Below are 55621 nucleotides of genomic sequence, written 5' to 3' on the forward strand. Positions count from 1 at the left end.
GGGCGCAGGTAGGGAAGGGGGAGACGAGGGAGGCGTAGCGTGAGGGCATGACGTCGCGACTGGCCGCACTTCTCGGAATCGACTCGCCGATCGTGCTCGGTCCCTTCGGTGGGCTGTCGTCGGTGGACCTGACAGCGGCGGTGAGCGATGCGGGCGGGCTCGGCTCCTTTGGCCTCTACGGCTATGACGCGGATCGGATCACCCGCACAGCCGCGGAGCTTCGCGATCGGACCGATCGTCCCTTCGCGCTCAATTTGTGGATTCCGACCGGCGATGAGGTTGCGCCCGACGACGTGGACTGGGATGCGGCCACGACCGCCCTGGCTCCGCTGTTCGACGCCGTGGGGTTGGACATTCCGGAACGTCCGGCGCGTTTCCTGCCCGATATCGGTGAGCAGATCGATGCGGTCATCGCGGCACGGCCCGCAGTGCTGAGCCTGGTGTTCGGTGCGCCGGACGCGGACGTGATGGACCGCCTGCACGACGCGGGCATCCTCGTGGTCGGAACGGCGACGACGCCGGCCGAAGCGGTCTTCCTGGAGAGTGCGGGAGTCGACGCGGTGGTGGCGACCGGGCTCGAGGCCGGTGGGCATCGGGTTTCGTTCCTGGCGCCGGCAGAGGACTCGCTGATCGGAGCGATGGCGCTGGTTCCTGCGGTGGTCGACGCCGTGTCAGTGCCGGTGATCGCGGCGGGCGGGATCGCGGATTGTCGTGGTGTCGCGGCCGCGTTCGCCCTCGGTGCAGACGGCGTGCAGGTGGGCACGGCGTTCCTCGGCGCGGTGGAATCCGCAGCACCCGATTCGCATCGCGCCGCGCTCGCAGCCGTTCCCGAGACCGGAACCGTGCTGACTCGGGCGATGAGTGGTCGCCTCGCGCGCGGGGTGCGCAACGCCGCGGTGTCGACGATCGAGAGCGGCGGTTCTGTCGCTCCGTTCCCGGCGCAGAACTGGCTCACCGGACGCTTCCGCGCTCGCGCCGCGGAGCTCGATCGCGGCGATCTGCTGTCGCTGTGGGCGGGCCAGGGGGCGCTGCTGCGTCCGTCGTCCCCCACCCCGTCCGCCGCCGCGGTCTTCGCCGAACTCGCCGCCGGCCTGCCGCGCTGACCCTACACATGACCCGCAGCGCCCGCTGCGGGTGGCGTTCACGCGGCCTGCTGCCTGCGGCGCGCGGCCTGTCGATTGTCGCGTCGCGCTGTCTGCGGTTGGCGGCGGCCTGCCCTCCGTCGCCCGCGGCCTGGCTCCCGTTGTGCCCCGCGGTCTGCGGTCTGCCCCGTCGCGCCTGCCGACCCCTCGCGCGCGGCCACCCGGTACGCCTCGCCGCCGGCCTCCCGCGCTGACCTACACATGACTCGCGAGACTTCCGAACGTGGGTGAGAATCGCCGCGTTGCGCGGATTCTCACCCACAGAAGGAAGTCTCACGGGTCATGGGTTTCGTGACGCGGTTTGACGTTGCAGTGATCCCGGGGTGTTCCTGCGGGGATACGGTCGAAGTATGAGTCCGGACTTCCCCGATCAGCTGCACGCGGACGCGCCCCACGTGGACGCCCAAGTCACGGCGGAGCTGTTCAAGCTCGCGTTCCGCGGGCACCCGGGCGGTGTCGCCGTCATCACGGCGGATGCCGGTTCAGGACCCGTGGCGCTGACCGCCACCTCCGTCGCGTCGGTGAACGCGGAGCCGCCACTGCTCATGTTCTCCGTCACCACGCTCTCATCGGCCACGAAGGTGATCGTCGAAGCCGACACAGTCGTCGTGCACCTGCTCGACACCCAGGACCTGGAGCTCGCCCAGATCGGTGCCACGAAGGGCATCGATCGCTTCGCCGACACCGACTCCTGGACTCGACTGTCCACGGGCGAGACGGTGTTCCACGGGGTGCGGGCGTGGCTGCGGTGTCAGATCATCGACACCATCGATGCCGACGGATCGACGGTGATCGCGGCGCGGGTGCTGCAGGTCGGGATCAACCGCGACATCACGGCGGGCGACACCACCGACTCACTCGCCTACGTCAACCGCCGGTGGCACCGCCTGGGCGACCACTCCGCCATCGACGCCCCCACCACGCGTCCCACGACGTAGCGGAGCGACGCGAACGGAGGAGATTTGCGCGAAACGAGGGTGATTTCCCCGATTTGGTCCGAGATTCAGCGCATCGTCCTCGTTTCGCGCCTCACGGCGCGCCGCATCCCCGCGCCGCCGCGACCACGCAAGGGACGCACCCCCGTGCCGCGCGTGCCCACCACGTCTCGACGCCCCCACCACGCGTCCCCCCGCGTAGCTGACCGACGCGAACGGAGGAGATTTGCGCGAAACGAGGGCGATTTCCCTGATTCGGTCCGAGTTTCGGCGCATCGTCCTCGTTTCGCGTCTCACGGCACGCCGCATCCCCGCGCCGCGCACGCACGGGACTCACCTACGTCTCCACGCCCCCACCACGCGTCACACGACGTAGCGGAGTGACGCGAACGGAGGAGATTTACGCGAAACGAGGATGATCTCCCCGATTCGGTCCGAGTTTCAGTGCATCGTCCTCGTTTCGAGTCACGGCACGTCCGCGCGCGACTACGAGGTATGAAGCTCACGCAGAAGCCGGACGAAGTGATCGAGATGCGTCGGCTCCAGGGCTGAGAAGAAGCGCTCGTCCGCGTCTTCCACGGCGCGATTCGCCGCGTTGACCAGCGGCACAGCCTGGTCAGTCACTGCGACGATAACGGCGCGACGGTCGGTCGGGTGCGGCAGTCGGGTGATCAGCGAACGCTTCTCCAGACCTCGCAGCACCTGCGATGTCATCATCGCGTCCGTCCCGGCGGCATCCGCGAGCTGGCGCTGCGTCACAGGTGCCGGCTGCAGGGAGAGCAGCGTCGCGAGCAGCACGAACTGCACGTGCGTGAGGTCATGGGGTGCGAGCGCCGCCCGGACGCGGCGCTGCCAGGCGTTCGTGGCCTGCCAGAGCAGGAAGCCGGGACTGGCATCGGCCTCCGCGAAGCGTGTTTCCAGCCCGCTCATGCGCGCATCGCCTTGCGGATGATCGCCACGTCGTTCGGGACGAGCTCGATGAGTCCGAGACGGAGTTGATAGCCCCAGTTGGCACCGGAGGTGAGTTCCAGCTGCGGTCGCAGTTCGTCGAGCGTCACGGGAGCGCTGGCCTCGTAGTCGATCCGGCGTCGGAACGGGTGGAAGTCGCCCTCATCGGCCTGCCAGATCGCGTCATCGGGAAACGTCCCGATCGCCGTGAACGACTTCAGCCCGTCGGGTTCGCCTCGCACGGTGGTGGGCGAGTAGTAGATCAGCGTGTCTCCGGCACTCATTCGCGCCAGCGGGGCGCGCTTGCCGTGATTGATCTGCGCAATCCCGAGCTGAACGCCGCGCTGCACGTGCTGCGCGGACACCACGCCGAGCCAGCCGCGACTCATGCTGCACCCACCTGAGTCAGGAGGCCCTCGAGGTTGCGCTCGGCGGCAGGGGCGAAGTTGCGACGGAGGAGAATCGCCCACAGCGCGCGCAGCGGGCCGGACACGCCGATCGTCACCGACGCTCGACTTCCGGCGCCCTCCGGTTCCACCTCATGCCGAAAGCACAGGACCGCCCCCGGCAGTCGCGAGGTGGTCGTGAGCAGCCGGTCCGGATCGACCTCCGTGATCGTGAAGGAGGTGGCCGGCCCCGTGGCGGGGCGCATCCAACCGCGCGCGCCCTCTCGCGACTCGCCGGTGAAACGGACGTCGGCGACGTCCGGATCCCACCGCACCCACTCCCGAGGACTGGCCCACAGGCGATAGACGGCGCTGGGCGGATGCGGAGTGTGGCGATGGTGTGTGCTGAGGACTCTCACTCAGATAGTATGCGCGCTTATTAATTCTGAGGTCAAGTCGGCACGGCATAGGCTCGAGGGGTGCTGGGCGTTGAGGAACTGACCTGGGGAACCCTGATCCTCATCGTGCTCGCGGGGTTCGCCGCGGGGTGGATCGATGCGGTCGTGGGCGGAGGAGGGCTGCTGCAGCTGCCCGCGCTGCTGCTGGTGCCCGGGCTCGCGCCGGTGCAGGCCCTGGCCACCAATAAGCTGGCGTCGATCTTCGGCACCACCACGAGCGCGGTCACCTTCTTCCGACGTGCGAAACCGGACCTGCGCACGGCGCTGCCGATGGCGTTCATCGCGCTGTGCGGGTCGCTGGGCGGAGCGTTCGTCGCCACCGTGCTGCCGTCATCCGCGTTCAAGCCGATCATCGTCCTCGCTCTCATCGTGGTCGCGGTGATCACGGCGGTGCGTCCGAACCTGGGGCGTGAGGCGGCGCTGCGGTTCCACGGCCGCCGCCACTATGCGGTCGCGGTCTGCGTGGGCGGGGTGATCGGCTTCTACGACGGGATGATCGGCCCGGGCACCGGCAGCTTCCTCGTGATCGCCCTGGTGGGCCTGCTCGGCTACGACTTTCTGCAGGCGAGCGCGAAGTCCAAGATCGTCAACGTCGCCACCAATCTCGGTGCGCTGCTGCTGTTCATCCCGCACGGATCGGTGATCTGGGGGCTCGGAATCGTGCTGGGCATCGCCAATATGCTGGGCGGCTACCTGGGCTCGCGGATGGCGATCGCCCGCGGCACCGGATTCATCCGCGCAGCGTTCCTCGTTGTCGTCTCGGTGCTGATCATCAAGCTGGGCTTTGACGTCTGGAACGAGAACGTCGCCCCGGCCCTGGCGGGCTGAGGCGACGCTCCGGGACGAATCGGGTCAGGACGCGGCGGCGGCGCGCTCGCGCGCGCGGAGGTCCTTACGCAGGATCTTGCCGGCGGATGACTTCGGCACGGCGTCGATGAACTCGACCCGGCGCACCTTCTTGTGCGGCGCGACGTGTTCGGCCACGAACGTCATGACCTCCTCCGCGGTGAGTCCCGAATCCGGTGCTGCCACCACGAACGCCTTGGGAATCTCCTGGTGGTCCTCGTCGTCCACGCCGATGACCGCGGCGTCCATGATCTTCGGGTGCTGCAGCAGCAGCGCCTCGAGTTCCGCGGGCGCGATCTGGTAGCCCTTGTATTTGATGAGCTCCTTCAGCCGGTCCACGATCGTGTAGTAGCCGTCGCGGTGCGCCTTGGCGATGTCACCGGTGTGCAGGAAGCCCTCGGCGTCGAGCGTCTCCGCGGTGGCGTCGGGACGGTTCAGGTAGCCCACCATGACGTTCGGTCCGCGCAACCACATCTCGCCGGGTTCGGTGAACCCGTCTTCGCCGAACTCGGTGACCTCCGCGCCGGTCTCGGCATCGACCAGCTTGCACTGCATGTTCGGCAGCAGCCGGCCGATGGAGCTGATCGGGCTGGTCTCATCGTCGAAGCCGATCATGTGCGATGCCGGGCTCATCTCCGTCATGCCATAGCCCTGACGGATCTTCGACTTCACGCGCGTTGCGGCCAGTGTCGCGGTGTCGCCGTCGAGGGCCGCAGCACCGGAGAACAGCATGCGGATGCTGGAGATGTCGTACTGGTCGACGATGGGGTGCTTCGCGAGCGCCACGGCGATGGGCGGTGCCACGAAGACGTATGTGCACTGGTGCTTCTGGATCAGCTCCAGGAACTGCACCAGGTCGAATCGCGGCATCGGCACGAGAGCGGCGCGCTGAATGAGCGCGAGGTTCAGCAGCACCGTCATGCCGTAAATGTGGAAGAACGGCAGCACGGCCAGCACCCGGTCCTCGGCAGTCACGTCGAGCATGATGTCCGCCTGCTGGACGTTCGCGACCAGATTGCGATGCGTCAGCATCACGCCCTTCGGAAGCCCGGTGGTGCCCGATGAATAGGGGAGCACCGCGATGTGTGTGGCGGGGTCGAACGAGACCTCGGGAGCGGGGTGCTGTTCGACGAGCAGATCGCGCAGGCTCGGGTGCCCCTCGGCGCCGTCCATCACGATGAGGTGGTCGTCGTCGATGCCGTGCTCTGCCGCGGCGGCCTTCGCCTGCGTCAGGAACGGGGAGATGGTGACGAGCCAGGTGGCGCCGGCATCGTGCAGCTGATGGGCGACCTCCTCGGCCGTGTACAGCGCGTTGATGGTGGTGACCGTGATGCCGGCACGCAGCGCGCCGTGGAACACCGTGGCGAACGCCGGGATGTTGGGACTCAGCAGCGCCAGGGTGGTGTCGACGCCCGCACCGCGCGCGGCGAGCGCGCCGGCGAACGCGTTGATCTGGCCGCGCAGTGCGCCGTAGCTCGTCTCGGCTCCGCTGGCTGGATCGATGAACGCGATGCGGGCCGCATCCTCATCCGTCAGGTCGGCGAACAGGTAGTCGTAGATGGTGACATCGGGAATGTCCACGTCGGGGAAGGTGCTCTCGAACACAGGGAACTCCATCGTTCAGGCGGCCTCGGTGCCGCTACTCAGGATTCAAGCACGTGAGGTGCATTCGCAGCGCACCAAAATGCGCACGCGCATCCCCGATTGTCGGGGCGGCTAGGGTCGGGGGATGGCTGTGCGCGTCGTGTGCTGGGACTGGAACGGGACTCTGCTCGATGACGTCGACCGGTGCCTGCGGGCGATGAATCACGTGCTCAAGGCATACGATCGTCAGCCCATCACGGACACCGAGGCATATCGGGCAAGCTTTGGGTTCCCGCTCGCGGACTTCTACGCGCGCCATGGCATCACTGCCGCACAGTTCCGCGAGGCCGCCGATCTGTATCTGCGTGTGCTCGACTCGTCCGCTCGGACGGCTCGGCTGCATCCCGATGCGCGCGAGACGATGCGCCTGCTGCGCGAGCGGGGAGTGCGCCAGGTGCTGGCATCGGCGACGCTCACGGATCTCCTGAACGAGCAGCTGCGACCCTTCGACCTGGCCGATCAGTTCGAGACGGTGCTCAGCATCACGGATCCGTACGCTGCCTCCAAGCATGACGTCATCGCCGCGTGGGTGCAGGGTGCGGGAGTGGATCCCGCGGACGTGCTGATGATCGGCGATACCAATCATGATCGCGATATCGCCCGCGCGCTCGGGGCGCGCTTCGTGCACTTCGGCGGTGGGCACCAGCACCTGGCGGACCCCACGGCGGCGCGCATCTCCCAGCTGCGGACTCTCGTCGACCTGGTCTGATCGTCTACGCCGACAGCCGCATGCCGAGCCGGCCCGGTGGGGCCTCCGCGGCGCGGACCGCGGTGGCGTCGTCGATGAGCTGACGGTTGCGGAGGTCCGCGATGGCACGCAGCAGATCCTCGCGGATCGCCGCGAGCCGCGGTGCGGGGAGTGCCGCCAGGCTCGTCGCCAGCGTGGCGGGCCGGTGCCGTGTTCTCAACCACCGTCCGAGCCCCTGCGGCTCCGGGGTGCGGCCGAGAGTGTCCAGCACGCCCGGCTCGGCGTGGAACGCCGCGGCCTCGATCCGTTGCCAGTCGCCGGGATCGAGCCGCCGCAGCCCACGCACCAGGGTGGTCGCCGGTCCCGCGTGCTCCATCGACATGTCGGGGAGCGTAGCGGGCGCGAGAGTCCGTGGGATGAACGATGAACGAACCTGACGGTGGGGTGGGAGTCCGAACGGAACGCCGGAGGAACCGAGACTATGCATGATGCACGACCTAGGCTCGGACGACGAGAACGTGAGGAGTGATCATGGCGGAGAAGACCGACGTCACGTCCGTGGATGCCGTGGATCTGGTGCGGTACGCGGGGCTCTGGTACGAGATCGGCAGACTCCCGCTGTTGCAGGAGCCCACGGATGGCGCGGACATCACCGCGGAGTACACCCTCCTGGATGACGGCACCGTGCGGGTCGACAACCGCTCCTTCGATGGCGACGCCCAGCCGCGTCGGGCCGTCGGAATCGCCCGGCCGGCGGATGGCGCGTTCAGCCGCCTCAAGGTGTCGTTCCTGCCCCAGGCGCTGCGCTGGCTCCCCTTCACGGAGGGCGACTACTGGGTGCTGAAGATCGACGCCGACTACACCGTGGCGCTGGTGGGCACCCCGGACCGAAAGCACCTGTGGCTGCTGTCGCGCACCCCACGGCTGTCGGGAGAGGTGGAATCGGAGTTCCTGATGGAGGCTCAGCGGCAGGGTTTCGATCTCGCCGCGTGGATCCATCCGGTGCAGACCGGCGGGCGCGTCACCGACGACATGGTGGAATGAGCTTGCGTCTGCCCCGGGGTCAGGGCTGAACCTCGTGTTGTCGGCGGCCGTCGCCGACGCGATGAGGAAGAAGACATGGTGCGATTCACGATCGGCGAGTTCGCCGCACTGACCGGGCTCACCCCGAAGGCGCTGCGGATCTACGACCGGCTCGACCTGCTCGCCCCGGCCGCGGTCGACCCGCTGACGGGGTACCGCAGCTACGCCCCGGAGCAGGTGGAACGGGCTCGGCTGGTGGCAGCGCTGCGTCGCGTGGGCGTGCCGCTGGCGCGTATCCGCACCATCGCCGATCTGCCGGCCGCGGCAGCCGCCGCCGAGCTGACGTCGTACTGGCGTCAGACCGAGGCGGATCTGCGGTCGCGGCGCGGCGTCGTGCACGGACTCATCGCTGACCTTCGGGAACAGGAGATCGAGATGACCACGACGAAGACGCCCGCGGCTCGCGCGGAGACGCTGCTGCTGCAGGGAGGCCGGGCAGAACAGGCCGACGCTGTCTGGGAGACGGAGGACGCGTGGGCGGTGGCGGATGGATTCGGGCCCGCCGGCGCGGCGGCGGCTCATCGTGCGATCGACGAGGTGCGGCGGGCGGGACACCAGGCCGCCGGACTGGAGGCGGCCTTCGCGACCGCGGCCGCCGAAACCGACGCGGACAGCGGCTGCACTCTGACGGTGGTGGCTCTCGCCCGTGATGTGGCCACGATCGCGCACCTCGGTGACTCGCGGGCCTGGCTGTTGCGAGAGGGCGTGCTGCGTCAGCTGACCTTCGACCATTCCGAGGTGGCGACGCTGGTGGCGGAGGGGCGGTTGAGCGAGGAGGAGGCGCGGCTGCATCCGCGCCGGGCCGTGCTCAACCGCGCGATCGCTGCCGGGCTACCCACCGAGCCAGACGTCACCGGCGTCCGCGTGGTTCGCGGTGACTGGCTGCTGCTGAGCACCGATGGAGTGCACGCGGTGCTGCCGCCGGAGCGCATCGAGGAGATCCTCACGACCGCGACGAGCGTAGGCGCGGCGCGGGACGAGCTCGCCGCAGCGATCGAAGACGCCGGCGCGCCGGACAACGCGGCCGCGGTGATCGTCGAGATCGGCAGCTGAGGCAGGATCGGCGACTGAGTCGGCTCAGGCGACTGAGCCGGCTCAGGACGGGATCGAGACCTCCGCATAGAGCCCGCCGCCCGGGCGCGGCTGCAGCTGAAGCGAACCGCCGTGCGCGCGCACGATGGACGCCGTGATGGCGAGCCCCAGCCCGACGCCGGCGGTGTCGCCCTCGGCGCGACGCGCGGTGCGCTCGCCGCGGGCGAACGGCTCGGTGAACGTGGCCACGGCCTCGGCGCTGAGTTCCGCGCCGGTGTTCTCCACCGTGAGCACCGCACGTCCCCCGGGTCGGGTCTCGGTGCAGACCCAGATCGTCGGCTCCGCTGCACCGCTGTAGGCGATCGCGTTGCCGATGAGATTGGCCGCGAGACGCACCAGCAGCACCGGATCACCGACGGTGGGTGCCGGATCGCAGCGCTGGATCAGCGTGACGCCGCGCCTCTCGGCCAGCGGCAGGGCCGACTCCAGTGCTTCTTCCGCTGCGAGCGACAGGTCGGTGGGCATGCGGGTGACCGCCACATTGTCGACGCGTGACAGCAGCAGCAGGGCCTCGATCGTGGCGGACGCGCGGTCGTTCACGCTGGCCAGTCGCGCGATCAGCTGCTCGGTGTCCGCGTTGGGATCCGTGGCCGCCACCTCCAGCATCGTGCGCGTCACCGCCAGTGGCGTGCGCAGCTCGTGCGACGCGTTCGCCGCGAACCGACGCTGCTCGTTGAGTCGTCCCTCCACCTGCGCCACCATGTCGTCGAACACGTCGGCCAGATCGTGCAGTTCGTCTCCCGCACCCGGCATCGCGATGCGGTGCGACAGCGAGCCCTGACTCACGAGTCGTGCGGCGTCGGTGATGGCGCGCACCGGACGCAGCATACGGCCGGCGAGGAACCATCCGCCGACAAAGCCGGCGAGCACCACGATCGCGTATGCCAGGGTGGCGCGAGGCAGGAAGGCGTTGAGGAGATCCTGCTGGTTGGGGATGAAGCCGCGGTCCGGGTCGTGCAGTGGCCCCGTCGGCACGTACCGCACGGCGTAAGCCAGCGCGACCGCCCAGATCACCCCGCCGGCGAGGGCGGCCACTCCGGCGTAGGTCAGCGTGAGCTTCATGCGGATCGAGAGCCCGCGGGGCCGGTACGGAATGTTCATGCGGTCTCGCCGAAGCGGTAGCCCACACCCGCCACGGTGTGGATGAGCCCCGGCTCTCCGAGGCGCTTGCGCAGTGCCGAGATGGTGATGCGTACCGCGTTGGTGAACGGGTCGGCGTTCTCATCCCAGGCACGGGCGAGCAGATCCTCCGCGCTCACCACGCCGCCCTCGGCGCTCATCAGAACCTCCAGCACGGCGAACTGCTTGCGAGTGAGGGGGATGTAGCGCCCATCGCGGTAGACCTCGCGGCGGAAGGTGTCCAGCTTCAGACCGGCGGCCTCGTGCACGGGCGGCAGCGTGGCACGCGGACGACGCGCCAGCGCGCGCAGCCGCAGCACCAGCTCGCGCAGCACGAACGGCTTGGTGAGGTAGTCGTCCGCTCCGAGCTCGAAGCCGCTCTCCTTGTCGTCCAGTCGATCGGCGGCCGTCGCCATCAGGATGCGCGTGCCGACGCCCGACGCGATGATCTGGCGGGCGATCTCGTCACCGGATGGACCCGGGATGTCCCGATCCAGCACCACGGCGTCGTAGGTGTTGATCGCCAGCAGCTCGAGCGCGGCGTCGCCGTTGAGGGCGAGGTCCGCAGCGATCGCCTCGAGGCGCAGGCCGTCGCGAATGGCCTCGGCCAGGAACGGCTCGTCCTCCACGATCAGTACTCGCATGCTCTGAGCCTACGGATCGCGGTGTATCGCGGGCGTATCGATTTCGGCATACGCCGTGGCAACACGCGCTCGCGTGGAATGAGCACCATGAACCGCACCCAGACCCGACCCCCGTTTGTCCTCCGTCTCACCCTCGTCGCGCTCGTGCTGACGCTGATCATCTGCGTGGTGGCGGCGGCGGTCTCCCAGGCGCTGTCCCCGCGGCCGGCGGTGGCGGGACAGATCGAGCCGACCGGTGAGATCGGGGCGGCGGACGGCATGGTTCCCGACGGTGAGCCGCTGGACACCGATGGATCGGAGGCCGCGATCGCGGGTCTGAATCGTGACCTGCTGGCGGCGCTGCGGGACGCGGCCGCTGCGGCAGAGGCCGACGGGATCGACCTGCGCGTGACGAGTGGCTGGCGCACCGAGCGGTATCAGCAGAAGCTGCTGGATGACGCCGTCGCCGACTACGGCAGCGCCGAGGAGGCCGCGCGTTGGGTGGCGACGCCGAAGACCTCCGCACACGTCCGCGGGGAGGCGGTGGACGTGGGCTTCACCGACGCCTACTCCTGGCTCATCCAGTACGGCGCGCAGTGGGGGCTGTGCAACGTGTACAACAACGAGCCCTGGCACTTCGAACTCACCGGCACGGATGAGTCCGGGGCGTGTCCGGTGCCTTACACGGATCCCACCGAGGATCCGCGGCTGCAGGGCTGATCAGCGAACGACGGCGATGACGGATGTGGGACGCGCCAGCACCTCGGTGCTGACCGAGCCGAGCAGGAACCGTGCGATCGCACCGCGACCGTGGCTGCCCACCACCGCCAGACGTGCCGTGCGGGCGTGGCTGAGGATCACGGCTGACGGGAAGCCCGCCTCGACCTCCACGCGCACCTCCAGCTCTGGGTGGGCCTCGCGGATGCCGGCGACGGCCGCGGTGACTGTCTCCTTCGTGAGCGTCTGCAGCGACTCCTTGTACTCGCTGGTGATGAGCACGGGGCTGGAGACCGCCTGCAGCGGCGTCCACACACCCAGAGCGATGAGCGGCTCACCCAGACGGACGGCCTCACCGGCGGCGAAGGCGATCGCCGCCTCCGAGATGGAGGATCCGTCGACGCCCACGACCACGCCCGAGCGTTCCCGCTCCACGATCTCGGCGACCACGACCACCGGGCAGGCTGCTCCCGCCGTGATGCGCGATCCGTGTTCGCCGCGGGCACGCGGGTCGTCGGCCAGCCGGTCGCTGCCGATCACGAGGAGTGCGACATCCTTCGAGCGCTCCAGCAGCACGCGAACCGGATCGCCGCTGATCGCCTCCGTGGTGATCGGGAGGCCCGCCTCACGCCGGGGACGGACGATCTCCCTCAGGCGCTGCTCGGTCTGGAACTCACGTTCATCGCGTGTGGCCTGATCGCCGACGCTTCCGGTGGCTCCGCCGATGACGGAGATGACGTGGAGGTCCTGGCCCAGCGCGGCCGCGCGCTCCGCGGCCCAGTCGAGGGCCCGAAGGCCCGCGTCGCTGTCGGTGATCCCCACGAGGATGGTGTTGCCGCCCATGATTCCCGTCCTTTCATGACGAGCCTCTCGCATCGCCCGGCGGGGGACGATGCCACGGGCCGTGAATGTGGACGCGAGTCGCTCACGGGTGGTCACCGGCTTCGACAGACGACGAACGGGAGGTTTTGGAGCCTCCCGTTGTATCCAGGATACGCCAGGGAGGGGGCCTTGCCGCAAGGGCCCCTCGCGGGTGCACAATGGTGAACTCTGCGCCGTCGCGGACCCGGTGCTCACCCGTTGGCGCCGCGTCCCGCCGGCTCGTGTGAAACCGGAGTTGATGCCTTGTCTCGTTCCCCGTTCGCTCTATCCGACTCCCTCGCCTTCAAGAACACCCCGGCCCTCATCGGGCCCGATGAGCAGCGCTTCGCCGAGATCGCCGCGGCGATCGATCACCAGCTCCTCGACACCGCGCAGCGGCTGGCCGATGCCTCCCGCGTCGGCGGAAGCAACAACCAGGAGCGCCTGGATCGCGACTTCGCCGTGCACCGGCTGGCCGCGCGCCTGCGGATGCTGCAGCGCTTCGGGGTCGACCTCTGCCTCGGGAGAATGACGCCCGCCGACGGATCTGCCCCCATCTGGATCGGGCGTCTCGGCCTCGCCGACGCGGATGGGAATCGGCTGCTGATCGACTGGCGCACCCCCGCCGCAGAACCGTTCTTCGGTGCCACCCACCTCGATCCGATGGGACTCGCCAGCCGGCGACGCTATCGGTGGACGGGTGGTCGTATCACCGACTACTGGGATGAGGGCTTCACCCCCGAGGCCCTCACCGATGCGGTGGCCCTCGATGACCAGTCTGCGTTCATCGCGAGCCTGGGCAGCAGTCGATCGGCACGCATGCGTGACGTTCTCGGCACGATCCAGGCCGACCAGGACGCGATCATCCGCGACGACTCGCACGGCGCTCTCGTCGTCGACGGCGGGCCCGGAACCGGCAAGACGGTGGTGGCGCTTCATCGTGCCGCCTATCTGTTGTATGCCGATCCGCGACTGGACGAGCGCCGTGGCGGCGTGCTGTTCATCGGACCGCACCAGCCGTACCTTTCGTATGTGGAGGACGTGCTGCCGAGCCTGGGGGAGGAGGGCGTCCGAATCGGAACGCTGGACCAGCTCGTTCCCGAGTCTGCCTTTGCCGTACCCGAGCTCGATCCGCGGGTGCGGGCGCTGAAGCAGTCGCTGGCGCTGGTTGCCGCCGTCGAAGACGCCGTCCCGTTCTTCGAGCAGGTGCCGGAGCACGACATGGTCATCGAGACCGAGTGGGCCGACATGCGCATCACTCCGGGTGACTGGGAACGCGCCATGCAGGCCATCGACTACGGCGAGGTGCACAACGAAGCCCGCGGTGCGGTGTGGGAGGAGATGCTGCGCATCCTCGTCTACCGGTACGGTGAGGACGCCGCCAACGCCCGCTATCTGCGTCGTGCGCTCGAGCGCGACGACGAGCTGGCCGCCGCCTTCCATGCCGTGTGGCCGATCCTCGAGGCCGGCGATGTCCTGGCTCGGCTGTACTCGGATCCGACCGCGCTCGCGGCCGTGGCTCCGTCGCTGTCCGCGGAGGAGGTCGCGCTGCTGCAGCGGGAGGATCCCCGAGCATGGACCGATGCCGATCTCCCGCTGGTGGACGCCGTGCGGCTCCGGGTGGGAGATCCGGGGCGGTTCGAGGCGCAGCGCGAGCGGGATGCTGCGGAAGCGGTCGAACGCAAGTACCGCGCCGAGATCGTCGAGTATCTGGTCGACGCGGACGATGACGGCGAAGGCGCGATCATGATGCTGCGCGGCGAAGACAGCGCGGCCCTCCGCGAGAAGCTCGTGGACTGGGATTCGCTGCCGGGGTTCGCGCGCGATGAAGTGTCGCGACAGTTCGCGCACGTCGTGGTGGATGAGGCGCAGGAACTCACCGACGCCCAGTGGGCGATGCTGCTGCGGCGCGATCCGTCGCGCAGCTTCACCGTGGTGGGCGACCGGGCGCAGGCCCGCGCCGGGTTCACCGAGTCGTGGCGGGATCGGCTCGAGCGTGTCGGCATCCGCGACGTGCGAGAGCGCGGGCTGACGGTGAACTACCGCACCCCGTCCGAGGTGATGACGGCGGCGGCGCCGGTGATTCGCGCGGTGCTCCCGGACGCGAACGTGCCGACGTCGGTACGAGAGTCGGGCATCCCGGTCCGCTACGGATCGGTGTCGGAGCGTGACGAGGTGCTGCGGTCGTGGTTGGAGAGTCAACCGCAGGGGCTTGCCGCGGTGATCGCCGATGACTCGTTCGGATCATCCGCATTCGCCGGGCATGAGCGCGTCCGCTCCCTCACGCCGGTGACGGCGAAGGGACTGGAGTTCGACCTCGTGATCATCATGCGCCCGGAGGCGTTCGGTGACGACATCACCGGCGCCGTGGACCTCTACGTCGCGATGACCCGCCCCACGCAGGAGCTCGTGCTGCTGTCGTGACGTTCGTATGAGTGCGGGCCTTCGTCTCGCGTCGCGGTTGAACCGCGGAGTGAGACGACGGGCGCTCAGGAGGCGATAGCTCGGGTGACGAGGGCGGCGATGCGTTCCTCGTCGGCGGTGGAGATGTCGGTGATAGCGTAGACGATGGGCCACATGGTGCCCTCGTCGAGCGCGGCGGCATTCTCGAAACCGAGCGAGTTGTAGTGGTCGCGGAACTTGCTCGCGTTCTTGAACCAGCAGATCACCTTGCCGTCGAGGGCGTACGCGGGCATCCCGTACCAGGTGCGGGCCTGCAGCTGCGGGGCGGTGGCGAGCACGACGGCGTGCACACGTTCCGCGACGGCGCGCTCGTCGGCGGGCAGCTTCGCGATCGCGTCGAGCACGTCCTGCAATTCGGCGGACGCCTTGTCCTCGGCGGCCGCGCGCTTCTTCTCCGCGCGGAGCTCGGCGGAGCGCGCCTTCACGGCGGCGCGTTCAGTGGCGGACATGCGTCCTTCGGTGGTGTCGCTCATGGCGTCTCCCTTTCGTCTGACGCCACGTTACAAGCGCTCGGCCCCGCGCGCTTCTCCGAATCTGCCCGGTCGGTGATGTCCGCCCCGGAGGCCGGCGAGAAGATGGAAATCGCACCGCAGAACGCGATCTGCGATGCGATTTCCAGCTCTCGGGCGTTATCAGTCGTCGTCGCCCTCGGCCTGCGAGGGGTGGCCGGCCGGACGCGGGTCGGCGGCGTCGTCGTCCAGCTCCGGATCCTCGCCCTCCGCCTGGCTCGGATGACCCGGCGCGGCGTCGTCGAAGACGGGTGGCTCCAGACTTCCGGCGTCGTGTGGCGTCTCAGCTGCGGTGTTCATGTCAGTCCTCTTCTCCTACTCCGGTATCTGCGTCCGGAGCATCGTCAGGGAATCCCGTCGGTCGCTCATCGTCGGGGAAGCCGGGGTCCGGGTCCTCATCGATCGGCCGCTCATCGGCGTCGACGGGCTCGGGTGGGATGGTCGCATCGGGACGGATGAAATCCGCAGCCGAAGCGACGGGATCGGGGTCCGGGAAATCGGTCATGGTGCACCTCCGTTCGTCGGGTGCGATCCGTGTGTACATTGCACCCGGTCTCTCCACGTTACGCCGCGGCCCCCCGACGCGACACCCCCTCGCGGCACGTGCTCGGACGCGCGAGCGTGGAAGGTCAGTGGATCCGACGAGAGAACGGAGAGGACATGCCTCAGCGCAACTCATCGATCAAGGACGAGAAGGTGTACCGGGCACTGCGGCGCGAGGGCGCTTCCGAACAGAAGGCGGCCCGGATTGCGAATGCCTCCGCCCGTGACGGCCGATCGGCGGTCGGACGACGCGGCGGCGACGCGGAGCCCTACGACGAATGGACCGTTCCCGAGCTGCGGAAGCGGGCCAAGGAACTCGGGATCTCGGGATACTCGGGCAAGCGCAAAGACGAGCTCATCAGCATGCTGCGCAACTCGTGAGGTGACTTCAACGGGGGGAGTGATTCGAGTGCGCCGCAGCGAGCGATGCGAACGCCGCGCAGCCAGTGACGCGAATGTCGTGCGGCGAGTGATGCGAATGTCGCGGAACTTGTCAGACGTGTGCCACGTAGCAATGACGTGAGTGCCCCGCGGGCACGCGCAACCGATGACCTGCGAGACTTCGGGACAAACCCAGAGCGAATCACCCTGTGGTGGGAAGTGGGAAGACGTAGAGTCCGACGAACCACCCGAGGACGAACGCGGCACCGGTGGCGACGGACAAGATGGCGAGGTCGGCGATCGTGTCAAGTATCCGGTCGTTGATGGTCGACTCTCGGTGGGCCAATCGCCAAACTGCTAGGACTGCAGCGACCGCACCAAGGCAAATCCAAAGTGCAGGAAGCAGGCTCTCCCCAAGCGCGAACCTGGCGATCTCCTCGTCAGTTGCGGCAGGGCGAACCTCGCCATGTGTTGATCCGAAGCAGAACGCAGTCGCAGCCGCTACGCCCATTGGTATCAGCGAGAGCGACCAGCGTCGCCTTCCGCGGAGGACCTTAGCGTCTGTTCTTGTAGCTGTCTTCTCGGCCATTTGGCCTAGAGTGCCACATCGAACTGTCTGTAAGACTCTCTGATCATCTACGCATGATCCCGTCTGACGTTCACCACCGCGGGTCGGTGGCGGGTGATTGCCGCCTGCTCCGCCACACCGGCCACACCAACATCGCCGCCGCCACCACCACTGCGACTGGCGAAGACTCGTCCAACTACTCCTCACCGCACATCAACCGAGAACGACATGACCCTGTGGGTTAGGGGGCGACGGCGGGGGTCGGGGTGCTGTCGGCGTCGGAGCTTGATCATGAGCGTCTCACACGTCCGAGATGTGCAGGGCCTTGGTAAAGCTCGGGAGAGCAGGAATGAAGCTGCACCAGCGGCCCGACTGACGGACGAAGGGCGCCCCCGCGGGGGCGCCCTTCGTTTCGGAAGCTCAGGAGTCGGGGGCTACTCCGAGCGGTGAGTACGACGACGTGCGAAGGCGAACAGGCCCAGCCCCGCGAGCAGCAGGGCGATAGCGGCCGGAGCGCCGAACACGTCTGCGCCCGTCGAGGGCAGGTGGGTGGCCGACGGTGAGACGGGCACCGCGGGAACCGAGTGCGTCGGCATCGGGGTGGCCGTGCCGGTCGGAGACGGGGTCTCGGTCGGAGACGGGGTCTCGGTCGGGGTCTCGGTCGGAGACGGGGTCTCGGTCGGGGTCGGAGTCGGAGTTCCCGGGTCGGTCGGTGTCGGCGTGGGCGTCGGCGTTCCGGGGTCGGTCGGCGTCGGGGTTCCCGAATCCGTGGGCGTCGGGCTCGGCGTACCGGGGTCGCGCGGCGCAACGGTGATCACCAGCGTCTGCTGCACGGTGGCCTCAGGCGCTTCGGCGAACGCCGTGATCGCGGCGATCAGACCGCGCAGCACACCGGTCGTGGGTACTGCCCCGGGAACCGCGGTGATCGTCACCGGGTACGTGCCCGCGGCCGTGGGAGTTCCCGCGATCGTCGCGGTGCCGTCACCGGCGTCCGTGAAGCTGAGCCCCGCGGGCAGGGTGCCCGTGATTCCGAGAACGGCGATCGGGAATCCGTCGGTGGTGACGGTGAACGATCCGGCATCGCCCTCACGGAAGCTCGCGGCCTCCGGCGAGATGAACACCGTCGCGCTGGTGACGACGACATGCAGTTCCTGCTCCGTCGTGTCCACCGTGTTGGATGCCGTCAGGGTGACGGTGCTCGTGCCGCGCTCGGTGGGCACACCCGCGAGGGTGGCCGTCCCGTCGCCGTTGTCCGTGAGCATGAGGCCCACGGGCAGCGCGGCCGCGCTGATCGCCGGGATCGGGAAGCCGTCGGTCGCGATCGTGAAGCTCACGTCCTCGCCGACCGGAACACTCAGCTCGTCCGCACTCGTGAACGCGGGTGCCTCCTGGACCGTCAGTGTGAAGGTCTGCTCGGCGACCGTCGGGAGCTCGTTCGCGGCGCTGAGCGTGAAGGTGTACTCGCCACCGTTCACTCCCGTGCCCACCAGCGACGGCACACCGTCCACGTCCGCGAGGGTGACACCCGACGGCAGCGCGTCGGCGGTCACCTCCGGGACGGGGAAGCCATCCACCGTGATGGGGAACACGAAGTCGGAACCCACCGTGGCGGCGTCCGTGGAGGTGATCGCCGGATCCTCGGTCGACGTCACCTCCAGCTCGCCGGCATCGGTTCCGCGCACGTTCTCGGCCGTCACGGAGATCGTGAACCGGCCGCCATCCGTGGTGGCTCCGGAGAGCAGCCCGGTGCCGTCGCCGTTGTCGGCGAAGGTGATTCCGTCGGGAAGGTCTGTCACGCTCAGCGTCGGCGCCGGGAATCCGGTCGACGTCACCGTGAACGTGACCGCGTCGCCCACGTGGGTGTCGATCGTGGATCCGCTCGTGATCTGGGGCGCCTCCTGCACCGTGAGGATGAAGAGCTGCGTCGCGCTGCGCGTTGTGCCGTCGATGTCGGCGGCGGCATGCAGGGTGATCTCGAACACGCCGCTCGCCGCACCGGATCCGACCAGCGCGATGCCGTCCGCGTCGTTGACCAGAGTGACGCCAGCGGGGAGATTCTCCGCTGTCACCGTCGGGTCCGGGAAACCGGAGACGGTGACGGGCTGGCGGAAGTCGACACCCACCGTTGCGGAGTCGACCGACGTGATCTGCGGCAGCTCAGTGACCGTGACCGGAATGGTGCGATCGACCGATCCGCGTACGTTGGTGGCCGTCACGACGAGGTCGCTGGTGCCGCCGCGGACGGCCGTTCCGGACAGCGTGGCGGTGCCGTCCTGGTTGTCGGTGAAGACGAGTCCGTCCGGTACTCCGCTCGCGCTGAGCTCCGGAATCGGGAAGCCGGTCGTCGTGATGACGACATCGCTCTCGACGCCTGCGGCGAAGCGCGCGTCGGTGGGACCGGTGATCGCAGCCGGTTCGGTGATCGTGATCGTCAGATTCTGGGTGACGTCCTCCGTACCGTTCGCAGCGGTCAGCGTCACCGAGAACTCACCGCTCTGCGTCGGCGTTCCCGTGATGGTCGCGGAGCCATCGTTGTTCGGGGTGAATGACAGACCGTCCGGGAGCGTGGACGCCGTGAGCGTCGCCTTCGGGTAGCCCGTCGTCGTGACCGTGAACGTTGCGCTCTCACCGATCGCGAACGTCGCGCTGTCTGCGGAGGTGAAGGCGGGGACGCTGTCGATCACCAGCGTGATCGGCACCTCCCATGCGGGTGCGAAGCCGTTCTCGGCGCGCACGATGACCTCCGTTGTCCCCACCTCGGTGGGGGTGCCGGAGATCTTCCACAGCGCGTCGTCGATCCGGGTCAGGGTGAGGCCCGCGGGAAGCGCCGAGGTCGTGATCGTGGGAGCGGGGAACCCCAGCACCGCGATCCCCACATCCATCGGCTGACCCACGCGGTAGTGGGGGTCGACAGGCACCACGGCAACAGGCACAGAGCCCACCGTCATGGTCGGCTGCGCCGTAGCCGTTCCGACGGTGCTCACTGCGCTCACGGTCGGGGTGAAGAGTCCGGGCTGAGTCGGAACGCCGTGGATGCGTGCGCCCGTGGACGTGCTCTCCGCGATGAGTCCATCGGGGAGGTCTTCGACCGTGACCGCGGAAGCCGGGAATCCCGTGACTCCGATCGCAATGTCGACGGGCTCCCCGACAGGAAGGTCGTAGGAGGCCTCCGCGGTGATCGCCGGCTTGTCCGTCGCAGAGAAGCGAAGCAGCTGGATGGAGGCGAACTGGTTGATCGCTCGCAGGATGATCAACGTGTTCCCCGACGACATCGGGCGACCCGAGAGCGTCCCGGTGCCGTCACCGTTGTCGACGAACGTGACACCGGCGGGAAGCACGCTCGCATCCAGACGCGGTGCCGGGTAGCCCGTCGTGGTCACGGTGAACGTGGAATCCTCATCGATCGGAAACGCGACAACGTCGCTAGACGTGATCGAAGCGTCCTCGGTGACCGTGATCCGCAGCTGTGTGATGGTGGGAGAGGTGCCGTTGACGGCGGTCAGGGTGACGAAATGCTCCCCGCTCTCCGTGACCGTGCCGCGCACCCAGGTGCCGTTCTCGTCGGTGGCGATGCTCAGCCCGGCGGGCAGGCCGGTTGCGGTGACCGTCGGATGCGGGTATCCACCCAGCTCGATCTTGCGGTTGAGGATGTCGCCGACCGTGACCGCTACGTCGGAGCCGACGTCGATCGTCGGAGCCTGCTTGATCGTGAGGGTCACTTCGTGGGTTGTCGTGACGCCGAACTGCGTCGCCGTCACCGTGATGGTGGAGGTTCCCGTGGTGTCGGGCGTGCCGGAGAATGTGACCATCCCGGACGCCTGCGACACCTGAAGGCCGTGCAGATCACCCGTCACCGTGACGTCGGTGTTCGGCTGCGGCAGCGGCTGGCCCCCCACCGCGAGGGTGACGGGGGTCAGGGGGATATCGACGAGCGACGTGATCTCGGTGGGCCCGGAGAGGGACGGGCCGACGAATGGCGTGATGATGGTGTCGCGCGCCTGCGAGCCGTGGTCGTTCTGCACGGTCACGCGCACGACGACGGCCTCGGTGAGAGCCTCCGGGTTGGCCGTGAGCTGCCACCCGTCTCCCGAGTGGTTCAGAACGATCCACTCGGGCAGCGGGTCACCGTTCGCTGCGACTGCGGCCGTCACGGTGGGAGTCGGCGTGCCGACCACGGAGATCGGAATGACCGTGTCGACCCCGACCGGAACATGCGTGTTGGCGGGGAGGGGGGCAACCGACGCCGACTGGTCGACGGTCACGGTCACCGGATAGCCTGTGGTGCCCACAGTGTTGGTGGCGCGGAAGTCGATGATGAACGTTCCCGCGACGGTCGGCGTGCCCGACACCGTGAGAGTGGATCCTGTGGGTGTCACGGTCATTCCGGGCGGGACTGCGCCGACCACCTCCAGCGTCGGTTCCGGCCAGCCGTTCGCTCCGAACTGCGCCGAAGCCGCCTCGCCGACGAGGGCGTTCACGGTGCTGCCGCTGCCGTAGACGACCGGCTTCGCGTTGACGTCGATCGTCAGGGTCTGGCTGACACCGCCGGGAAGGGTGAGCACCGGTGTGAAGCGACCGTACTGCGTGGGGGTGCCGCCGAAGTGCAGGGTGTTGTTCCCCTGCGTGGTGGTGATGCCGTTCGGGATGGCGCCGGAGGTCGTGACCGGGGTGTTGGCGGGGCCGGTCCACGTCGTCGTGAAATCGGCGGGCTCGTTCAGCAGGAACGTCGTGGCTGCCGGCGAGGTGAACTCGGCGGCAGCGATGGTGATGTTGACGCCTGCGGAGATGCTGGAGCCGAGCACGTTGGTGGCCGTCACGCCGGTGACGAAGCTGCCCGCCGTGGTCGGGGTGCCGCTGATCACACCCGTGGCGGTGTTCAACGTGAGTCCGGGCGGAAGCTGCCCTGCGGTGACGGCGAAGGTCGGTGCCGGCGTTCCCATGGCCGCGATCTGCTGGCTGAATGCGACGCCCACGATGCCGTCCGCATCCAACCGGGTCGCGGTCGGCTTGGTGCCCTGTGAGATCGTCACCGGCGCGCTGGTGGCGACAGCATTGGACTGCGCCCAGTTGTCGACCACGATGCCGGCGGGGGCGCGCAACGCGATGGTTCCGCTTCCGGACACGGTGGTCGTGTACCGGTACACCCCGTTGCCCTGGGAGGTGAGCGTCGGTGTGCCCGGGGTGACGCTGCCGGTGGTCTGGAGAGCGAAGGACGCCAACGTGGGCGCGGTGGTCAGCGTCGCGGGCTGTCCGTCCGCGAAGACCGACACATCCCAGCTCAGCTGGCCCGACCCCTCGATCCAACGTGGGTTCGTCGCGCCGATCGCAGTGAACGACACCACGGGCGCACTCGGCTGCGCGCCGCCGGTCGGGGTGGTGCGGATCTCCGTGAGGCGGATGGTCGTCACGTCGGGGGAGAGGTTGCGGGGGGAGAAGAAGGAGACCTTCAACGACGCGACGCTGCGAAAGTTCGGTGTCGGAGTGAAGCATGCCGACAGGCCGCCATCACAGCTGAAGTTCATGATCTGGTTGAAGTCGGTCACCGCCTGGTAGCCGGTATTGAACACGCCCGTGGTGCCGTTGGTGTCCGTGACCGAGATGGACGCCGAAACCGCGTTCTCCCACTCCGGCGCGCTCCCCGTTCGCGTCACGCTCTCGATGCCGATCATGAACTCGGTGTTGTTGCCGTTGGAGGTGAGATCCAGTGGCGAGCCGAAGGTGTACTGCAGGTCGGTACCGGTGGCTGCGCCGCCGTTGGGCGAGTAGGTCTTCACGATTCCCACCCCGCCGGACTCGGTGAAGCCATAGCCGGAGGGGCTCGTCGAGCTGACACTTCGGGTGCCGGTGACGGTCCCGTTGAAGTCGTCGATGACGATCGGTGCGACGGCCGATGCCGCCCCGGGGACGGCGACGATGCCCAGCGCGACCGTGACAGCGGCGATGACGCCGAGTGCCGCGGTGCGAAGGGACGACGAAGTGGTACGACGAACGCGCATGGGGGCCACATTTCGGGGGACGACCGGAGAACCGGCGGAGGGGCAAGCGGTCGGGGTCTCGGGGGAGAGAATCCGCTCACCTGGGATTATGCCGTGTTTTCCACCCTCATGGCGTGCATGATGCAAATCCGTGACACGCCGGTGTTTCCGCGGAACATCGTGCCGTGGCGTGCGCCGAAATCATGATCATGTCGCCAACCCATGATTCACTCGCCGAATCCGTCATGGTTCCGGAGCATGTTCATGCGTTCACGGCAGCGAGCGCGCGCGACGACTGACGCGGAAGGCTCAGCCGGCGGGGCGCTCGTGCAGTTCGGTGGTGAACAGCTGCCCGTTGAGATCCAGGTACAGCTGCCCCTCGGTCACGGAGATGCTCATCGTGCTCCGGCGCTCCACCGCCGCGACGGCGGAGTCGATGAATCCGGGATCGAAGCTGCGCACGCGGATGTCCTCGGCGCGGTGCAGCGGCTTGCCCGTCCACGTGGCGACCACCTTCGCCGGGTCGCGATGGGTCCAGACCACGGTGCGATCGGCGAGCTTGCTGCCGAAATGCACACGTCCGGCGTCCGGGGCGCCCACCTCGATCCAGGCGGTGATCCGCCCGGTGAGATCCTTCACGAGGATGGCGGGCTCGTCGACCGAGGAGATGCCCGCGGTGAAGTCAATGCCCTCCTCGTACTCCAGCGCATACGCCAGCACTCGGGTGAGCATGTAGACGGCGGTCTCCGACGGGTGCTGCGCGACCCGGAGCGAGAGTTCCTCGTAGACGCCGCGATCGACGTCAGCCAGGGAGACCTGGAAGGTGTGGATCGTCGCGCCTGCAGCCATCCCTCGAGCCTATCGGCGCGGAGACCGGCGGCCGCCGCAGTGTCGGACGACACCACAGCGGCCGACGGCTTCAGTGCAGAGCGATGGTCTCCCCGGTGGAGAACAGGCTGTCCGTCACCTGAATGGAAGCGGCCTGCGTCCCGGCGGGGACGTCGAAGACCACGGGGCCCTGCACAGCGTTGCCCGGGTTGATGGAGGCCACCCAGGTGCCGGCGGCGGAATCGAGATACACCGCCGCCATCGAATCGGCGTCGAACGTGCGCCCCTCCGCGTCGACGAGCTTGACGTAGTTGACGAGGAACATCTCGCCCTCGGTGCCGATGTTGGCGACCTTCAGATCCACCTGCAGAAAGGTGCCCTGCGCTGTGGTCGAGAGCGGGTCGGTGCCGATGGTGGTGCCGAGATCGGTGACGCCCAGAGCGGTGAACTCGAACGTTCCCGAGGTGACAGGCGTGTTGAGTCCCGGTTCGGTGGGCTCTTCTGCGGCGGGGGCTTCCGCCGCAGGAGCTTCCGCGGCGGGGGCTTCCGCGGCAGGAGCTTCCGCGGCGGGAGCTTCACCGGCGGGGGCGCTGCTCGGCGACGAGCAGCCCGCGAGAGTGAGGGTGAGTGCCGCGAGCGCGGCGGTTGTGGTGACGGACAGGCGAACGAGTCGAGTGGACATGTGATCTTCCTTCGGTTGTGCGGGCCCGACGAGGCCCTCATCCAGCTCACCGCAGCGCGGCGAACCGCACACCCGCAGATCGGTCGGCGTTATCCGACGAAAGGTGGGGCGTCCGTGATCGGAGAGTGGTGCACTGACGTCCGCCCCCACTCCTACGATCAGAGCATGACCATCCCTCCCGTGATCCCGCAGCCGGCGCGCCACGCGCCATCACGGGCGCGACGGATCTGGTCGCTGGTGGGGTCGATCGCGATCGCCCTGCTGTGCGCGCTGTGGAGCTTCGCAGACGGCGGGAACTACGGCGTCGGAGACTCCGGCTACCCGCCGCTGCTGCGCACGATGTCGTTTCTGATCACCTTCCCGATGGTCGCGGTGGCGGTGCTGCTGGTGTGGCGGCACCGCTTCCCGGTGGTGATCTTCGTCACCGCAGCGGTGGTCACCTGCATCGCCCCGACCAACTGCCTGGCCGTGCTGATCTCGCTGGCTGCGGTGACCGCTGCCCGTGAGGGCTGGGTGCGTTGGGCATGCGTCGGCGGCGCGTACCTCGCCGTCATCGTGACGCTGATGTGGAACCTCGCGTTTCCCGGTTCTCCGCTCGCCGCCGCTGCGGCGACGACGGACGGCGGCAGCGCGGTGCCGGCGGCTATGGCGTTCGTGATCATCGTGATGGCGGCGTTGATGGTGGCTCCGTTCGCGGCGTTCGGCATCGCGCGCCGATTCCGCAGCGAGCGCGATCGTGCCCAGGCGGGGGAAGCGGCGGCCACCCGCAACACGACGACGCTGCAGCAGGAGATGGAGCGTGAACGCGAACGTGCTGCCCTCGGCCGTGAGCTGCACGACACGCTCGCCGCCCGGCTGAGCGCGGTGTCGCTGCATGCGGGCGCGCTGGAGCTGATGGTGGACGGTCACGATCCCCGCGAAGCCGAGGCGGCTCGCCTCGTGCGTGAGGCGGCACAGGGATCCCTGGATGAGCTTCGCAGCGTGGTGCACGTGCTGAAGAACCCTCGGGACTCCGGTCCCGGCGCCGGCCTGATGGATATCGCCGCGCTCGTCGATCAGTCGATCGCGACCGGGACCGACCTGCGTGCGCAGCTGATGGTCGCCGACCCCGGAGGCTGCGATCGGGCCGTGTCCCACGCGGTATATCGGGTGGTGCAGGAGGCCGTGTCCAATGCTCGTCGGTATGCTCCTCGCGCGCCGGTTCGGCTCGATGTCCGCGGTGGCCCGGAGAGTGGCGTGAGCGTCACGGTGTCGAATCCGGTGCCCCCCGGCGTCGCCGCCACCTCGATCGGCGGGGGCAACGGGCTCGTGGGCATGCGTGAGCGAATGCACGAGATCGGCGGAACCTTCCAGGCGGGTCCGGTGCCGGGTGGATTCACCGTGCTGGCGTGGGCGCCGTGGGAGCGGGCCTGAACGGGGAGACGTCGGGCACTGCTGGATACGATCGGGACATGACCGCCGCCCCGATCCGTGTGCTCGTCGTCGATGACGACTCGATGGCGGCGGCGGGAATGACCGCGGTGCTCAGCACGGCTCCTGACATGCAGGTGGTCGGACGATGCGCCGACGGCGATGAGATCGCTGCGGCGCTCGCGGCCCACTCCGTGGACGTGGTGCTGTGCGATGTGCGCATGCCCCGGATGGACGGGGTGAGTGCAGTCGCCGCGCTGCGTGATCGTGCGGCGTTCCTGATGATGACGGCCTTCGATGACGAGGGCGCCGTGCTGCGGGCTATCGATGCCGGAGCGAGCGGCTTCCTGCTCAAAGACGACGATCCTCGGCGCATCCTTGATGCGGTGCGATCCGTGGCGGCGGGTGATGCGGAGTTCTCGCCGCGCGTCGCCCGGCAGCTCGCCGCGTGGGTGCGCGACGATGATCGTGCTGTCGCTCGTCGCGATGCCCAGGCGAAGGTGGCGATGCTCACCGACCGCGAGCGGGAGCTGGCCATCGCGGTGGTGGCGGGGGCGTCGGATGCAGAGCTCGCGGACGCCTTCTTCATCGCGCCATCCACGGTGAAGTCGACACTCAACGGCATCCGCACCAAGTGGGGGATCCGCACTCGCACGGAGATCGCCGTCATCACGGTCCGCGCCGGCCTCGCGTAGGCTGTCACGCCGACGACGGCCCGTCGCCGGGAGGAGTGACATGAACATCACCGCAGAACACCGCGTCGACGATGTGCTCGTCGAACGGGCATTCTCCCTCGACGACATCGACGGCGTGCTCTGGACGTCGTCGACGGCCTCAGTCGAGTCGCCGGCGCCCCTGATCCTGCTGGGGCAGCCCGGCGGATTCGCGCTGGAGCGGATGCTGCCCAGCCTTCGTGCCCGCGCCCGAAGCGCCGCGGCGTCCGGAATCGCCGCGGTCGCGATCGAACAGCCGGGCGCCGGCAGGCGGCCCGCTCTCCCGGGTGCGGCGGAAGTTCGTGCCGAACTGCGCGAGGTTCTGGGTGCGGGGCGTTCGCCGAGCGAGGACCTCATCGATCGGCTGATCCTCCCGCTGGTTGACCGTGCGGTTCCGGAGTGGCGGGCGGTGCTGGATGCGGTGCTGCAGCGGGACGAGATCGGTGATCGCGTCGCCGTGTCGGGCGGTGTCGTCTCGATCGCGACGCGTCTCGCGATACAGGACCCGCGCATCGTGGCCGCCGGGCTCTTCGCGGGCAGCTTCGTGCCGCGGAGCATCCTCGAGGAGGCGCGATCGATCACGATCCCGATCCACATGCTGCTGCAGTGGGATGACGAAGGCAATGATCGGCAGCGAGCGCTGGAGCTGTTCGACACCTTCGGCTCGGCCGAGAAGACGCTGCAGGCGAATCTGGGTGGTCACACCGGTGTGCCGCCCTACGCGGGTGAGGACGCCGCGCACTTCTTCGCCCGCCACCTCCACCCCGAAACGCTCAGCCCGCCCGCCGTAGACGCCAACCCATGACCCGCGAGACTTCCGTCTGTGGGCGACAATCACCGCAACGCGTGGATTCTCACCCACAGACGGAAGTCTCGCGGGGGGTGGGGTGAGTCAGGGGGCGACGGGGACCCAGGTGCTGCCGGCGTCGGAGCTCGCCTCGACGGCATCCAGCACCCGCTGGATGTGCAGGCCTTCGGCGAAGCTCGGCGATGCGGCAATACCCTTGGCGATCGCGGTGACGAAGTCCACCACCTGGTGGCTGAAGCCGTGCTCGTAGCCGAGCATGTGGCCGGTGGGCCACCACGCTCCGGCATAGGGGTGCTCGGCCTCGGTGACGAGGATCCGCCGGAAGCCCAACTCCAGTTCGGGAGCCGTGGCGTCGTAGAACTGCAGTTCGTTCATGCGCTCCATGTCGAAGGAGAGCGCGCCGAGCGTGCCGGAGATCTCGAAGCGGAACGCGTTCTTGCGTCCGGTGCGGAACCGCGTCGCCTCGAACGATCCCAGCGCTCCGCTGTCGAAGCGCCCGGTGAACAGCGCCACGTCGTCGACGGTGACCGCGCCGCGCTCCTCGGAGGCGGTGCCGCTGAGGCCCACGCCGGATGCCAGCAGCGGGCGCTCGGTCACGAGCGTCTCCAGCAGGCCCGAGACGGAGGTGAGGTGCGCCCCGGTGACGAATTCGACCATGTCGATGGCGTGCGCGCCGATGTCGCCGAGCGATCCGGATCCGGCGCGATCCTTCTGCAGTCGCCACGTGAGCGGCGCCTCCGGATCGGTGAGCCAGTCCTGCAGATACTCGGCACGGATCTGGCGGATCTCACCCAGCCGCCCGTCGGCGACGAGCTGGCGAGCGAACGTCGCAGCGGGCACGCGGCGGTAGGTGAATCCGACCATCGATCGCACGCCGTTGCGCTCTGCTTCCTCGGCCACCGCCGTCATCTCGGCGGCCTCTGCGACGGTGTTGGCCAGCGGTTTCTCGCACATCACGTGCTTGCCGGCGCGCAGCGCTGCCAGGGCGATCTCGGCGTGCGTGTCCCCGGGGGTGACGATGTCGATCACGTCGATGTCGTCGCGCGCGATCACGGCGCGCCAGTCATCGGACGCCTCCTCCCATCCCCAGGTGTCCGCCGCCGACTGCGCGCTCTCCAGCGACCGGCCGACCACCACCTGCATGCGCACCTCGGCGGGCAGATCGAAGAACCGCGGCGCCACCCGCCACGCCTGGGAATGAGCGGCTCCCATGAAGCCGTGGCCGATCATCGCGACGCGAAGTACCTGGGGCATCGTTGCTCCTCCGATAAAAAGTTGTTTCGCACAACATATTCGAAGAGGGGCTGTCCGTCCACCCTGCGGACAACGGAAGTGTCTCGATGTCCCCGCTGGCGCGAAGGGCCGAATACGCTGGTGCCATGAGCCAGCAGCGCAGGGGGATTCGCACAACGACAGTCGGCCGTCGCCGTCGTGGATGGGGCGTCGCGGCCCTGGCCGTGATCGTCGTGCTGAGCGGCTGCTCCGCCTCGGGTCTCGTGGACGAGAGCTCCACCGGCACCGACTGGGCGGACGACGGATGCACGAGTGTGGTGGTGGCCACCAGCTCCGAGAAGGTCAACATGCTGGACGCTCTCGCCGACGCGTTCAAGGAGTCATCGGAGGCGAAGTCGCTGAAGACCTGCGCCACGGTGCGACCCACCAACGTGACCTCCGGCGATGCGACCCGCTACCTCACCGCCGGCGGTGACTGGCCCGATGACGACACCCGCCGGTGGCCCACGATGTGGTCGCCCGCCTCCACCGTGTGGACCTCGCGCGTGGCCGCTGCGGCATCGCCGGCCATTGTGGGGGAGCCCAAGTCGTTCACCCACACCCCGGTCGTCTTCGGGATGCCCGAGACCATGGCCAAGGCGCTCGGGTGGCCGAACAAGGACATCGGCATCCCCGACCTCGCGAAGCTCTGCCAGGATTCCGCCGGCTGGGGCAGCGTGGGCAAGCCGGTGTGGGGTGCGTTCAAGATCTCCAAGACCAACCCGAACACCTCCACCACTGGCCTCTCGGCCATCCTCATGCAGTCCTACGCGGCAGCGGACAAGACCGCGGACCTCACCACCGCGGACGTCGCGGCGGCGGCCGACTTCTCCCGCGTGTTTGAGGAGTGCGTGATCCACTACGGCGACACCACGGGCAAGGTGCTGAACACCCTGTACAAGGGAACGCAGAACGGCACGGGCGGCTCCGGCTACGTCTCCGCCATCGCGCTGGAGGAGACCTCGCTGCTCAACTACAACCAGGGCAACGCGGATTCGCACACCGTGGAGCCGGGGGAGACTCTCACCCCGCCGAAGGAGAAGCTGGTCGCGGTCTACCCGAGTGGTGGATCGATGTGGTCGGACAACCCGATCACCGTGCTCGGCGCCTCCTGGGTGACGCCGGAGCAGCGCGCCGCGGGCGAGGCCTTCGCCGCGTTCGTGCAGACCGAGACGGCGCAGCGGATCCTGCCGAAGTTCGGCTTCCGTCCGCTCGACGAATCGGTGCCGCTCGGTGACCTCTTCACCGCCGCCTATGGCGTGGATCCGGCGAAGCCGACCGTCTCGCTGCCCCAGCCCGCGGTGGACGTGGTCTCTGCGGCCATCGACCAGTGGACCACCATCCGCAAGCCGTCGAGCGTGCTGGAGCTCATCGACATCTCCGGCTCCATGGACGAGCCGATCGGCGACGGCCGCTCGCGCCTGGACGGGGCGATCCAGGGTGCCCAGTCGACGCTCGGACACTTCCGCTCCACCGATGAAGTGGGCGTCTGGGCGTTCACCACCGGAGTCTCCTCCGATGTGGGCTCCGGCATCGTGGAACTGCGCGACGTGGAGCCGCTGGCCGATGCGAAGGAGAGCATCAACACCTCCCTCGACGACCTCCGCTACGCCCAGCGCAACGGCACACCGCTCTATGACGCGATTGCCACCGCCTATGACGAGATGCGCAGCCGCGCGGAGCCGGGTCGGATCAACGCGATCGTGGTGCTGTCAGACGGCGAGGACACCGACTCGTCGATCTCGCTGGACTCGTTGATCGCCAAGATCCGCCAGGATTCGGGTGAGGGATCCGGCGCCGCTCCCGTGCGCATCTTCCCGATCGCGTACGGCGAGGGCGCTGACACCAGCGTGCTGCAGCGCATCGCCGAGGCCACCGGCGGCCAGTGGTTCGACGCCTCCGATTCCGCCAAGATCGACCTGGTCTTCGCTTCGGTCATCAACAACTTCTGATCGGAGCCCCGGTGCCGCATCTGCTCCCGTTCGACTACGTCAGCGACGCGATCGAACACCTCGCCTCCCAGCAGGTGTACGTCGACGATGGCGTACCCGGCTGGCAGGCGCTGCAGGCGAGCCTGGAGCAGCAGGTCGCGGGCACGGACATCGCCGTGGTGGTCTACCCGGAATCGGTGAGCGGTCTGGTGGGACGCTCGTCGGACATGCTGGATCGCATCGCCTCGCGGGATGACCACGACACGCTCATTGTCGCCGTGGGAAATGACCTCGCCGCGACATCGGACGTCGTGCCCGCCACCGATGCTCTGCGCATCGCGAACGAGCAGGACCAGCAGGGTCCGATGACCGAGTCGCTGCCCGCGACGATCCAGGGAATCGTCGCGCTCACGCCGTCCGGTGCAGAAGACACCGGAGGAGGCGGACTCGTCGCCGGAATCACCGTCGGAGCGGTGGCCCTCGTACTGGCGGTGACCGTTCCGATCGTCATCGCGCGCCGACGCCGGAAGGCGAAGGCGAAGGCCAAACCCACCGCGCTGCCCGGCCCGATCCTGGCCGACATCTCGACGCTGCGCAGCTTCATTCCGGTGTACGCCGCGTCGTCCGACCATGTCGCCCAGCGCGCCGTGCGCGGAATCGACGCGCTCGCCACCAACACTGGCGAGCTGTTCATGAGGCTCGCGCGTCGACCGGACGACGGTCAGATCGCCACCGCCGGCGTGGAGTACGACGCGAAGCTGCGCAAGCTCATCGCCGCGCTGCACCCCGACTACCTGCTCGACATCGTCCGCAATCCTCACCTCTGGGATGACCCCCAGGAGCGGATCGCGGAGGTGGAACGGGCGCTCAACGCGGTGTCCGACGAGGTGGTGGAGAACATCAAGCAGGTGAACGCGTTCCGTGCGCTGCACTTCCAGGTGAGCCTGGATGGGCTGGTCGGCGGTCGCAAGGAGCTGCAGGACTGGGATCGCGACTTCCGCGCCGCGTCCGGCGACGCGTAGTCAGCTCTCCGCTGTGACGGCGGCCTGCAGCGACGCCAACAGGCGCAGCTTCTCCGCCGACGGCGATCCCGGCTCGGCGGTGTAGATCATGAGGACATTGCCCGGTTCCGCGGTGACCGCGAGCTCCTCGTACGCCAGGGTCAGCTCACCCACGTCGGGGTGATGGAACCGCTTCGTCCCGGTACCGTGCGTGCGCACGTTGTGCGCCGCCCAGAGGGTGCGGAACAGGTCGCTCTGCGTGGACAGCTCGCCGACGAGATCCTGCAGACCTTTGTCATGCGGGTCGCGCCCGGCCTCGGCCCGCATGATCGCGACGCACATCTCGGCCAGCAGCTCCCAGTCCGGGTAGAAGTCGCGCGAGGCGGGATCGAGGAACTGGAAGCGCGCCAGGTTGGGCACGCGTCCGCCGTCTCCGATCAGCGGCGAGTAGAAGGCGCGGCCCAGCGGGTTCACCGCGATCATGTTCTGCCGCGGGTCGCGCACGAACGCAACCGCATCGGTGATCGCTGTCAGCGCCCACTCCAGCGTGGGCCGCGGAGCGTCGGGCCGGGAGGTGCGCCGGCGTGGGCGACCGCTCGTGGGTATGCCGTCAGCCGCGCGAGCGAGGTCGAAGAGGTGGGCGCGCTCGGTGTCGTCCAGGTGGAGTCCACGTGCCAGCGCTTCGAGCACTCCGGCCGAGGCGCCGCCGATCTGGCCGCGCTCGAGCTTGGTGTAGTACTCCACGCTCACACCGGCGAGCACGGCCACCTCGCTGCGACGAAGGCCCGGGACTCGGCGATTCGCGCCACCGGGGATCCCGGCGGCCTCCGGCGTCAGGCGCGCCCGCCGCGTCATGAGGAATTCCCGCACCTCGGCTCGATTGTCCATGCCGTTCAGGCTAGTTCGACTCGGAACGATGAGGGGGTCCCTCCCGGTACCCGTATGCACCGGCGCTCCCGCGGTGGCCCGAGCGGCGCGAGCGTGGACGGATGGAAACGCCACTCGCCCGTCGCTCTCTTCCGGTCCTGCTCTTGTTGCTCACGGTCTTCGGACCGATCTCGATGGACCTGTACCTGCCGGCGCTGCCGGCCCTGACAGACGAACTCGGCAGCGCGGCGTCGGTGGCGCAGCTCACCGTCACCGCGTGTCTCATCGGGTTGGCCGTCGGGCAGCTCCTCGCGGGGCCGCTCTCGGACCGGTTCGGCCGGCGGTGGGTTCTCTTGGTGGGCGTGGCCGCATACATCGCGACCTCGGTGCTGTGCGCGGTGAGCCCCACGATCGAGACCCTGATCACGGCCCGTGTCGTGCAGGGCCTCGCCGGGGGCGTCGGCATCGTGATCGCCAGCGCGGCCGGACGTGACGTGTACTCCGGGAGCGCGCTGATCCGCTTCTACGGCCGTCTGACCGTGGTGGGCGGATTCGCGGCCATCGTGGGGCCGCTGGTGGGCGGGATGCTGAACACGATCATCGACTGGCGCGGCCTCTTCCTCTTCCTGGCGGTGATCGGGGCGGTGCTGCTCCTGATCACCACGGTGTGGTTCCCCGAAACGCTCCCGCCCGGTCAGCGCTCGAGCGGAGGCTTCGCGCGCACTCTGCGCGATGTCCGGCACCTGCTCGCGGATCGTCGTTTCGTCGCGGCGGTGCTGAACCAGGGGTTCCTCTATGCGGCGCTGTTCGCCTACCTCGCCGGATCCACCTACGTGCTTCAGGAGGCGTATGGTTTGTCGCCGCAGTGGTACGCGGCGGCATTCGGCCTCAACTCCGCGGGCCATGTGATGGCCGGCTTCTTCGCAGGCCACGCGGCGGCGCGGTGGAGCGTCACCGGCACGCTCGTGGTGGGCGTCGCGATCACCGCCGTCGGTGCCGGAGGGCTCCTGGTCGCGGGTGCGATGCCCGTCCCACTGTGGGTGGTGATCATCTCACTGTTCGCGCTGTCGAGCGGGGTTGCAACAGCGTCACCGTCCGCCACCACGATCGCGCTCGCCGATTATCCGACGATGGCGGGCACGGCGTCCTCGCTGCTCGGCACCGTCAGGTTCGGCTTCGGAGGCATCGCCGCCCCGCTCGTGGGAGTCGCCGGTGCCACCAGCATCCTGCCGCTGGGGCTGGTGACGACGATCAGCGTCGCGCTGGCGGCTGCGTCGCTGCTGCTTCTGCTGCCGACCCGCCTTCCCGCTCCCCGCTGAGTGTGCCCACAGCGCGATCAGAGGGCGGGGAGGTCGACGATCGCAGGGTTTCCGGCTCGCGTCGGAAGATCACCTTGAAGATGGGGAAGAACACCGCGCACGAGATCAGCGCGTTGATGAGCATGGTCGCCATGTCCGCGATCGCCTCGCCGGATGCGCCGAGACCCCAGGTCGTGATGAGCAGCTCGTACACCGGAGCCTTGTACACGCTCTGCAGCGCGGCCGCACCAAACGTGATGACGACGTAGGCGATGGCGTACCAGAGCGCTGCCCACCACGGATCGGAGTTCGACTTGAACGTGACGTTTCGCTGCAGGAAGAAGTTGATCACCTGCGCGATGGCCAGCGTGAGCTGAACGGCGAGGAAGTACGCCAGCCCGCCTCCGCCCGCGGGCAGCGGCCCTGCGGCGTAGTCGAAGATGAAGAAATCGCCGAGTGGCAGTGCCTGGAACGGGACCTGGACGAGCGAGGTCACGCCGAAGATCGCCTTCAGCACAGGCATGAGCACCAGCTGGAGCAGTGTCACTCCCACGTTCATCGCGACGAAGAGCACGAGCTGCGCCAGCGTGGGTCGCGCGGCCTCGAACGCAGCCCAGCGCTCGCTGATGGCACGAATCAATTTCACTCCGAACGTCGATGCATCGTCTTCTCGTATCTTCTGCGTACCCCGAGCGGAGCCGCCGCGAGAGTCGATGACCTGTCGGAATCGGCCGCTGATCTGACGTCTGGGCGCTCCATGAGCCGGGATGACGGGTCACGGAATGGTCACGGAAATCTGTGTTTCGCACCGCCGATCGACAGAACATGAAGCGGAAACGACCATTCGTCCGGTTCCCGGTTCTGCCGTAACCGCGTCGTGAAAATCTCAATCCGTCACTGCCCGTGCGCTCCAGCAGGCGCGACGGCGACCCAGAGACGGGATCGCAAACGGGTGCACCCCCTGTGACGCATGTCTACGACGAAAGGGATAGGCCAATGAAGGCCCTGCCAAAGAAAGGCATCGCGCTGGCGACCGGCTTCGGTCTCGCGATCACTCTGAGCGGATGCACGGGCGGCTCGCCCGAATCGGTGAACTCTGCGGAGTCCGCCGAATACACGAGCCGTGAGGTATCGGACGGAACCACCGACTTCATCATCGTCGAGAACCCGGGCGACGGCGCACAGCTCTCCTACAGCGCCGATGGCGGCATCGAGCTGATCGAGCAGAAGGCCGACGGCAAGACCTACGCCTTCAAGGACATCAACGGCAACGGCGACCTCGACACGTTCGAGGACTGGCGCGTCGCCCCGGCGGAACGCGCCGCGGCCTACGCGAAGACGCTGACGGCGGAGCAGATCTCCGGCCTCATGCTCTTCAGCTCGCACGAGCGCTCACCCGGCGATGGACTCACCGACCCGCAGAAGACCTACCTCTCCGAGTCGCACCTGCGCAATGTCCTCAACGCCGGCGGCTCCGACGTCGAGGAGAACGTCACCTGGGTCAACGCGATGCAGGCTTACGTGGAGACCCTGGCGACCGACGACACCCCCTACGTCCCGGCCAACTTCTCGTCCGACCCGCGTTCGGAAGCCCAGTCGGGTTCCACCTACACCGAGACCGGCACCGGCACGTCGCTCTGGCCGTCGGTGCTCGGACTCGCCTCCACTTTCTCGGCGGAGACCGTTGAGGAATTCGGCCGCATCGCGTCCGAGGAGTACCGTGCGCTGGGTATCTCCAACGCACTGAGCCCGCAGATCGATCTGGCCACGGAGCCGCGCTGGCTCCGTGTCTCCGGCACCCTGGGCGAGGATGCGGCGCTGGCCTCGGAGCTCGCCGCCGCGTATGTCACCGGCTTCCAGAGCACCTACAGCGAAGACGGCGAGAACCTCGGCTGGGGTCTCGACTCGGTCCCGACCACCATCAAGCACGCGCCGGGGGACGGTGCGGGCGAGGGCGGTCGTGAGTCGCACACGGCTGTCGGCAAGTACGCCGTCTTCCCGGGTGGCGGACAGGACAGCCTGGAGGCCGCAGGCTCGGTGTTCGCTGCCGCATCCGACTCGCTCGGCATGATGACGAACTACTCGATCATGCTCGACGGCGACGGCACCCCGCTGCTCGGCGACAAGGCCGTCGGCACCGCCTACAACACCGAGGCGCTCGCGTACATCCGCGACGAGATCGGCTTCCAGGGCGCGATCGTCACCGACTGGGGCGTCATGAGCGGCGCGAACGACGAGGGCGCGTTGATCGCGACCGCGTGGGGCGCCGAGGACATCGAGCCCGCCGAGCGCTACTTCACCGTGCTGAAGAACACCGTCGACATGTTCGGTGGCGTCAACGACGCGACGCACATCCTCGAGGCGTACGACCTCTGGAACGAGCGCTACGCGACGGGCGAGGTCGACGTCGACGCCGACACACGCTGGGCCGAGTCCGGCGCGCGCATCCTGACCGCCTACTTCGCGCCGGGCCTGTTCGACAGCCCCTTCGTCGACCTGGAGAAGTCGAAGGAGGCCGTCGGCAGCGCCGAGAACGTCAAGGCCGGCTTCGACGCACAGCTCGACTCCGTCGTGATGCTGAAGAACGACGGCACCGTCGCCGAGGGCGCGGACTGGTCCGACAAGACCGTCTACATCCCGCACACCTACGACATCGGCCACCCCGGCCTCTTCGGCCCGGCCGAGTACACCGAGGGCGCCACGCTCAGCATCGAGTCCGCCGAGGAGATCTTCGGAAAGGTCCTGACCGACACCGTCCAGCTCGACGCCGACGGCAAAGTCACCTCGATGACCGCGCCGGATCTCACCGACGTGGACGCCGTTCTGGTGGGCCTGCGCTCCCCGAACAACGGCAGCCCGTTCTCCGCGTCCGGCCACGACGCCGACACCGGCGAGTGGTACCCGTTCTCGCTGCAGTGGGCGCCCTACACCGCCAACGGCGAGAACGTGCGCAAGACGTCGATCGGCGGCGACACCCTCGCCGACGGATCGAAGGAGAATCGCTCGTACTTCGGCAAGACGTCTCGCATCTCGAACGCGGCTGACATCGACGCGTTCAACCGTGCCGTCACCGCCGTGGACGCCTCCGGCAAGGACATCCCCGTCATCACCATCGTGAAGGCGAACAACCCGGTCGTCCCCACGGAGTTCGAGGCGAAGTCGGACGTGGTCCTGGTCGGCTTCGGCGTGAGCGACCTCGCGACGCTCACGGTCGCCGCCGGCGCGCACGAGCCGCAGGGCCGCCTCCCGATCGGCTTCCCGATCGACATGAACGCCGTCGAGGCGCAGAACGAGGACGTCGCCGAGGACACCACGTCCTACGTCGACGCTGAGGGCAACGACTGGAAGTTCGGTTTCGGCCTGGACTACCAGGGCGCGATCACCGAGTAATCACGACACCGCCGGGGGTGGTCCGCCGAACGCGCGGATCACCCCCGGCACACGGCAGGGCCCGACGACAGCGGGCAGCGCGATCCGGACGCGCGCCACGAAGCACCGGAATCACAGCAGGAGAAGGAGCAGAGAAATGAACACCACCCAGATCAAGACCGCAGCACTTGCCACCCTGATCGCCCTCACCGGCACCTTCGGGCTGGCCGCGTGCTCGACCGACAGCGCGGCCGACGCGCCCGCCGCGTCGTCGACCGAGGAAAGCACCGTCGACGTCGCCGCCGATCTCGAGGGCGCACGCCAGGCCATCGAGGACGCGCTGGCGACCGACCCGAGCTGGACCCAGGTCATGCTCGCTGGCGATGTCACCCAGCCCACCCAGAAGTACGGAATGCTCGTCATGCCGTTCGTGAAGTCCGATGCGGCCAAGCGCGTCACCGGGACCGTCGCCATCGCAGACGGCAAGTACGTGATCGAGGCGGTGTCGGCGGAGAGCGGCAAGACCTGGCAGATCGACCAGGACGGCACCATCACCGAGGCCGCCAAGTAACGCCACCCCGACGTCGCACATCCGAGGAGAACCGAAGTGAACGCACGACCGGCTGCTGCCGGCGGGGCACCGAAGCCCCGCATGTCCAATAAGAAGTACCTGGCGATCTGGATCCCGGTGATCGCGCTGGTGAGCATCATCACGGTGGTCGCCAACATCGCGATGAACGTGGCCACGGGCTGGATCGCCTCGCAGCTCGGCACCGGCACCTACACCTTCACGAACTCCGAGGAGTCGAAGGACTGGGACACCACCTACTACGAGGCCGATTACGACACCATCGAGGACGTGGACGCCGCGTCTCTCGCGCTGGTCGAGGAGATCGGTGCCGGCGGCATCGTCCTGGCCAAGAACAACGCGACCGCTCTTCCGCTGGCCGCCGGTGCCCAGGTCACGATGCTCGGTCGCGCCGCCGCTGACCCCGTCTACGGCGGTTCGGGTTCCGGTTCCGTCGACACCAACTCGGCGGTCACGGCGCGCATGGGCATCGAGAACGCCGGCTTCGGGGTGAACGACCAGGTCTTCTCGGCCATCGAGGCGTTCGCTGCGGAGAACCCGCGCGGCTACATCGAGATGGACAAGCCGGACGTCTCCACCTACAACATCGGCGAGCTGCCGGTCTCGGAGTACGAGGCGCAGGCCTCCTCCTTCGCGCCGTTCGGGGACGCGGCCGTGATCATGATCGGCCGCCCCGGCGGTGAGGGCGGCGACCTCGCCCAGGACATGACCGGCTGGGACGACAACGCTCAGCCCGGCCAGCACCAGCTGGAGCTGAACAAGGACGAGCGCGACCTGATCGCGCTGGCCAAGGCCAACTTCGAGACCGTGGTCGTCGTCATCAACGCCTCGACGACGCTGGAGCTCGGAGACCTGCAGAACGACGCGGGTGTGGACGCGATTCTTCTCGCCGGTTCCCCCGGTGCGACCGCGTTCAACGCGCTCGGACGCATCCTCAGCGGTGACGTCAACCCCTCCGGTCGCACGGTCGACCTCTGGGCGTCCGACTTCACGAAGGACCCGACGTACGCGAACTTCGGCAACTTCCAGTACAACAACGTCGCGCCGTCCTACCCGGTGCCGGTGACCGAGTCCGCCACGTCGAACGCCGACATCACCGACGACGCCACCTTCGTGAACTACGCGGAGGGCATCTACTTCGGCTACCGCTACTACGAAACGGCCGCTGCCGAGGGCTTCATCGACTACGACCAGGCCGTCGTCTACCCGTTCGGCTACGGCCTCAGCTACACGAGCTTCGCGTGGCAGATCGCCTCCACTGAGATCGGAGCGGTCGATGGCACCATCGCGGTCACGGTGAACGTCACCAACACCGGTGCGATCGCGGGACGCGACGTCGTGCAGCTCTACTACTCGGCGCCGTACACGCCCGGAGGGATCGAGAAGCCCGAGGTTCTCCTCGGCGGCTTCGCGAAGACCGGGACCATCGAGCCGGGGGCCAGCGAGCAGGTCACCATCGAGATCGCCGTCGAGGACATGGCCTCCTACGACTACCTCGACAAGCAGGCGTACGTGCTGGAGGCGGGCGACTACGAGCTGAGCGTGCGCAGCGACTCGCACACGGTGGCCGCCGGCACGCAGCCGTTCACCTACGCGGTCGCCTCCGACGTGGTGTACGCCGGCGACGACCACCGTGCGTCCGACGAGACCGAGGTCACCAATCAGTTCGACGACGTCTCGGCGCAGTTCACCACGGAGAGGGAGGCCGGGAAGATCCCGGTGTTCTCCCGCGCAGACTTCGCGGGTACCTTCCCCACGGCTCCGACCGACGACATGCTGGTCGCCGATGAGGCGGTTGCCGCCGGCTTCGCGGTCTGGGATCACGAGGGTGCCGCCGCCGAGTTCGACGGCGACATGCCGACCACGGGCGCGAGCACCGATCTGTCGCTCATCGACATGCGAGGCCTCGCCAAGGACGACCCGAAGTGGAACGAGCTGCTGGACTCCCTGAGCGTGGGGGACATGACCTCGGTGCTGCTCAACGGCGCCTACCAGACGGCCGCGATCGGCTCGATCGGCAAGCCGCAGACCCTCGAGCCCGATGGCCCCGCCGGCTTCTCCTCCTTCATCAACTCCGCGATCAACGGCACGGCCTACCCGTCCGAGGTCCTCATCGCCCAGACCTGGGATGTTGAGCTCGGAGCGGCGATGGGAGTGATGCTCGGCAACGAGGCGATCTTCAAGAACATCAACGGCTGGTACGCGCCCGCCGCGAACCTGCACCGCTCGCCGTTCGCCGGCCGCAACTTCGAGTACTACTCGGAGGACCCGGTGCTGTCGGGCCAGATGCTCACCGCCGTCTCCAACGGGATCGGCACCAAGGGCGTCTACACGATGATCAAGCACTACGCGCTGAACGAGCAGGAGACCAACCGCGTCAACAACGGCATCGCCACCTGGGCCACCGAGCAGACGATCCGCGAGGTCTACCTGAAGCCCTTCGAGATCGCCGTCAAGAACATCAAGATGAACGTGAAGTTCCTCGCGGATGACGTGGGAACGGTCTCCGAGACGACGATCGGTGCGGCCGGCATGATGAGCTCCTTCAACCGGATCGGGGCGACCTGGGCCGGCGGATCGGTGGCACTCATGGACACGGTGCTGCGCGATGAGTGGGGTTTCGAGGGGTTCGCGATCACGGACTTCAACCTGTACCCGTACATGAACCCGAATGAGGGCATCAACGCCGGGTCGGATCTGATGCTCACCTTCCAGCCGTCGAAGTCGTTCAACGACTCCTCGTCCGCGAAGGCCGTGACCGACATCCGTCAGGCCACGCACAACATCCTGTTCACCGTCGCCAACTCCAACGCGATGAACGGACTGGCTCCCGGCGCGACCGTCAACTACACGCCGCCGGCATGGGTGGTCTGGCAGATCGTCATCACCGCGGTGCTCGGTCTGCTGATCCTCGGCGCCATCGTGATGGTGGTGCTCCGAGTGCGACGCCGGCGCGCCGCGATCGCACAGGCTGCCGCCGGGGCATGAGCCGTGACCGTCGGGTCGGACGTCTGCTCGCCGACCCGAGGGCCACTCCTTCCACCATCGTGACGACGGATGAGGGCATGAACCCCGTCGTCGAGAAAGATCCATCGTGAAAGACACCGCACAGCTCGTCAATGAGCTGACCCTCCTGGAGAAGGCCGCGCTGCTCAGCGGCGCGAACACCTGGGAGACCCGCGCGATCGAGCGCATCGATCTGCCCGCGATCTGGCTGGCGGACGGACCCCACGGCGTGCGCAAGCAGGTCGGATCCGCGGATCACCTCGGCATCAACGGCTCCGAACCCGCGACGTGCTTCCCCACGGCCGCCACGATCGCCGGCAGCTGGGACGATGATCTCGCGGAGCGGGTGGGAGCCGCGCTCGGCGCGGAGGCCTCCAGCCAGGGCGTCGGCGTGTTGCTCGGTCCTGGTCTGAACATCAAGCGCAGCCCGCTGGGTGGTCGCAACTTCGAGTACTTCTCCGAGGATCCCGAGCTGTCCGGGCGGCTGGCCGCCGCCTACGTGCGGGGCATCCAGTCGGCCGGAGTCGCCGCCACTCCCAAGCACTTCGCCGTCAACAGCCAGGAGCTGCGCCGCATGGTCAGCGACTCCGTCGTGGACGAGCGGACGCTGCGGGAGATCTACCTCACCGCTTTCGAGATCGTGGTTCGGGAGTCGGCGCCGTGGGCGATCATGTCGTCGTACAACCTCATCAACGGCACGTACGCCCACGAGAACACGCACCTTCTCCAGCAGGTGCTGCGCGAGGAGTGGGGCTTCCACGGTGCCGTCGTCTCGGACTGGGGCGGGGGAAACGACGCGGTGACCGCGGTGAGTGCCGGTGGCACGCTCGAGATGCCGTCGCCGGGCTTCGATTCGGCGCGCGCTATCGTGGCGGCCGTCGAAAGCGGTGAGCTGCCGATGGCCGATCTGGACGCCCGGGTGTCGGAGGTGATCGACCTGGTGCGCACGGTCTCGCCGCGAACCGCCGCGACCGTCGACCTCGATGCCCACCACGCGCTGGCACGGCGCGCTGCCGCCGAATCAGCCGTCCTGCTGCGCAACGAGGGTGGCATCCTTCCGCTCGGCGAGGGCACCACGGTCGCCCTGGTCGGCGACTTCGCGACAACGCCGCGCTTCCAGGGTGCGGGGTCCTCGCTGGTGAACGCCACGCGCGTCTCCACCCTCGTTGAGGCGATGGGCGCGTCGTCCACGGTGACCCTCGCGGGCACCGCCCAGGGCTTCCGTCGCGACGGCGGTTCGGATCCCACGCTGATCGCCGAGGCGGTCGCACTCGCGAGTCGCGCGGACGTGGTGGTGCTCGCCCTGGGGCTGCCGGAGATCGCCGAATCCGAAGGACTCGATCGCTCGACCCTGGCCCTGCCCGCTGATCAGGTCGAGCTGCTCGCCTCGATCCACAGCGCGAATCCGCGCACCGTTGTGGTGCTCAGCGCCGGTGGTGCCGTCGAGACGCCGTGGTCCGCGCACGCCGCCGCCCTCGTGCACGGCTATCTGGGCGGACAGGCGGGCGCGGAAGCGATCGTCGATGTGCTCACCGGGGTCGTCGAGCCGGGCGGGCGTCTGGCCGAGACGCTGCCGATCTCGCTGGCCGACACCCCGACCGCGGGGTCGTTCCCGAGCCGGGCACGCACGGCGGAGTATCGGGAAGGTCCGTTCGTCGGATACCGGCACTACGAGAGCGCCGCGGTTGATGTCGCATACCCCTTCGGCTACGGCCTCGGCTACACGACGTTCGCGTACCGCGACCTGGCCGTCGACGAGAACGGCGCTCAGGCCACGGTGACCAACACCGGTCTGCGCGCGGGAAGCGACGTCGTCCAGCTCTACATCGGTCGCCTTGGCGAGAGCGGTGTGCTGCGTCCGGTGCGTGAGCTCAAGGGCTACACCAAGGTCTGGCTCGAACCGGGCGAATCGCGTCGGGTCAGCCTCGCCTTCACCGACCGCACCTTCCGCTTCTTCGATGTCGGCAGCGACAGCTGGCAGGTGGAGGCGGGCGAGTATGAGATCGCCGTGGGTGCCAACAGCCAGGACCTGCCGCTACGCGCCACCATCACGCGCGCCGGAGTGTCCCTTCCGCTCCTGGACGAACGTCTCGCCACGGTGTCGACGGGCGGAGCGGATGACGCCGCCTTCGCGGTGATGCTGAAACGTGCGATCCCCGATTCTGAGTGGGGAAGCGGACCGTTGGAGGTCAACGACCCGATGGATCGGATGTCCGGCGCACGCGGTGCCCTCGGCCGCATGGCGTTCCGCATCCTCGATTCCCGCCGGCGCAAGGCCGAAGCCGCCGGCACCCCCGACCTGAACATCCTGTTCCTGCTGAACGGGCCGTTCCGAGTCATCTCCAAGATGAGCGGCGGGCTGGCCACCAGTCGGCTCACCGCCGCCGTCCTCACCCTCGTGAACGGACAGAGCGTCCGCGGGCTCGGACGGATCATCGGCGCCTTCTTCCGCGGACGACGCGAGGAGAAGGCCGCGAAGCGGGCTTTCGACGCCGCAGCCCAGAGAAAGAGTGCATGATGCTGACCGCTGTCAAGAACTGGTGGGGCGGGTTCCAAGAGCGCCGCCCGGAGCTGTCGAAGTTCCTCATGTTCCTCGTGCTCTCCAACGGCATCACGGTGCTGCAGCTGGCCCTCATGCCGCTGTTTCGCTGGGGATTCGCCTCTTTCACCGACTTCACCGACGTCAACTTCCGGGTGCTCCCCGTCGGGTCCAACGTCGACGGCAGCGCGTACTACATGTTCGATTACGCCGCCGGGGAGCTGCCGGCCGGCGGCGGCGGACTCGCGTACTTCCTCGCCGTGCAGATCACGCTGCTCATCGCCCAGGTGATCAACTTCTTCCTGCAGCGCAACATCACCTTCAAATCGAACACATCGATCTGGCGCGCCGCCTTCTGGTACGCCGTGGCCTACGTGGTGATCACCTTCATCGCCGCCGCAGCGCAGGGCTTCTACAAGGCGCCGATCTACGGATTCTTCATGGAGACGCTGGACTGGGGCTCGACCGGCTCGGTGGTGGCAGATGTTCTAACGATGATCATCAACGCCGCCATTTCGTTCTGGGTCTTCTATCCGATCTTCAAAGTGATCTTCCGACAGGTTCCGGCTACGGTCGAGGTCGTGGAACACGCGGATCAGAGCGGAGAGAGATGAGCTCCGTCTCCGGCACACTGGGTGGTGTGCCGCTGCTCACTATCGTCGTCCCCGCCTACAACGCCGACGCGTATCTGAACCGTGCGATGGGTGCGGTCGTCGATGTGGCGGGCGTCGAGGTGATCGTCGTCGATGACGGATCCACCGACCGCACGGGGCGACTCGCCGATGTGTGGGCGGCCCGGTATCCGGAGACGGTGCGGGTGATCCATCAGCCCAATGCTGGTCACGGCGGTGCGATCAACGCCGGCCTCGCGGCCGCACGCGGCGAGTTCTTGAAGGTGCTGGACGCGGATGACTGGCTTGATGAGGCATCGCTGCGGGCGCTGATGACAACGCTCGCGCACGACGCGGATGACGTGGATGTCGTGTTCACGGACTTCGTCCACGAGCGCGAGGGGAAATCGCCGAAGGTCGCCCGCTTCGACAACGTCTTCCCCGCGGGGCGCGAGTTCACCTGGCAGGAGACGGAGCGCTTCACCCGGCGCCAGGTGCTCATGATGCACGCGATCGTCTTCCGCACGCAGGTGCTGCGCGACAGCGGGCTGCACCTTCCTGAGCACACCTTCTACGTCGACAACCTCTTCGTGGTCACCCCACTCGTCCACGTGCGACGGATGCGCTATCTTCCCGTGCCCCTCTACCGCTACTACATCGGTCGAGCCGGCCAGTCGGTGGCGCCGGAGGTGATGGTGCGCCGCGTCGACCAGCAGCTCCGGGTGAATCGCCTCACGCTGGCCGAGCTGCCCTCACAGGCCGACGTCACGCGCGGCGACGTGCCGATCCAGCTCTATCGGGCACTGCTGCATCACCTGGAGGGTGTGTGCGCCGTCACCAGCGCCACCCTCGCTCGAGCCGGCACTCGGGCTCACCTCGCGCAGCGCGATGCCTTCTGGCGCGAGGTGAAGACGGAGAACCCCTGGCTCTACACCCGGATGCGGCGCACGCTCATCGGCGCGACGAGCAACCTTCCCGGGCATGCGGGTCGACGCGCGACGAGTTTCGCGTACCACGTCGCCCGCCGCGTGGTCGGGTTCAGCTGACCGATCACGGAGGAACACGAGTGATTCGGATCGGAATCGTCGAGGACGACGCGACGGCGGTGGAGCGGCTGCTGTCGCACCTCGACCGCTTTCAGCGCTCCAGCGGCGAACGCTTTCACGTGGGCGCCTTCCGCGACGGCGCGGACGTGCTGACGGATTACCGCTCCGACTGGGACGTGCTGTTCCTCGACGTGCAGATGCCGCGCGTCGACGGCATGACCGCGGCCCGACGCATCCGCGAGGTCGATTCCGAAGTCATCATCGTGTTCGTCACCGCTTCGCCGCACTATGCGGTCAGCGGCTACGAGGTCGATGCGCTCAGCTACCTCCTCAAGCCCGTCTCGTACACGTCGTTCGAGCACGAGATGAATCGCATCCTGGCGCGCCTGCAGCGCCAGCCGCGCAGCGAGCTGCTGTTCAACGCGACCGACGGCGTTCATCACCGCATCGCCGTGGATGACATCCGCTACATCGAATCCGTCCGTCATCGCATCGATCTGTACACGCTCGACACCGTGTTCAGCATCGCGACCACGGTCAAGGCGATGGAATCCGAGCTGGCAGGCAAGGGGTTCCTGCGCTGCCACAGCGGGCTGCTGGTCAACCTCCGTCACGTCACCGGCGTCGAGGGCAACGACTGCCGTATTCGGGGCGGCGGAACGCTGCCGATCAGTCGGCCGCGCAAGCGCGAGTTCCTGGCCGCTCTCGCCGAGCACGTCGGCTCCCGCGGAATCTCCGCGTGAACGAGGTCGCCGGCCCGGTTCTCGCCGAGATCCCCCGATCCCTGACCGCGGTGGCGGAGTGGGGCGCGTGCGCGGTGTATCTGCTGATCGCCCGGCGACGGTTCGCGCTCGTGCCCACCATCGGCGTCCTGGTGCTGGGGCTGGCCGTGCTGCTGGCCGTGCAGAGCTGGGCGGGCACGCTGCCGATCGCCTGGTGGATTCCCGGCATGTCCGTTGCCGCCGCGGCGATGTTCGGCTTCGTCTTCCTCGGCCTGGACTCGTCGGTCCGCGGCGCGGGATTCGTCGCGGCGCGCGCGTTCGTGCTGGCCGAGCTGGCCGCGTCGGTGTACTGGCAGCTCGACCGGTTCTACGCGGGGCGCGTGGACGGCGCCGTGCAGACGGTGGCGGCCGTGATCACCTATATCGTTCTGTTCGGGGCCGTCGCGCTGATGGAGCGCAACCAGTTCAACCGGGGTGCCCGGCTGGAGGCGAGCGGTGCGCTGTTCGTCGGTGCTGTCGCGATCGCGATCGCGACCTTCGGCATCTCCAACCTCAGCTTTGTGAGCGTCGACACCCCCTTCAGCGGCAGGTTTGGCAGCGAGATCCTCTACATCCGCACCCTGGTGGACCTGTGCGGGTACATCGCCCTGCACGTGCAGCTGCGGGTGCATCATGAGGCCATCGCCCGACGCGATGCCGAGGCGATGGCGCAGCTGCTGCGCAGCCAGCACGACCAGTACGAGATCACCCGACGCTCGATCGACGAGGTGAACCGGAAGCACCACGACATGAAGCACCATCTCGAGGCGATCCGGTCGGAGGAGGACGCCTCGGCGCGCTCGCGCATGCTGGATGACCTGGAGGATTCGATCACGCGATACGGCGCCGTCGTGCAGACCGGCAACCACGTGCTCGACGCGATCATGACCGCCAAGCTCTCCCGAGCGGGGGAGCGCGGGATCGAGGTCTCCGTCGTGGCCGATGGTCGGCTGCTGTCGTTCATGCGCCCGATGGAGCTGACGTCGTTGATCGGCAACGCCCTCGACAACGCCATCGAGGCGGCCGGGGCTCTCGCGCCGGGCCGATTGCGACAGATCCGGTTCGCCCTGTTCTCGCAGGACGACTTCACGATGGTGCGGATCGAGAACACCTTCGACGGCACGGTGCTGCGCGACGGTGACCGCATCGTCACCCGCAAGCGCGGGCGCGGTCACGGGTATGGCCTCCGCAACATCGAGACGGCGGCGGCGACCTACGACGGCGTCGTGTCCGTGAGCTCCGATGCGCAGTGGTTCTCCCTGCGGGTGCTCTTCCCCGCCCGGGCTCCGGTGAGCTGACTCCTCAGCGCTTGGTCGGCTTGGCCTTCAGGAACACCTTCGGAAGCAGCCACGAGCCGAGCGCGGTGACCACCCAGCCGATCACGGTGGCCAGCACCCACGAGCCGATGCCGGTGATCACCAGTCCGCCGGGGAAGAGCGAGGCGATCAGCAGCGCCACGAACGTGGACACCAGACCGACGCCGCCGATGAGCGCGGGTGCATGCTCGCGCGTGAGCTTGTCGGCGAGCGGGGCGAGCAGGCTCTGCGCCACGGCGAAGACCACCACCGCGACGATGAATCCTGCGACGGAGAGCTTGGCTCCGGGGACGAGGAGTGCGATCAGCAGCAGGGCGATGGCGGCGGTGCCGAGGAAGATCCCGGCGCGGATGAGGAAGCGGACCATGCGGACTCCAGTTCAAGACGACGCGCGCGGCGCGTGGGGACGTCGCGGCCAGCCTAGGGGTCGGGGCACGCCTTGGCACCTGTGGACGGCGCACTCGCCGATCTCGGCGCGTGGCTATCGTCGGGGCGGGCGCGGCATCTATGGTCGGGAGACTCCCGAGCGCGTAGGGTTCCATAGGTCGCAGGCAATGGGGAACCAGCTGACCCAGATCGAGGACATCGCACCGATCGTGACGTTCCTCGCTACCGACGGCTGGTGGATCACAGGTCAGACCATCCTCGCCAACGGCGGCTACACCACGCGACAACCCGAACAGGAAGAGAAGAGACATGAGCAGCAGCGTTCCCGAGCCGATCGCCGCTTTCATCGAGACCGTCAACCGGCACGATGAGGACGGCTTCCTCGACGCCTTCACCACGGACGGAGCGGTCGACGACTGGGGGCGCGTGTTCTCCGGCCGCGCGGCCATCAAAGGGTGGAGCGACAAGGAGTTCATCGGCGCTCGCGGCACCCTCTCCGTCGAGTCGGTCTCCACGGCTGACGGCCAGATCACCGTCATCGGCGACTGGCGCTCGAACTACGCCAACGGCCTGTCGACGTTCGTCTTCGACGTCGATGGCGACAAGATCACCCGGATGACCATCCGCGAGGGCTGATCGCACACGAGAGCCCTTCCTTCTGGTCGAGCCGGGACGAAGGGCTGTCCTCTGCCCACGACGGGGGAGGATGGAGGCATGCCCACCCTGAACAAGGACACGACTCTGTGCATCTCCCTCGCGGGTCGTCCGTCCAACCTCGGCACTCGGTTCCACAACTTCCTCTACGCCGAACTCGGCATCGACTTCATCTACAAGGCCTTCACGACGGATGACATCGAGGGTGCTGTGCGCGGAATCCGCGCCCTCGGCATTCGCGGGGCGAGCATCTCGATGCCCTTCAAAGAGGCGGTCATCCCGCTCGTGGACGAACTCGAGCCATCGGCGGCTGCGATCCAGTCGGTGAACACGATCGTGAACACCAACGGGCGACTGGTGGCCGCCAACACCGACTACGAGGCCATCGCCCAGCTCATCGTCGCGAACAACCTCGATCCGGCCGCCTCCGTGCTGGTGCGTGGGTCCGGTGGGATGGCGAAGGCCGTCGTCGCCGCGTTCCGCGACGCGGGATTCGCCGATGGGATCGTGTGGGCGCGCAACGGTGCCGCGGGCCAGGCCCTTGCCGCGCAGTACGGGTTCGGCTGGCGCGACAGCGAACCGCACCCGGGCGCGGAGATCATCGTCAACGTGACGCCGCTGGGGATGAGCGGGGAGGCAGCTGACCTGCTCTCATTCTCGGCGTCTCACATCGCCGCGGCGAACGTGGTGTTCGACGTGGTCGCGTTTCCCGCCGAGACGCCGCTGATCCGCGCCGCGCGTGCCGCGGGAAAGCCGGTGATCTCGGGAGCAGAGGTCCACGCCCAGCAGGCGGCGCGCCAGTTCGAGCGCTACACCGGCGTGATGATCACCGCGGATCAGGTCGCGCGCGCGGCGGCGTACTCGCGTACAGCCTGAGGGGCGGTGCTGATCGATCCGATCAGCACCGCCCCTCAGACTGCTGCGTCTTAGCTACGACGGCGGGGAGCTGTTCGCCAGGCGGCAGCCAGCACGCCGCCGACCAGCAGCAGCACGGCAGTGGCCGCGAGACCCCCCATCGGTGACGTGACGCCGGTGGTGGGCAGCGTGCCCGTCCCCGTCGACGGCGCCGTCGGTACGACCGGGACGCCCGTCGAAGACGATGCCGTGGGCGACGACGTCGCGGTGGGCGTTGCCGTTCCGGTGGGCGTTGCCGTGGGCGATGCGGTTGCGGTCGAGGTGGGCGTTGCCGTCGAGGTGGGCGTTGCCGTCGCCGTGGGCGTTCCCGTGGGCGTTCCCGTGGGCGTTCCCGTCGGAGTGGGCGTCGCCGTTCCCGTGGGCGTCGGAGTTGCCGTGGACGTAGGCGTCGCGGTCGGCGTCGGCGTTTCGGTCGGCGTCGCGGTAGGCGTAGGCGTCGTGGTCGGCGTTGCCGTAGGAGTTGCCGTGGGCGTCGGAGTTGCCGTGGACGTAGGCGTCGCGGTCGGCGTCGGCGTTTCGGTCGGCGTTGCCGTAGGAGTTGGTGTCGTCGTGTCGGTGGGCGTCGGAGTGGGTGACGGGGACGTCGTGTCGGTGGGCGTCGGAGTGGGTGACGGGGACGTCGTGTCGGTGGGCGTCGGAGTCGGTGACGGGGACGTCGTGTCCGTCGGTGTCGGTGTCGGTGTCGGTGTCGGTGTCGGTGTCGGTGTCGGCGTCGGCGACGGCGACGGCGATCCTGACGGGTTCGTCACCGGTGTCACGGTCAGCGTCGCGGGTCCGCTGACCGCGGAGCCGACGGAGTTCGTCGCGGTGGCGCGGTACTGACGACCGTCATGGCCGAGGTCCGGGGGCGTGACCGTCAGGGTCGTGCCGTCCGGCGAGACCACCGCGGCCGTGTCGCCGCTGATCGGCAACCACGTGTTGCCGCCGTCCGGCGAGTACTCCCACGAGATCGTCGGGTCCGGGTAGCCCGTGGCGCTCACGGAGAAGACCGCGGGTACGCCCACCGTCGTCGTCTGATCCGCCGGGGTCGTGATGGTCGGAGCCTCAACGTAGGTGTAACCGTTGACGTACGTGACAGGAGTCTGTGCGACGCCGTTCAGGGTCCACTCCACGACCACGTCGACCGGGCCGGCCGCATGCGGCGGGGTGACGGCGCTCCAGTCGCCGTTGCCGACGTTGGTGATCGATGTGCCGTCGAGGCCGTCGAAGGTCACGCGCGTGACCGTGACTCGGGGCCAGAACAGCGTGGGGATGTTGGTGCCGTAGAAGTACGACCAGGCGTACAGCTTGCCGTCGGATCCGATGGCAAGCGAGCGCTCCTCGCTCGATGCCACGGCCCCCAGCGACACGCCGGTGGGGCTCTGAACCACCACGGGGGTGGTGCGACGCACGTTGGTTCCGTCGCCGATGATCCACAGTCCGTTATCACCCCATCCGTAAGTGTTCCCGTCCGATCCGGCCGCGAAGCTGATCGCATAGCCCGCGCTGATGTTCGAGAACGTCACGCCGGCCGGAGCCAGTACGGGAGTCGGAACATTCCGAGACGACGTGCTGCCGATACCGAGCTGGCCCGAGTCGTTGTTACCCCAGCCGTACAGCACGCCGTCGCTTCCGAGGGCGAGCGAGAAGTACGCCCCGGCGACGAACTCGGTGAAGGTCACTCCGGCCGGAGCCGTAACCGGCACCGGCGTCGTCGAGGTTGTGCTGGAACCGTTTCCGAGCTGACCGAAGGAGTTGTATCCCCAGGCGTACAGAGTTCCATCCGAGGCGAGGGCGAGAATGTGTGCGTTCGACGCACTGATCTTGGTGAATGTGGCACCACCCGGTGCCGCCGTGGGCACCGGAATCGTGGTGGCGCTGGCTGGCCCGGTGTACGGCAGCCCGTACAGCTGACCCCACACGTAAGCCTGGCCGTCGGAGCCGAGAGCGGACGACGTGTACTGGCCTGCCTGAGGTTGACTGAACGTCACGCCCGGAGGGGTGAGTACCTTGATCGGTGTCGTGGAGTTCGTCGTGGTGCCGTCGCCCAGCTGGCCGCGAGCGTTGGTTCCCCACGCGTAGACACTGCCGTCGGAGCCGATTGCGAGAGACCAGCCGTAGCTCACAGCGGGTTCGCTCAGAGTGATACCAACGGGTGCCACGACAGCGACGGGGGTGGTCGATGCCGTCGTGTTTCCCGTTCCCAGCTCGCCCGAGCTGTTCGAGCCCCACGAGTACAGCTGCCCATCGGACCCGACTGCGAGCGCGTGACCACGACCCTGCGCGATATCGGAGAATGTGATCGACGGTGGCTCCGGCACGATCACCGTCGTGCCTCCGCTGGTCGGCCCGCTGTCGGGGGTGGGGACAGTGACGGTTGACGCCTGGGCACTCAGCGCACCGACGAGAGTGACGACAACTGCCGCTCCCGCCGCGCTGATCCATCGCCGAACACCGGTGGCTCGCTTCATCGCCCGTACTCTCCCTGTACATATGGGGTCTGGAAAGAGCACGCCCCGGGCCATCGGGACGACGCACGGGCATGCTCTCTGCAAGTGTCAGGGACCGGAGGCGTCACCGGAGCGCACCGGGTTTTTTTGACCCCAGTTTTGTGGTCATATTCGGGTGCGTTGGGTCGGTTTCTGTTTCCGGGATGTTACGGTCCGCCGTCGCGGATGCAGCGTCCGCCGTCGCGGTGGAGGCCGGTTGCCGAGCGCGCTCAGGCCCCGGCGGCGTCGCTGATCTGGCGGAGGCGGGCGCGGGCGATGGCGGGATCGGCGACCAGCACCGCGTCCAGTAGCTTGCGCGTGTAGGGGTGCTGCGGCTGGTCGAAGATCTCGGCGGTGGGGCCTTCCTCGACCACCTGGCCGTGATACATCACCGCGACACGTGTGGCGATCTCTCGGACCACCGCGAGGTCGTGCGAGATGAAGAGATAGGTCAGACCGAGCTCCCGCTGCAGATCGCGCAGCAGGCCGGTCACCTGGGCCTGCACCTGCACGTCGAGCGCCGATACCGGTTCGTCGGCGACGATCAACGCCGGCGCCACCGCGATGGCTCGTGCGATGGCGATGCGCTGGCGCTGGCCGCCGCTGAAGGAGCGGGGGAGCCGGTGCACGGCATCGCCCGTGATCCCGACCTGCGCGAGCGCGGCCGTCGCCACAGCGGCAGCATCCTTCTCTGGTGACAGCACGCTCACCGGCTCCGCCACCTGGAGCAGGGCCGAACGCACCGGGTTCAGCGACGAGTACGGGTCCTGGAAGATCACCTGCATCGAGCGCTGCGCCGCACGACGCTGCACCCGACCGACGCCCACCAGCTCCTGCCCGTCGAAGCGGATCGAGCCGGAGGTCGGAGCCTCGAGTTGCAGGATGAGTCGTCCCAGCGTCGACTTTCCCGAGCCCGATTCACCCACGAGCGCGAGTGTCTCGCCACGATGGATGTCCAGGCTTACATCGTCGACGGCGCGCACCGTGTACTTGCGCCCGCGCTCACGGATCGTGAAGTCCTTCACGACGCCGCTCACGCGCACCAGGGGCTCGGTCATGACGTCGCCTCCCTCGTCGCGGCACCGGGTGAGGCTGCCAGCAGCGAACGTGTGTACGGGTGCTTCGGAGCCGAGAACACGTCGTTCACGGCGCCAGTCTCGACGATTTCGCCGTCTTTCATCACCGTGACCTGGTCACACAGTGCCGCCACCACGCCCAGATCGTGCGTGACGATCAGCACGCTGAGGTGTCGCTGCGCCTGCAGGCGGTGAATCAGCGCGAGGATCTGCGCCTGCACGGTGGCATCCAGCGCGGTGGTCGGCTCATCCGCGACCAGGAGCTCGGGTTCGGCGAGCAGCGCCATCGCGATCATCGCCCGCTGGCGCATGCCACCCGACAACTCGTGCGGGAAGCTGCGCATCACTCGCGCCGGATCCGGGATGCCCACGTCCGTCAGCGCGGCGATGCACGCCTGTTCCGCCGCGGATCCGCGGAGGGCGGTGAAGCGTCGCACGATCTCGCGCAGGTGTCCGCCGATGCGACGCAAAGGGTTGAAGGAGGTGAGCGGGTCCTGGAAGACCATCGCCATCGCCGGGCGTGCGGGTTTCGGTGCGGTGAGGTCGACACCGTCCACCAGGCAGCTGTCCCAGCGGCGCTCTGCGCGCTGCGGCAGGATCGACATCAGCGCCCGCAGCAGCATGGTCTTGCCTGAACCGGACTCGCCGACCACGCCCATCACGGTGCCGCGTTCGATGGTGAGATCCACGTCTCGGAGGATTGAGATGCGATCGGCGCGCGGCGGCAAGATGTCGACGTTCAGGCCGCGGATCTGCAGGATCGGATCGGTCATCGCTCATCCTCCCGGGTGACGGCGGCGCGGATGCCGTTGCCCACGACGTTCACGCAGAACACCGTGGTGGCGATCAGCAGGCCCGGAACCACCGCCAGCAGTGGCGCCTTCTGCAGCGACCCCTGCGCGGTGGTGAGGAGGGATCCCCACGATGCCAGCGGAGCCTGGATGCCGAGGCCGAGGAAGCTCAACGCGGACTCGGTGAGGATCGCGCCCGAGATCGTCGCGGTCGCGGCGACGATGATCGTGGGCACCACGGCGGGCAGCACATGGCGCACGATCACCAGCGGCGAGCGCACACCGATGAAGGACGCATATCCCACGAACGTTCGCTCGCGCACCGACAGGGTCTCGGCTCGCACGAGTCGCGCCGTGGTCATCCACGACAGCGTGCCGATGATCAGCACCATCGTCCACAGCCCCGGGCGGAAGAACACGCTCGCGACGATCACCAGGAGCATCCACGGGATGGCCGAGAGGAGGTCCACCAGTCGCATCAGCAGGTCGTCGACGATGCCGCCGAAGAAGCCGGCGGCCAGACCCGCGATCATTCCGATCACGGTGGCGGCCAGGGCGGAGGAGAAGCCGACGAACAGCGAGATGCCGCCGCCGCTGAGTACACGGGCCAGATAGTCGCGTCCGAGGTTGTCCGTGCCGAGCAGATGGGCGAGGCTCGGGGCCGCCCAGCGGTCGGACATGTCGGAGGTGGTGCCGTCGAGGCCGAACAGTGGGGAGAGGGCGCACGCCAGCGCGATCACGAGGATCACGATGAGCGCGGTCACGGATCCCCGGCGCTGGAGGAAGCGACGCCAGACGGTGGCATCGGCAGAGCGGACGGTCGTCATTTCGCCCCCTGAGTGAGCCGGATGCGCGGATCGGCCGCAGCGTACAGCACGTCGGCGATGAGGTTGCCGACCACGGTGAGTACGGCTGAGACGAGCACCACGGCGAGGATGACCGGGTAATCGAGCGCGGCCGACGAGGTGAGGATGTACTGCCCGATGCCGGGCCAGCCGAAGATGCTCTCCGTCACGATCGCACCCGTCACCAGGGTGGGAAGTGCCAGTCCCAGCTGAGTGATGATCGGCAGCAGCACGTTGCGGCTGACGTGGCGGGAGAGGATGAACCCACGACCGGCCCCATAGGCGCGCTGCACGAGCACGTAGTCGTCGTCGAACTGCGCGATGGTCGATGCGCGGACGTAGCGGGTGAGGTCGGGAAAGAGCGCCACGACGAGAACGAGGTAGGGCATCGCGAAGTGCGCGAGGAAGTCGCTGGGATCGCCCTGCTTGCCCACCGAGTGCATGCCGAGGATCGGGAACAAGCGCAACTGGTAGCCGAAGAGGTAGATCACGAGCAGGGCGAACCAGAACGTGGGTGTGGCGATCGCCACCGAGCAGATGCCGTCGATCACCTTGTCGAGGCGTCCGCCGCGGCGTGATCCGCCGATCAGTCCGAGGACGATCGCGAGGATGAAGGCGGTGAGGTAGGCGGGGCCGATGAGGGAGAGCGTGTTGGGGATGCGCTCGGCGAGGTCGGCGGCCACCGAATGACGGCTGACGAGGGAGAAGCCGAGATCGCCGCGCACGGCGTTCCACAGCCACAGCCCGTACTGCACGATCATCGGCTGATCGAGGCCGAACTTCTCGCGCATGAGCTGCTTGGTCTCATCCGACATGGACGGCGTGGTGATCGCGTCGATCACGTCGTACGGCGCGAGGTGGATGAGCACGAACACGATGAGCGTGATGATCACGAGCATCGGTACGAGCTGCGCCATGCGTCGCAGCACGTAGCGGAGCATCCGGCGATCCTCTCTCAGAAGCGGGCTACCCCGCGAGACTTCCCTCTGTGGGCGAGAATCCGCGCAACGCGCTGATTCTCGCCCACATATCGAAGTCTCGCGGGGTGTGGTGGGGCTGAAACCGACGTTACTTGACGGTCAGCTTCTCCCAGTGCTCGAAGGTGTAGATCGGGACGAGGACGGCCTCGTCCACACCGCCGACGCGCGGGCCGGTGGCGAGGATCTTCAGGTTGTCGGCCAGCGGGTAGAACACGGCGTCATCCGCGATGGTCTTCTGCAGATCGGCGTAGATCGCCGTGCGCTTGGTCTGGTCGAGCTCGGCAGCACCCTGGTCGAACAGCGTGTCGACGGCCGGGTTGGAATAGGCGAAGTAGTTCGCCGAAGCGCCGGTGCGGAACAGCGCCGAGTACGCGTCGGGGTCGTTACCCATGATGTAGCCGCCGAGGAACACGTCGAACGAGGAGTCCGCGCCCTTCTCAATGTCGGCGTACAGCGCGGACGGGTCGACGGCCTGCA

General features: G+C 68.1%; 51 protein-coding genes (1 of these 51 cut by a window edge). 26 read left to right on the forward strand and 25 right to left on the reverse strand.

Annotated elements, in window-relative coordinates:
• Window positions 1-47: 47 nt before the first annotated feature.
• Together ACI3KU_RS10975 and ACI3KU_RS10980 are read left to right on the forward strand one after the other, a co-directional pair.
• On the forward strand, window positions 48-1103 hold the full coding sequence (locus ACI3KU_RS10975) for an NAD(P)H-dependent flavin oxidoreductase (protein ID WP_404922349.1): 1056 nt from the start codon (window positions 48-50) through the stop codon (window positions 1101-1103).
• A 389-nt stretch (window positions 1104-1492) separates the two neighbouring features.
• A complete protein-coding gene (locus tag ACI3KU_RS10980; protein ID WP_404922350.1) occupies window positions 1493-2080 on the forward strand; it encodes a flavin reductase family protein in 588 nt (195 codons plus the stop codon).
• Between the two features lie 483 nt (window positions 2081-2563).
• Here ACI3KU_RS10980 and ACI3KU_RS10985 read toward each other — a convergent pair whose 3' ends face one another.
• Genes ACI3KU_RS10985 through ACI3KU_RS10995 form a run of 3 tightly spaced genes read right to left on the reverse strand, consistent with a single transcriptional unit; the run spans window position 2564 to window position 3830 of the window.
• On the reverse strand, window positions 2564-3007 hold the full coding sequence (locus ACI3KU_RS10985; RefSeq protein WP_404922351.1) for a MarR family winged helix-turn-helix transcriptional regulator: 444 nt from the start codon (window positions 3005-3007) through the stop codon (window positions 2564-2566).
• Window positions 3004-3414 carry an EVE domain-containing protein gene (locus ACI3KU_RS10990; protein ID WP_404922352.1) on the reverse strand — a complete coding sequence of 137 codons (411 nt, stop codon included), beginning with the start codon at window positions 3412-3414 and terminating at the stop codon, window positions 3004-3006. The genes ACI3KU_RS10985 and ACI3KU_RS10990 overlap by 4 nt, the downstream gene beginning before the upstream one ends.
• Window positions 3411-3830 carry an SRPBCC family protein gene (locus tag ACI3KU_RS10995; RefSeq protein ID WP_404922353.1) on the reverse strand — a complete coding sequence of 140 codons (420 nt, stop codon included), beginning with the start codon at window positions 3828-3830 and terminating at the stop codon, window positions 3411-3413. Before ACI3KU_RS10995 ends, ACI3KU_RS10990 begins: the two co-directional genes overlap by 4 nt.
• A gap of 60 nt (window positions 3831-3890) precedes the next feature.
• Between ACI3KU_RS10995 and ACI3KU_RS11000 the strand changes: the two genes are divergently transcribed.
• Window positions 3891-4697, forward strand: a complete 807-nt coding sequence (locus tag ACI3KU_RS11000; RefSeq protein ID WP_404922354.1) for a sulfite exporter TauE/SafE family protein — start codon at window positions 3891-3893, stop codon at window positions 4695-4697.
• Between the two features lie 24 nt (window positions 4698-4721).
• On the opposite strand, the gene ACI3KU_RS11005 is transcribed toward ACI3KU_RS11000, so the two are convergent.
• Window positions 4722-6320, reverse strand: coding sequence for an AMP-binding protein (locus ACI3KU_RS11005; RefSeq protein WP_404922355.1), 1599 nt, complete (start codon window positions 6318-6320; stop codon window positions 4722-4724).
• 124 nt (window positions 6321-6444) lie between these two features.
• Between ACI3KU_RS11005 and ACI3KU_RS11010 the strand changes: the two genes are divergently transcribed.
• Window positions 6445-7068 carry an HAD family hydrolase gene (locus tag ACI3KU_RS11010; protein ID WP_404922356.1) on the forward strand — a complete coding sequence of 208 codons (624 nt, stop codon included), beginning with the start codon at window positions 6445-6447 and terminating at the stop codon, window positions 7066-7068.
• A 4-nt stretch (window positions 7069-7072) separates the two neighbouring features.
• Here the strand turns inward: ACI3KU_RS11010 and ACI3KU_RS11015 are convergent, their stop codons facing one another.
• Window positions 7073-7429 carry a hypothetical protein gene (locus ACI3KU_RS11015; protein WP_404922357.1) on the reverse strand — a complete coding sequence of 119 codons (357 nt, stop codon included), beginning with the start codon at window positions 7427-7429 and terminating at the stop codon, window positions 7073-7075.
• A gap of 149 nt (window positions 7430-7578) precedes the next feature.
• Here ACI3KU_RS11015 and ACI3KU_RS11020 point away from each other — a divergent pair, with 149 nt between their 5' ends.
• Window positions 7579-8091: a lipocalin family protein gene (locus ACI3KU_RS11020; protein ID WP_404922358.1), complete on the forward strand. Its 513-nt coding sequence runs from the start codon at window positions 7579-7581 to the stop codon at window positions 8089-8091.
• Window positions 8092-8166: 75 nt separating this feature from the next.
• The gene (locus ACI3KU_RS11025) at window positions 8167-9183 is read left to right on the forward strand and encodes a MerR family transcriptional regulator (protein ID WP_404922359.1); all 1017 of its coding nucleotides are present in this window, start codon (window positions 8167-8169) and stop codon (window positions 9181-9183) included.
• Between the two features lie 42 nt (window positions 9184-9225).
• Here ACI3KU_RS11025 and ACI3KU_RS11030 read toward each other — a convergent pair whose 3' ends face one another.
• Together ACI3KU_RS11030 and ACI3KU_RS11035 are read right to left on the reverse strand one after the other, a co-directional pair.
• A complete protein-coding gene (locus tag ACI3KU_RS11030) occupies window positions 9226-10323 on the reverse strand; it encodes a sensor histidine kinase (RefSeq protein ID WP_404922360.1) in 1098 nt (365 codons plus the stop codon).
• Window positions 10320-10985, reverse strand: a complete 666-nt coding sequence (locus ACI3KU_RS11035; RefSeq protein ID WP_404922361.1) for a response regulator transcription factor — start codon at window positions 10983-10985, stop codon at window positions 10320-10322. The genes ACI3KU_RS11030 and ACI3KU_RS11035 overlap by 4 nt, the downstream gene beginning before the upstream one ends.
• An 87-nt stretch (window positions 10986-11072) precedes the next feature.
• Between ACI3KU_RS11035 and ACI3KU_RS11040 the strand changes: the two genes are divergently transcribed.
• Window positions 11073-11684 carry a M15 family metallopeptidase gene (locus tag ACI3KU_RS11040; RefSeq protein WP_404922362.1) on the forward strand — a complete coding sequence of 204 codons (612 nt, stop codon included), beginning with the start codon at window positions 11073-11075 and terminating at the stop codon, window positions 11682-11684.
• Here ACI3KU_RS11040 and ACI3KU_RS11045 read toward each other — a convergent pair whose 3' ends face one another.
• On the reverse strand, window positions 11685-12524 hold the full coding sequence (locus tag ACI3KU_RS11045; protein ID WP_404922363.1) for a universal stress protein: 840 nt from the start codon (window positions 12522-12524) through the stop codon (window positions 11685-11687).
• A 282-nt stretch (window positions 12525-12806) separates the two neighbouring features.
• Here ACI3KU_RS11045 and helR point away from each other — a divergent pair, with 282 nt between their 5' ends.
• Window positions 12807-14966, forward strand: a complete 2160-nt coding sequence (gene helR, locus ACI3KU_RS11050) for an RNA polymerase recycling motor ATPase HelR (RefSeq protein ID WP_404922364.1) — start codon at window positions 12807-12809, stop codon at window positions 14964-14966.
• 65 nt (window positions 14967-15031) lie between these two features.
• On the opposite strand, the gene ACI3KU_RS11055 is transcribed toward helR, so the two are convergent.
• The 3 genes from ACI3KU_RS11055 to ACI3KU_RS11065 all read right to left on the reverse strand — a co-directional run bounded on the left by ACI3KU_RS11055 (window position 15032) and on the right by ACI3KU_RS11065 (window position 16019).
• On the reverse strand, window positions 15032-15478 hold the full coding sequence (locus ACI3KU_RS11055) for an iron chaperone (RefSeq protein WP_404922365.1): 447 nt from the start codon (window positions 15476-15478) through the stop codon (window positions 15032-15034).
• Window positions 15479-15637: 159 nt separating this feature from the next.
• Window positions 15638-15814, reverse strand: coding sequence for a hypothetical protein (locus ACI3KU_RS11060; protein WP_404922366.1), 177 nt, complete (start codon window positions 15812-15814; stop codon window positions 15638-15640).
• 1 nt (window position 15815) lies between these two features.
• Window positions 15816-16019: a hypothetical protein gene (locus ACI3KU_RS11065; RefSeq protein WP_404922367.1), complete on the reverse strand. Its 204-nt coding sequence runs from the start codon at window positions 16017-16019 to the stop codon at window positions 15816-15818.
• A 155-nt stretch (window positions 16020-16174) separates the two neighbouring features.
• On the opposite strand from ACI3KU_RS11065, the gene ACI3KU_RS11070 reads away from it, so the two are divergent.
• Window positions 16175-16438 (forward strand): Rho termination factor N-terminal domain-containing protein, encoded by a 264-nt coding sequence (locus tag ACI3KU_RS11070; RefSeq protein ID WP_404922368.1) that lies wholly within the window; start codon window positions 16175-16177, stop codon window positions 16436-16438.
• 202 nt (window positions 16439-16640) lie between these two features.
• Here the strand turns inward: ACI3KU_RS11070 and ACI3KU_RS11075 are convergent, their stop codons facing one another.
• On the reverse strand, window positions 16641-17027 hold the full coding sequence (locus ACI3KU_RS11075) for a hypothetical protein (protein ID WP_404922369.1): 387 nt from the start codon (window positions 17025-17027) through the stop codon (window positions 16641-16643).
• A gap of 53 nt (window positions 17028-17080) precedes the next feature.
• Here ACI3KU_RS11075 and ACI3KU_RS11080 point away from each other — a divergent pair, with 53 nt between their 5' ends.
• Window positions 17081-17251, forward strand: a complete 171-nt coding sequence (locus tag ACI3KU_RS11080; protein WP_404922370.1) for a hypothetical protein — start codon at window positions 17081-17083, stop codon at window positions 17249-17251.
• Window positions 17252-17440: 189 nt separating this feature from the next.
• Here the strand turns inward: ACI3KU_RS11080 and ACI3KU_RS11085 are convergent, their stop codons facing one another.
• The 3 genes from ACI3KU_RS11085 to ACI3KU_RS11095 all read right to left on the reverse strand — a co-directional run bounded on the left by ACI3KU_RS11085 (window position 17441) and on the right by ACI3KU_RS11095 (window position 24491).
• On the reverse strand, window positions 17441-23002 hold the full coding sequence (locus ACI3KU_RS11085) for a beta strand repeat-containing protein (RefSeq protein WP_404922371.1): 5562 nt from the start codon (window positions 23000-23002) through the stop codon (window positions 17441-17443).
• A 288-nt stretch (window positions 23003-23290) separates the two neighbouring features.
• Window positions 23291-23830 carry a YaeQ family protein gene (locus ACI3KU_RS11090; protein ID WP_404922372.1) on the reverse strand — a complete coding sequence of 180 codons (540 nt, stop codon included), beginning with the start codon at window positions 23828-23830 and terminating at the stop codon, window positions 23291-23293.
• A 70-nt stretch (window positions 23831-23900) separates the two neighbouring features.
• Window positions 23901-24491: a DUF4352 domain-containing protein gene (locus ACI3KU_RS11095; protein ID WP_404922373.1), complete on the reverse strand. Its 591-nt coding sequence runs from the start codon at window positions 24489-24491 to the stop codon at window positions 23901-23903.
• A gap of 165 nt (window positions 24492-24656) precedes the next feature.
• Here ACI3KU_RS11095 and ACI3KU_RS11100 point away from each other — a divergent pair, with 165 nt between their 5' ends.
• Genes ACI3KU_RS11100 through ACI3KU_RS11110 form a run of 3 tightly spaced genes read left to right on the forward strand, consistent with a single transcriptional unit; the run spans window position 24657 to window position 27419 of the window.
• Entirely contained in the window at window positions 24657-25904 is a 1248-nt protein-coding gene (locus tag ACI3KU_RS11100; RefSeq protein WP_404922374.1) for a sensor histidine kinase, read from the forward strand.
• 38 nt (window positions 25905-25942) lie between these two features.
• Window positions 25943-26596: a response regulator gene (locus ACI3KU_RS11105; protein WP_404922375.1), complete on the forward strand. Its 654-nt coding sequence runs from the start codon at window positions 25943-25945 to the stop codon at window positions 26594-26596.
• A 40-nt stretch (window positions 26597-26636) separates the two neighbouring features.
• On the forward strand, window positions 26637-27419 hold the full coding sequence (locus ACI3KU_RS11110) for an alpha/beta hydrolase (RefSeq protein WP_404922376.1): 783 nt from the start codon (window positions 26637-26639) through the stop codon (window positions 27417-27419).
• 87 nt (window positions 27420-27506) lie between these two features.
• Here the strand turns inward: ACI3KU_RS11110 and ACI3KU_RS11115 are convergent, their stop codons facing one another.
• Window positions 27507-28652, reverse strand: a complete 1146-nt coding sequence (locus tag ACI3KU_RS11115; protein ID WP_404922407.1) for a Gfo/Idh/MocA family protein — start codon at window positions 28650-28652, stop codon at window positions 27507-27509.
• 149 nt (window positions 28653-28801) lie between these two features.
• On the opposite strand from ACI3KU_RS11115, the gene ACI3KU_RS11120 reads away from it, so the two are divergent.
• The gene (locus tag ACI3KU_RS11120) at window positions 28802-30646 is read left to right on the forward strand and encodes a substrate-binding and vWA domain-containing protein (protein WP_404922377.1); all 1845 of its coding nucleotides are present in this window, start codon (window positions 28802-28804) and stop codon (window positions 30644-30646) included.
• A gap of 11 nt (window positions 30647-30657) precedes the next feature.
• Entirely contained in the window at window positions 30658-31647 is a 990-nt protein-coding gene (locus ACI3KU_RS11125) for a hypothetical protein (protein WP_404922378.1), read from the forward strand.
• Here ACI3KU_RS11125 and ACI3KU_RS11130 read toward each other — a convergent pair whose 3' ends face one another.
• On the reverse strand, window positions 31648-32514 hold the full coding sequence (locus ACI3KU_RS11130) for a helix-turn-helix transcriptional regulator (RefSeq protein WP_404922379.1): 867 nt from the start codon (window positions 32512-32514) through the stop codon (window positions 31648-31650).
• A gap of 101 nt (window positions 32515-32615) precedes the next feature.
• Between ACI3KU_RS11130 and ACI3KU_RS11135 the strand changes: the two genes are divergently transcribed.
• Window positions 32616-33812, forward strand: coding sequence for a multidrug effflux MFS transporter (locus ACI3KU_RS11135; RefSeq protein ID WP_404922380.1), 1197 nt, complete (start codon window positions 32616-32618; stop codon window positions 33810-33812).
• On the opposite strand, the gene ACI3KU_RS11140 is transcribed toward ACI3KU_RS11135, so the two are convergent.
• The gene (locus ACI3KU_RS11140) at window positions 33745-34437 is read right to left on the reverse strand and encodes a hypothetical protein (protein WP_404922381.1); all 693 of its coding nucleotides are present in this window, start codon (window positions 34435-34437) and stop codon (window positions 33745-33747) included. The two genes, ACI3KU_RS11135 and ACI3KU_RS11140, sit on opposite strands and share 68 nt — an antisense overlap.
• A gap of 350 nt (window positions 34438-34787) precedes the next feature.
• Between ACI3KU_RS11140 and ACI3KU_RS11145 the strand changes: the two genes are divergently transcribed.
• From ACI3KU_RS11145 to ACI3KU_RS11180, 8 genes are all read left to right on the forward strand, one after another.
• A complete protein-coding gene (locus ACI3KU_RS11145; RefSeq protein ID WP_404922382.1) occupies window positions 34788-37181 on the forward strand; it encodes a glycoside hydrolase family 3 N-terminal domain-containing protein in 2394 nt (797 codons plus the stop codon).
• Window positions 37182-37317: 136 nt separating this feature from the next.
• Window positions 37318-37731, forward strand: coding sequence for a hypothetical protein (locus ACI3KU_RS11150; RefSeq protein WP_404922383.1), 414 nt, complete (start codon window positions 37318-37320; stop codon window positions 37729-37731).
• Window positions 37732-37767: 36 nt separating this feature from the next.
• Entirely contained in the window at window positions 37768-40737 is a 2970-nt protein-coding gene (locus ACI3KU_RS11155; RefSeq protein WP_404922384.1) for a glycoside hydrolase family 3 C-terminal domain-containing protein, read from the forward strand.
• Between the two features lie 106 nt (window positions 40738-40843).
• Window positions 40844-43273, forward strand: a complete 2430-nt coding sequence (locus ACI3KU_RS11160; RefSeq protein WP_404922385.1) for a glycoside hydrolase family 3 C-terminal domain-containing protein — start codon at window positions 40844-40846, stop codon at window positions 43271-43273.
• On the forward strand, window positions 43270-43908 hold the full coding sequence (locus tag ACI3KU_RS11165) for a hypothetical protein (RefSeq protein ID WP_404922386.1): 639 nt from the start codon (window positions 43270-43272) through the stop codon (window positions 43906-43908). Before ACI3KU_RS11160 ends, ACI3KU_RS11165 begins: the two co-directional genes overlap by 4 nt.
• Window positions 43905-44951: a glycosyltransferase family 2 protein gene (locus ACI3KU_RS11170; RefSeq protein WP_404922387.1), complete on the forward strand. Its 1047-nt coding sequence runs from the start codon at window positions 43905-43907 to the stop codon at window positions 44949-44951. The genes ACI3KU_RS11165 and ACI3KU_RS11170 overlap by 4 nt, the downstream gene beginning before the upstream one ends.
• A 20-nt stretch (window positions 44952-44971) precedes the next feature.
• Window positions 44972-45694 carry a LytR/AlgR family response regulator transcription factor gene (locus tag ACI3KU_RS11175; RefSeq protein WP_404922388.1) on the forward strand — a complete coding sequence of 241 codons (723 nt, stop codon included), beginning with the start codon at window positions 44972-44974 and terminating at the stop codon, window positions 45692-45694.
• A complete protein-coding gene (locus ACI3KU_RS11180) occupies window positions 45691-47010 on the forward strand; it encodes a GHKL domain-containing protein (RefSeq protein WP_404922389.1) in 1320 nt (439 codons plus the stop codon). Before ACI3KU_RS11175 ends, ACI3KU_RS11180 begins: the two co-directional genes overlap by 4 nt.
• Before the next feature lie 4 nt (window positions 47011-47014).
• Here the strand turns inward: ACI3KU_RS11180 and ACI3KU_RS11185 are convergent, their stop codons facing one another.
• Complete coding sequence (locus tag ACI3KU_RS11185) at window positions 47015-47395, reverse strand: hypothetical protein (protein ID WP_404922390.1); 381 nt, start codon at window positions 47393-47395, stop codon at window positions 47015-47017.
• Window positions 47396-47724: 329 nt separating this feature from the next.
• Here ACI3KU_RS11185 and ACI3KU_RS11190 point away from each other — a divergent pair, with 329 nt between their 5' ends.
• Both ACI3KU_RS11190 and ACI3KU_RS11195 read left to right on the forward strand, forming a co-directional pair.
• A complete protein-coding gene (locus ACI3KU_RS11190; RefSeq protein WP_404922391.1) occupies window positions 47725-48051 on the forward strand; it encodes a nuclear transport factor 2 family protein in 327 nt (108 codons plus the stop codon).
• 78 nt (window positions 48052-48129) lie between these two features.
• Complete coding sequence (locus ACI3KU_RS11195; RefSeq protein ID WP_404922392.1) at window positions 48130-48945, forward strand: shikimate 5-dehydrogenase; 816 nt, start codon at window positions 48130-48132, stop codon at window positions 48943-48945.
• Between the two features lie 50 nt (window positions 48946-48995).
• On the opposite strand, the gene ACI3KU_RS11200 is transcribed toward ACI3KU_RS11195, so the two are convergent.
• From ACI3KU_RS11200 to ACI3KU_RS11225, 6 genes are all read right to left on the reverse strand, one after another.
• Complete coding sequence (locus ACI3KU_RS11200; protein WP_404922393.1) at window positions 48996-51434, reverse strand: hypothetical protein; 2439 nt, start codon at window positions 51432-51434, stop codon at window positions 48996-48998.
• A gap of 248 nt (window positions 51435-51682) precedes the next feature.
• Window positions 51683-52510, reverse strand: a complete 828-nt coding sequence (locus tag ACI3KU_RS11205) for an ATP-binding cassette domain-containing protein (protein WP_404922394.1) — start codon at window positions 52508-52510, stop codon at window positions 51683-51685.
• Window positions 52507-53301 carry an ABC transporter ATP-binding protein gene (locus tag ACI3KU_RS11210; protein ID WP_404922395.1) on the reverse strand — a complete coding sequence of 265 codons (795 nt, stop codon included), beginning with the start codon at window positions 53299-53301 and terminating at the stop codon, window positions 52507-52509. The genes ACI3KU_RS11205 and ACI3KU_RS11210 overlap by 4 nt, the downstream gene beginning before the upstream one ends.
• On the reverse strand, window positions 53298-54146 hold the full coding sequence (locus tag ACI3KU_RS11215; protein WP_404922396.1) for an ABC transporter permease: 849 nt from the start codon (window positions 54144-54146) through the stop codon (window positions 53298-53300). The genes ACI3KU_RS11210 and ACI3KU_RS11215 overlap by 4 nt, the downstream gene beginning before the upstream one ends.
• Complete coding sequence (locus ACI3KU_RS11220) at window positions 54143-55105, reverse strand: ABC transporter permease (RefSeq protein ID WP_404922397.1); 963 nt, start codon at window positions 55103-55105, stop codon at window positions 54143-54145. Before ACI3KU_RS11220 ends, ACI3KU_RS11215 begins: the two co-directional genes overlap by 4 nt.
• A gap of 127 nt (window positions 55106-55232) precedes the next feature.
• Window positions 55233-55621, reverse strand: the end of a protein-coding gene (locus tag ACI3KU_RS11225; RefSeq protein ID WP_404922398.1) for an ABC transporter substrate-binding protein. The gene runs 1183 nt beyond the window's last position; the window shows 389 of its 1572 coding nt (coding positions 1184-1572); its start codon lies off the right edge, out of view — the gene reads right to left on this strand; its stop codon occupies window positions 55233-55235.

It is taken from the genome of Microbacterium sp. ZW T5_56, assembly GCF_044987425.1.
Classification (GTDB): domain Bacteria; phylum Actinomycetota; class Actinomycetes; order Actinomycetales; family Microbacteriaceae; genus Microbacterium.

What these genes read in the sequence shown, in the direction of transcription:
- ACI3KU_RS10975 (WP_404922349.1), top strand. Translation starts at nt 48, where the DNA reads ATGACGTCGCGACTGGCCGCACTTCTCGGAATCGACTCGCCGATCGTG.
- ACI3KU_RS10980 (WP_404922350.1), top strand. Translation starts at nt 1,493, where the DNA reads ATGAGTCCGGACTTCCCCGATCAGCTGCACGCGGACGCGCCCCACGTG.
- ACI3KU_RS10985 (WP_404922351.1), bottom strand. Translation starts at nt 3,007, where the DNA reads ATGAGCGGGCTGGAAACACGCTTCGCGGAGGCCGATGCCAGTCCCGGC.
- ACI3KU_RS10990 (WP_404922352.1), bottom strand. Translation starts at nt 3,414, where the DNA reads ATGAGTCGCGGCTGGCTCGGCGTGGTGTCCGCGCAGCACGTGCAGCGC.
- ACI3KU_RS11010 (WP_404922356.1), top strand. Translation starts at nt 6,445, where the DNA reads ATGGCTGTGCGCGTCGTGTGCTGGGACTGGAACGGGACTCTGCTCGAT.
- ACI3KU_RS11015 (WP_404922357.1), bottom strand. Translation starts at nt 7,429, where the DNA reads ATGTCGATGGAGCACGCGGGACCGGCGACCACCCTGGTGCGTGGGCTG.
- ACI3KU_RS11020 (WP_404922358.1), top strand. Translation starts at nt 7,579, where the DNA reads ATGGCGGAGAAGACCGACGTCACGTCCGTGGATGCCGTGGATCTGGTG.
- ACI3KU_RS11025 (WP_404922359.1), top strand. Translation starts at nt 8,167, where the DNA reads ATGGTGCGATTCACGATCGGCGAGTTCGCCGCACTGACCGGGCTCACC.
- ACI3KU_RS11030 (WP_404922360.1), bottom strand. Translation starts at nt 10,323, where the DNA reads ATGAACATTCCGTACCGGCCCCGCGGGCTCTCGATCCGCATGAAGCTC.
- ACI3KU_RS11035 (WP_404922361.1), bottom strand. Translation starts at nt 10,985, where the DNA reads ATGCGAGTACTGATCGTGGAGGACGAGCCGTTCCTGGCCGAGGCCATT.
- ACI3KU_RS11040 (WP_404922362.1), top strand. Translation starts at nt 11,073, where the DNA reads ATGAACCGCACCCAGACCCGACCCCCGTTTGTCCTCCGTCTCACCCTC.
- ACI3KU_RS11045 (WP_404922363.1), bottom strand. Translation starts at nt 12,524, where the DNA reads ATGGGCGGCAACACCATCCTCGTGGGGATCACCGACAGCGACGCGGGC.
- ACI3KU_RS11055 (WP_404922365.1), bottom strand. Translation starts at nt 15,478, where the DNA reads ATGAGCGACACCACCGAAGGACGCATGTCCGCCACTGAACGCGCCGCC.
- ACI3KU_RS11060 (WP_404922366.1), bottom strand. Translation starts at nt 15,814, where the DNA reads ATGAACACCGCAGCTGAGACGCCACACGACGCCGGAAGTCTGGAGCCA.
- ACI3KU_RS11065 (WP_404922367.1), bottom strand. Translation starts at nt 16,019, where the DNA reads ATGACCGATTTCCCGGACCCCGATCCCGTCGCTTCGGCTGCGGATTTC.
- ACI3KU_RS11070 (WP_404922368.1), top strand. Translation starts at nt 16,175, where the DNA reads ATGCCTCAGCGCAACTCATCGATCAAGGACGAGAAGGTGTACCGGGCA.
- ACI3KU_RS11075 (WP_404922369.1), bottom strand. Translation starts at nt 17,027, where the DNA reads ATGGCCGAGAAGACAGCTACAAGAACAGACGCTAAGGTCCTCCGCGGA.
- ACI3KU_RS11080 (WP_404922370.1), top strand. Translation starts at nt 17,081, where the DNA reads ATGATCCCGTCTGACGTTCACCACCGCGGGTCGGTGGCGGGTGATTGC.
- ACI3KU_RS11085 (WP_404922371.1), bottom strand. Translation starts at nt 23,002, where the DNA reads ATGCGCGTTCGTCGTACCACTTCGTCGTCCCTTCGCACCGCGGCACTC.
- ACI3KU_RS11090 (WP_404922372.1), bottom strand. Translation starts at nt 23,830, where the DNA reads ATGGCTGCAGGCGCGACGATCCACACCTTCCAGGTCTCCCTGGCTGAC.
- ACI3KU_RS11095 (WP_404922373.1), bottom strand. Translation starts at nt 24,491, where the DNA reads ATGTCCACTCGACTCGTTCGCCTGTCCGTCACCACAACCGCCGCGCTC.
- ACI3KU_RS11100 (WP_404922374.1), top strand. Translation starts at nt 24,657, where the DNA reads ATGACCATCCCTCCCGTGATCCCGCAGCCGGCGCGCCACGCGCCATCA.
- ACI3KU_RS11105 (WP_404922375.1), top strand. Translation starts at nt 25,943, where the DNA reads ATGACCGCCGCCCCGATCCGTGTGCTCGTCGTCGATGACGACTCGATG.
- ACI3KU_RS11110 (WP_404922376.1), top strand. Translation starts at nt 26,637, where the DNA reads ATGAACATCACCGCAGAACACCGCGTCGACGATGTGCTCGTCGAACGG.
- ACI3KU_RS11115 (WP_404922407.1), bottom strand. Translation starts at nt 28,652, where the DNA reads ATGATCGGCCACGGCTTCATGGGAGCCGCTCATTCCCAGGCGTGGCGG.
- ACI3KU_RS11120 (WP_404922377.1), top strand. Translation starts at nt 28,802, where the DNA reads ATGAGCCAGCAGCGCAGGGGGATTCGCACAACGACAGTCGGCCGTCGC.
- ACI3KU_RS11130 (WP_404922379.1), bottom strand. Translation starts at nt 32,514, where the DNA reads ATGGACAATCGAGCCGAGGTGCGGGAATTCCTCATGACGCGGCGGGCG.
- ACI3KU_RS11135 (WP_404922380.1), top strand. Translation starts at nt 32,616, where the DNA reads ATGGAAACGCCACTCGCCCGTCGCTCTCTTCCGGTCCTGCTCTTGTTG.
- ACI3KU_RS11145 (WP_404922382.1), top strand. Translation starts at nt 34,788, where the DNA reads ATGAAGGCCCTGCCAAAGAAAGGCATCGCGCTGGCGACCGGCTTCGGT.
- ACI3KU_RS11150 (WP_404922383.1), top strand. Translation starts at nt 37,318, where the DNA reads ATGAACACCACCCAGATCAAGACCGCAGCACTTGCCACCCTGATCGCC.
- ACI3KU_RS11165 (WP_404922386.1), top strand. Translation starts at nt 43,270, where the DNA reads ATGATGCTGACCGCTGTCAAGAACTGGTGGGGCGGGTTCCAAGAGCGC.
- ACI3KU_RS11170 (WP_404922387.1), top strand. Translation starts at nt 43,905, where the DNA reads ATGAGCTCCGTCTCCGGCACACTGGGTGGTGTGCCGCTGCTCACTATC.
- ACI3KU_RS11185 (WP_404922390.1), bottom strand. Translation starts at nt 47,395, where the DNA reads ATGGTCCGCTTCCTCATCCGCGCCGGGATCTTCCTCGGCACCGCCGCC.
- ACI3KU_RS11190 (WP_404922391.1), top strand. Translation starts at nt 47,725, where the DNA reads ATGAGCAGCAGCGTTCCCGAGCCGATCGCCGCTTTCATCGAGACCGTC.
- ACI3KU_RS11195 (WP_404922392.1), top strand. Translation starts at nt 48,130, where the DNA reads ATGCCCACCCTGAACAAGGACACGACTCTGTGCATCTCCCTCGCGGGT.
- ACI3KU_RS11200 (WP_404922393.1), bottom strand. Translation starts at nt 51,434, where the DNA reads ATGAAGCGAGCCACCGGTGTTCGGCGATGGATCAGCGCGGCGGGAGCG.
- ACI3KU_RS11205 (WP_404922394.1), bottom strand. Translation starts at nt 52,510, where the DNA reads ATGACCGAGCCCCTGGTGCGCGTGAGCGGCGTCGTGAAGGACTTCACG.
- ACI3KU_RS11210 (WP_404922395.1), bottom strand. Translation starts at nt 53,301, where the DNA reads ATGACCGATCCGATCCTGCAGATCCGCGGCCTGAACGTCGACATCTTG.
- ACI3KU_RS11215 (WP_404922396.1), bottom strand. Translation starts at nt 54,146, where the DNA reads ATGACGACCGTCCGCTCTGCCGATGCCACCGTCTGGCGTCGCTTCCTC.
- ACI3KU_RS11220 (WP_404922397.1), bottom strand. Translation starts at nt 55,105, where the DNA reads ATGCTCCGCTACGTGCTGCGACGCATGGCGCAGCTCGTACCGATGCTC.